The 56767-nt window shown below is 64.3% G+C and carries 49 protein-coding genes and 6 tRNA genes (1 of these 55 cut by a window edge); 21 read left to right on the forward strand and 34 right to left on the reverse strand.

The features are described from left to right. Positions 1-730: 730 nt before the first annotated feature. Positions 731-1156: a hypothetical protein gene (locus HV765_RS25440; protein ID WP_175171512.1), complete on the reverse strand. Its 426-nt coding sequence runs from the start codon at positions 1154-1156 to the stop codon at positions 731-733. Between the two features lie 265 nt (positions 1157-1421). Here HV765_RS25440 and HV765_RS25445 point away from each other — a divergent pair, with 265 nt between their 5' ends. Both HV765_RS25445 and HV765_RS25450 read left to right on the forward strand, forming a co-directional pair. Beyond that, entirely contained in the window at positions 1422-1925 is a 504-nt protein-coding gene (locus HV765_RS25445) for a peroxiredoxin (protein ID WP_054422572.1), read from the forward strand. An 86-nt stretch (positions 1926-2011) separates the two neighbouring features. Continuing rightward, entirely contained in the window at positions 2012-3601 is a 1590-nt protein-coding gene (locus HV765_RS25450) for an MFS transporter (protein WP_254600727.1), read from the forward strand. A gap of 10 nt (positions 3602-3611) precedes the next feature. On the opposite strand, the gene HV765_RS25455 is transcribed toward HV765_RS25450, so the two are convergent. From HV765_RS25455 to HV765_RS25495, 9 genes are all read right to left on the reverse strand, one after another. After that, positions 3612-4577 (reverse strand): EamA family transporter, encoded by a 966-nt coding sequence (locus HV765_RS25455; RefSeq protein WP_175171513.1) that lies wholly within the window; start codon positions 4575-4577, stop codon positions 3612-3614. Beyond that, a complete protein-coding gene (gene bioB, locus HV765_RS25460; RefSeq protein WP_254600728.1) occupies positions 4574-5683 on the reverse strand; it encodes a biotin synthase BioB in 1110 nt (369 codons plus the stop codon). Before bioB ends, HV765_RS25455 begins: the two co-directional genes overlap by 4 nt. A 254-nt stretch (positions 5684-5937) precedes the next feature. Beyond that, positions 5938-7431, reverse strand: a complete 1494-nt coding sequence (locus HV765_RS25465) for a helix-turn-helix transcriptional regulator (RefSeq protein ID WP_420840162.1) — start codon at positions 7429-7431, stop codon at positions 5938-5940. Positions 7432-7751: 320 nt separating this feature from the next. Continuing rightward, positions 7752-7828 (reverse strand) — tRNA-Asp (locus HV765_RS25470). 81 nt (positions 7829-7909) lie between these two features. After that, positions 7910-7985, reverse strand: a tRNA-Glu gene (locus tag HV765_RS25475). A 45-nt stretch (positions 7986-8030) separates the two neighbouring features. Next, a tRNA-Ala gene (locus HV765_RS25480) sits at positions 8031-8106 on the reverse strand. Between the two features lie 103 nt (positions 8107-8209). Then, a tRNA-Asp gene (locus tag HV765_RS25485) sits at positions 8210-8286 on the reverse strand. 69 nt (positions 8287-8355) lie between these two features. Then, positions 8356-8431, reverse strand: a tRNA-Glu gene (locus tag HV765_RS25490). A gap of 34 nt (positions 8432-8465) precedes the next feature. Further along, positions 8466-8541 (reverse strand) — tRNA-Ala (locus HV765_RS25495). A 361-nt stretch (positions 8542-8902) separates the two neighbouring features. Between HV765_RS25495 and HV765_RS25500 the strand changes: the two genes are divergently transcribed. After that, complete coding sequence (locus HV765_RS25500; RefSeq protein ID WP_254600729.1) at positions 8903-9958, forward strand: aldo/keto reductase; 1056 nt, start codon at positions 8903-8905, stop codon at positions 9956-9958. A 71-nt stretch (positions 9959-10029) separates the two neighbouring features. Here the strand turns inward: HV765_RS25500 and lnt are convergent, their stop codons facing one another. The 5 genes from lnt to miaB form a co-directional block, all read right to left on the reverse strand. Beyond that, positions 10030-11658, reverse strand: coding sequence for an apolipoprotein N-acyltransferase (gene lnt, locus HV765_RS25505; RefSeq protein ID WP_175171404.1), 1629 nt, complete (start codon positions 11656-11658; stop codon positions 10030-10032). Continuing rightward, positions 11655-12545, reverse strand: coding sequence for an HlyC/CorC family transporter (locus HV765_RS25510; RefSeq protein WP_054422568.1), 891 nt, complete (start codon positions 12543-12545; stop codon positions 11655-11657). Before HV765_RS25510 ends, lnt begins: the two co-directional genes overlap by 4 nt. A 149-nt stretch (positions 12546-12694) precedes the next feature. Continuing rightward, positions 12695-13171: an rRNA maturation RNase YbeY gene (ybeY, locus tag HV765_RS25515; RefSeq protein ID WP_156336562.1), complete on the reverse strand. Its 477-nt coding sequence runs from the start codon at positions 13169-13171 to the stop codon at positions 12695-12697. Then, positions 13161-14186, reverse strand: a complete 1026-nt coding sequence (locus HV765_RS25520) for a PhoH family protein (protein ID WP_054422566.1) — start codon at positions 14184-14186, stop codon at positions 13161-13163. Before HV765_RS25520 ends, ybeY begins: the two co-directional genes overlap by 11 nt. Next, positions 14183-15649, reverse strand: a complete 1467-nt coding sequence (gene miaB / locus HV765_RS25525; protein WP_054422565.1) for a tRNA (N6-isopentenyl adenosine(37)-C2)-methylthiotransferase MiaB — start codon at positions 15647-15649, stop codon at positions 14183-14185. Before miaB ends, HV765_RS25520 begins: the two co-directional genes overlap by 4 nt. A 171-nt stretch (positions 15650-15820) precedes the next feature. Here miaB and HV765_RS25530 point away from each other — a divergent pair, with 171 nt between their 5' ends. Next, a complete protein-coding gene (locus tag HV765_RS25530) occupies positions 15821-16588 on the forward strand; it encodes a phosphatase PAP2 family protein (protein WP_175171405.1) in 768 nt (255 codons plus the stop codon). A 172-nt stretch (positions 16589-16760) separates the two neighbouring features. Here HV765_RS25530 and HV765_RS25535 read toward each other — a convergent pair whose 3' ends face one another. The 7 genes from HV765_RS25535 to queA form a co-directional block, all read right to left on the reverse strand. Beyond that, positions 16761-17480 carry an alanyl-tRNA editing protein gene (locus HV765_RS25535; RefSeq protein ID WP_054422564.1) on the reverse strand — a complete coding sequence of 240 codons (720 nt, stop codon included), beginning with the start codon at positions 17478-17480 and terminating at the stop codon, positions 16761-16763. A 38-nt stretch (positions 17481-17518) separates the two neighbouring features. Next, positions 17519-18196: a VOC family protein gene (locus tag HV765_RS25540; protein WP_175171406.1), complete on the reverse strand. Its 678-nt coding sequence runs from the start codon at positions 18194-18196 to the stop codon at positions 17519-17521. 281 nt (positions 18197-18477) lie between these two features. Further along, positions 18478-19413: a protein translocase subunit SecF gene (gene secF / locus HV765_RS25545; protein ID WP_054422562.1), complete on the reverse strand. Its 936-nt coding sequence runs from the start codon at positions 19411-19413 to the stop codon at positions 18478-18480. A 54-nt stretch (positions 19414-19467) separates the two neighbouring features. Next, positions 19468-21348: a protein translocase subunit SecD gene (gene secD, locus HV765_RS25550; protein WP_054422561.1), complete on the reverse strand. Its 1881-nt coding sequence runs from the start codon at positions 21346-21348 to the stop codon at positions 19468-19470. A 113-nt stretch (positions 21349-21461) separates the two neighbouring features. Beyond that, the gene (yajC, locus tag HV765_RS25555; RefSeq protein WP_006221220.1) at positions 21462-21806 is read right to left on the reverse strand and encodes a preprotein translocase subunit YajC; all 345 of its coding nucleotides are present in this window, start codon (positions 21804-21806) and stop codon (positions 21462-21464) included. A gap of 249 nt (positions 21807-22055) precedes the next feature. Continuing rightward, entirely contained in the window at positions 22056-23192 is a 1137-nt protein-coding gene (gene tgt, locus HV765_RS25560) for a tRNA guanosine(34) transglycosylase Tgt (protein WP_054422560.1), read from the reverse strand. Further along, positions 23189-24247, reverse strand: a complete 1059-nt coding sequence (queA, locus tag HV765_RS25565; RefSeq protein ID WP_175171407.1) for a tRNA preQ1(34) S-adenosylmethionine ribosyltransferase-isomerase QueA — start codon at positions 24245-24247, stop codon at positions 23189-23191. The genes tgt and queA overlap by 4 nt, the downstream gene beginning before the upstream one ends. Before the next feature lie 226 nt (positions 24248-24473). Between queA and HV765_RS25570 the strand changes: the two genes are divergently transcribed. From HV765_RS25570 to upp, 3 genes are all read left to right on the forward strand, one after another. Further along, positions 24474-25628 carry an ABC transporter substrate-binding protein gene (locus HV765_RS25570; protein ID WP_054422558.1) on the forward strand — a complete coding sequence of 385 codons (1155 nt, stop codon included), beginning with the start codon at positions 24474-24476 and terminating at the stop codon, positions 25626-25628. Between the two features lie 111 nt (positions 25629-25739). Next, a complete protein-coding gene (gene dacB / locus HV765_RS25575; protein ID WP_054422557.1) occupies positions 25740-27188 on the forward strand; it encodes a D-alanyl-D-alanine carboxypeptidase/D-alanyl-D-alanine endopeptidase in 1449 nt (482 codons plus the stop codon). A 156-nt stretch (positions 27189-27344) separates the two neighbouring features. Continuing rightward, complete coding sequence (gene upp / locus HV765_RS25580) at positions 27345-27983, forward strand: uracil phosphoribosyltransferase (RefSeq protein ID WP_054422556.1); 639 nt, start codon at positions 27345-27347, stop codon at positions 27981-27983. A 60-nt stretch (positions 27984-28043) separates the two neighbouring features. Here the strand turns inward: upp and cysG are convergent, their stop codons facing one another. Beyond that, a complete protein-coding gene (gene cysG, locus HV765_RS25585) occupies positions 28044-29441 on the reverse strand; it encodes a siroheme synthase CysG (RefSeq protein ID WP_175171408.1) in 1398 nt (465 codons plus the stop codon). A gap of 239 nt (positions 29442-29680) precedes the next feature. Here cysG and HV765_RS25590 point away from each other — a divergent pair, with 239 nt between their 5' ends. The 4 genes from HV765_RS25590 to HV765_RS25605 all read left to right on the forward strand — a co-directional run bounded on the left by HV765_RS25590 (position 29681) and on the right by HV765_RS25605 (position 31644). Then, positions 29681-30406, forward strand: coding sequence for a hypothetical protein (locus HV765_RS25590; RefSeq protein ID WP_082387012.1), 726 nt, complete (start codon positions 29681-29683; stop codon positions 30404-30406). Positions 30407-30489: 83 nt separating this feature from the next. Next, positions 30490-30807, forward strand: a complete 318-nt coding sequence (locus tag HV765_RS25595) for an ElaB/YgaM/YqjD family protein (protein WP_006221213.1) — start codon at positions 30490-30492, stop codon at positions 30805-30807. Between the two features lie 69 nt (positions 30808-30876). Beyond that, positions 30877-31293, forward strand: coding sequence for a phage holin family protein (locus tag HV765_RS25600; protein WP_054423290.1), 417 nt, complete (start codon positions 30877-30879; stop codon positions 31291-31293). A gap of 3 nt (positions 31294-31296) precedes the next feature. Beyond that, positions 31297-31644, forward strand: coding sequence for a hypothetical protein (locus tag HV765_RS25605; RefSeq protein WP_175171409.1), 348 nt, complete (start codon positions 31297-31299; stop codon positions 31642-31644). A gap of 93 nt (positions 31645-31737) precedes the next feature. On the opposite strand, the gene ubiD is transcribed toward HV765_RS25605, so the two are convergent. Next, positions 31738-33282 carry a 4-hydroxy-3-polyprenylbenzoate decarboxylase gene (gene ubiD / locus HV765_RS25610; protein ID WP_175171410.1) on the reverse strand — a complete coding sequence of 515 codons (1545 nt, stop codon included), beginning with the start codon at positions 33280-33282 and terminating at the stop codon, positions 31738-31740. A gap of 82 nt (positions 33283-33364) precedes the next feature. Between ubiD and HV765_RS25615 the strand changes: the two genes are divergently transcribed. Next, positions 33365-34183, forward strand: a complete 819-nt coding sequence (locus tag HV765_RS25615) for a lytic transglycosylase domain-containing protein (RefSeq protein WP_054422551.1) — start codon at positions 33365-33367, stop codon at positions 34181-34183. An 81-nt stretch (positions 34184-34264) separates the two neighbouring features. On the opposite strand, the gene HV765_RS25620 is transcribed toward HV765_RS25615, so the two are convergent. Further along, positions 34265-35425 carry a pyridoxal phosphate-dependent aminotransferase gene (locus tag HV765_RS25620; protein ID WP_175171411.1) on the reverse strand — a complete coding sequence of 387 codons (1161 nt, stop codon included), beginning with the start codon at positions 35423-35425 and terminating at the stop codon, positions 34265-34267. A gap of 43 nt (positions 35426-35468) precedes the next feature. On the opposite strand from HV765_RS25620, the gene HV765_RS25625 reads away from it, so the two are divergent. From HV765_RS25625 to HV765_RS25640, 4 genes are all read left to right on the forward strand, one after another. Beyond that, entirely contained in the window at positions 35469-36359 is an 891-nt protein-coding gene (locus HV765_RS25625; RefSeq protein ID WP_175171412.1) for an FAD-binding protein, read from the forward strand. A gap of 136 nt (positions 36360-36495) precedes the next feature. Beyond that, the gene (locus HV765_RS25630) at positions 36496-38784 is read left to right on the forward strand and encodes an NADP-dependent malic enzyme (RefSeq protein WP_175171413.1); all 2289 of its coding nucleotides are present in this window, start codon (positions 36496-36498) and stop codon (positions 38782-38784) included. Further along, entirely contained in the window at positions 38765-39994 is a 1230-nt protein-coding gene (locus HV765_RS25635; RefSeq protein ID WP_420840165.1) for a patatin-like phospholipase family protein, read from the forward strand. Before HV765_RS25630 ends, HV765_RS25635 begins: the two co-directional genes overlap by 20 nt. Next, positions 39991-40458, forward strand: coding sequence for a barstar family protein (locus tag HV765_RS25640; RefSeq protein ID WP_054422548.1), 468 nt, complete (start codon positions 39991-39993; stop codon positions 40456-40458). The genes HV765_RS25635 and HV765_RS25640 overlap by 4 nt, the downstream gene beginning before the upstream one ends. 57 nt (positions 40459-40515) lie before the next feature. Here HV765_RS25640 and HV765_RS25645 read toward each other — a convergent pair whose 3' ends face one another. Together HV765_RS25645 and HV765_RS25650 are read right to left on the reverse strand one after the other, a co-directional pair. Further along, positions 40516-41247, reverse strand: coding sequence for a 16S rRNA (uracil(1498)-N(3))-methyltransferase (locus HV765_RS25645; protein ID WP_175171414.1), 732 nt, complete (start codon positions 41245-41247; stop codon positions 40516-40518). A gap of 33 nt (positions 41248-41280) precedes the next feature. Beyond that, a complete protein-coding gene (locus HV765_RS25650; protein WP_175171415.1) occupies positions 41281-41703 on the reverse strand; it encodes a hypothetical protein in 423 nt (140 codons plus the stop codon). 241 nt (positions 41704-41944) lie between these two features. Between HV765_RS25650 and tkt the strand changes: the two genes are divergently transcribed. The 3 genes from tkt to HV765_RS25665 all read left to right on the forward strand — a co-directional run bounded on the left by tkt (position 41945) and on the right by HV765_RS25665 (position 46296). Further along, positions 41945-43981 (forward strand): transketolase, encoded by a 2037-nt coding sequence (gene tkt, locus HV765_RS25655; RefSeq protein ID WP_175171416.1) that lies wholly within the window; start codon positions 41945-41947, stop codon positions 43979-43981. 14 nt (positions 43982-43995) lie between these two features. Beyond that, on the forward strand, positions 43996-45006 hold the full coding sequence (gene gap, locus HV765_RS25660; RefSeq protein ID WP_006221200.1) for a type I glyceraldehyde-3-phosphate dehydrogenase: 1011 nt from the start codon (positions 43996-43998) through the stop codon (positions 45004-45006). 93 nt (positions 45007-45099) lie between these two features. Then, positions 45100-46296 (forward strand): phosphoglycerate kinase, encoded by a 1197-nt coding sequence (locus tag HV765_RS25665; protein ID WP_054422544.1) that lies wholly within the window; start codon positions 45100-45102, stop codon positions 46294-46296. A 132-nt stretch (positions 46297-46428) separates the two neighbouring features. Here HV765_RS25665 and HV765_RS25670 read toward each other — a convergent pair whose 3' ends face one another. Continuing rightward, positions 46429-47421 carry a Bug family tripartite tricarboxylate transporter substrate binding protein gene (locus tag HV765_RS25670; RefSeq protein ID WP_175171417.1) on the reverse strand — a complete coding sequence of 331 codons (993 nt, stop codon included), beginning with the start codon at positions 47419-47421 and terminating at the stop codon, positions 46429-46431. A gap of 320 nt (positions 47422-47741) precedes the next feature. Between HV765_RS25670 and HV765_RS25675 the strand changes: the two genes are divergently transcribed. Further along, complete coding sequence (locus HV765_RS25675; protein ID WP_175171418.1) at positions 47742-49430, forward strand: SulP family inorganic anion transporter; 1689 nt, start codon at positions 47742-47744, stop codon at positions 49428-49430. A 101-nt stretch (positions 49431-49531) separates the two neighbouring features. Here the strand turns inward: HV765_RS25675 and fabI are convergent, their stop codons facing one another. The 6 genes from fabI to HV765_RS25705 all read right to left on the reverse strand — a co-directional run bounded on the left by fabI (position 49532) and on the right by HV765_RS25705 (position 56472). Then, a complete protein-coding gene (gene fabI / locus HV765_RS25680; protein WP_054422542.1) occupies positions 49532-50320 on the reverse strand; it encodes an enoyl-ACP reductase FabI in 789 nt (262 codons plus the stop codon). Further along, the gene (locus HV765_RS25685) at positions 50317-51501 is read right to left on the reverse strand and encodes an acetate/propionate family kinase (RefSeq protein ID WP_054422541.1); all 1185 of its coding nucleotides are present in this window, start codon (positions 51499-51501) and stop codon (positions 50317-50319) included. The genes fabI and HV765_RS25685 overlap by 4 nt, the downstream gene beginning before the upstream one ends. A 110-nt stretch (positions 51502-51611) precedes the next feature. Next, positions 51612-52556: a phosphate acetyltransferase gene (locus HV765_RS25690; RefSeq protein WP_054422540.1), complete on the reverse strand. Its 945-nt coding sequence runs from the start codon at positions 52554-52556 to the stop codon at positions 51612-51614. Then, complete coding sequence (locus HV765_RS25695; protein ID WP_175171419.1) at positions 52553-55153, reverse strand: DUF3141 domain-containing protein; 2601 nt, start codon at positions 55151-55153, stop codon at positions 52553-52555. The genes HV765_RS25690 and HV765_RS25695 overlap by 4 nt, the downstream gene beginning before the upstream one ends. Positions 55154-55390: 237 nt before the next feature. Continuing rightward, entirely contained in the window at positions 55391-56026 is a 636-nt protein-coding gene (yfcF, locus tag HV765_RS25700; protein WP_175171420.1) for a glutathione transferase, read from the reverse strand. A gap of 116 nt (positions 56027-56142) precedes the next feature. Beyond that, positions 56143-56472 carry a DHCW motif cupin fold protein gene (locus HV765_RS25705; protein WP_054422537.1) on the reverse strand — a complete coding sequence of 110 codons (330 nt, stop codon included), beginning with the start codon at positions 56470-56472 and terminating at the stop codon, positions 56143-56145. Positions 56473-56712: 240 nt separating this feature from the next. Here HV765_RS25705 and HV765_RS25710 point away from each other — a divergent pair, with 240 nt between their 5' ends. Then, positions 56713-56767: the beginning of a DnaJ C-terminal domain-containing protein gene (locus tag HV765_RS25710; protein ID WP_054422536.1), read on the forward strand. It continues 887 nt past the right edge of the window; only the first 55 of its 942 coding nucleotides appear in the window; it begins with the start codon at positions 56713-56715; the stop codon falls past the right edge of the window.

The following is a 56767-nucleotide window of genomic DNA, read 5'->3' on the forward strand; positions in this document are numbered from 1 at the left end:
TTTACGCTGAACGCTTCACTGACCCGTATCGCTGAGATAGCATCAACACGCCTGATCCTCCACGGGATCAGGCACTGAGTGCCTTAAACACAAAAAAACTGACACTCCCGTCGCGGCAAGCGATTCTTCCCACGAAGACAATCAACGTCGTCACGACGTAGCACATCACGATAGCCTCAAAAGGCCGCCCGGGCGGCCGGGTTGAGGCAAGCCCCGCAAGGCCACTTTCTGCAAGCGCACAGCGGCATCATCCCAACGTCAGACACCGCCAAGTCCCCGAGGCCGCCCGCGCGGCCGACAAGGGACGACCCCGCAAATTGCTTCAAACGGCCACCAGCGCCAAAAAGAACCGGCGCCCAGCAGCCACACGCGAAGCGAACTTCGTCACGACGCACCACAACGCGTAAGCCCCCCAAGGCCGCCCGCGCGGCCGGCCGGGGGCGGGCCCCGCAAGATCCTCCACCACTTCTCTTGGTGCAGCAGAACCCCAAGCACACCGTTCTCCCCCTGGGCCGCCAAGATTCAACCAGCAGAGCCCGACGGGCCGGTGCCTGGGGGTGGGCGGGGAGTCGATAAGCCCGAGGGAATCTGAAGGCAGCGGCCGCAGGCCGCAACGGATGACGAAGGGAGCGTCCGGAGCGAAGGCTCCGGACCGCAATCGTTGACCCGCCCACCCCCAGGCACCGGCCCGTCGGGCGCCTTAAGAACCAACAACCCCACGTCAAAAAAGCTACTGCGCCTTCTCCCCCGGCAACCCATCACTAACCTCTGCCAACACCCCCTTCATCTCCTCATATCCCATCACCCGCTCGTTCTGAAAGCTTCCCAGCACGCCCCGGCATCCATCCACGCCAGACCGCTTCATATCCTCCATCATCGTCTTCCCGTCTCCCAGGCCCTTCTGAAACAAGCCCTCGTATTCCTTAGACGAAAATCCATACTCCTCTGCGTACTGCATCAGGTTTTTCTTAGACGTCGCCTGATGCTGCGCCAAATCCGGTTCCGATGCGCCACAAGCACGGGCCGCGCCATTGGAGGCGCCTGCCGCGACCACGAAGGAATCGTATTGGGCCTGATCGGCCGCATCCGGGGCGGCCCAGGCCGGGGCCGTTGCGGTGGCCAGGACCCAAGCCAAGCCGGTCAAGATCTTTCGCATCATTGAATCTCCGCTCAATGCCCGCAGGGCTGGAAATAGCACTGAACACACAGGGGAACCCCAAGCGCCGCGGGCGTGGGTTACTACATCATTATGGCAAGCAGCCGTTTCCTCGCCATGTAGCCAGGGTATGGAGTCGTTTCAGACTGTGCGACTTTCTTTCCTTGCGCGGTCTCACGCAGCAAGTGAGCCATACAGGAACTATGATGGCGGATGTGAGGCGCTCCTGCCTCAATGCATCACCCCCTACATCCTGGAGATTTACATGACGATCAAAGTCGGCGACCGCGTGCCCGATGGCACCCTGACCGAATTCATCGAAACCGAAACCGCCGGCTGCTCGCTGGGCCCCAACGCGTTCCAGGTCGCTGACCTGACCCGCGGCAAGACTATCGCGCTGTTCGCCGTGCCGGGCGCTTTCACCCCGACCTGCTCCGCCAAGCATCTGCCTGGCTACGTGGAACAAGCCGACGCCTTGAAGGCCAAGGGCGTGGATGAAATCTGGTGCGTGTCCGTCAACGACGCCTTCGTCATGGGCGCCTGGGGCCGTGAACAGAAGACCGAAGGCAAGGTTCGCATGCTGGCCGACGGCTCGGCGCTGTGGACCAAGGAACTGGGTCTGGAACTGGACCTGATCGCGCGCGGCATGGGCGTGCGTTCGCAACGCTACTCGGCCCTGATCGTCGACGGCGTGGTCAAGCAACTGAACGTGGAAGCGGCTGGCAAGTTCGAAGTCAGCGACGCCGCCACGATGTTGTCGCAAGTCTGATCTAACGTAGTTCCTGTCTTACCGCTCAACGCGGCAGGTTGCCTTTGCAGCCTGCCGCGCTATTGCCAGCAGCGGTTGCCAACGCCATGCTCGCCACCATCTCCTCTTTCTCGTCGCTGTACTTCGCGACCTTGCTGATGCTTATCGGCACGGGTCTGTTCAACACCTATATGGGTCTTCGGCTGACGTCACAGTCCGTCAGCGAAGTGTGGATCGGCGCGTTGATCGCCGGCTACTACCTGGGCCTGGTGTGCGGGGCGCGGCTGGGGCACAAGCTCATCATCCGCGTGGGACATATCCGCGCGTTCGTTGCCTGTGCGGCCATCGCCACCAGCATGATCCTGGCCCAGACGCTGGTCGATTCCATGCCGCTGTGGCTGGTGTTCCGCGTGATTTCAGGCGTGGTGATGGTGACCGAATTCATGGTCATCGAGAGCTGGTTGAATGAGCAGACGGAAAACCATCAGCGCGGCCGGGTGTTCTCGGTGTACATGGTGGTGTCCGGGCTGGGCACGGTGCTGGGGCAACTGGCGCTGACCGCCTACGCCACGCTGGACCTGCGTCCCTTGACGCTCGTCGCGATGTGCCTGGTGCTGTGTCTGGTGCCTATTGCCGTCACCGCGCGTTCTCACCCGCCCACGCCGTTGCCTGCGCCGCTGGATATCCGCTTCTTCATGCGCCGCGTGCCGTTGTCGATGACGGTGTTGTTCGTGGCGGGCAATCTATCCGGCGCCTTCTATGGCCTGGCTGCCGTCTATGGCGCCAAGCATGGTTTGTCGACGTCGCAGGCGGCTATCTTTGTCGCGGCTGCCGTTACCGCCGGCCTGTTGTCGCAATGGCCGATGGGCTGGCTGTCTGACCGCATCAACCGCGCGGGCCTGATCCGTTTCAACGCCTTGCTGCTGGTGCTGCTGCCCACGGTCATGTGGGGCTGGCTGACCTTGCCGTATTGGGCGATGGTGGCGCTGTCGTGCGTGTTCGGCATCTTGCAATTCACCCTGTATCCACTGGGCGCGGCGTTCGCGAACGACCACGTTGAATCCGAGCGCCGCGTGAGCCTGTCCGCCGTGCTGCTCATGACCTACGGCGTGGGCGCGTGCATCGGCCCCATGGTGGCGGGTCTGCTGATGTCCTTGGCTGGCCCCAGCATGTACTACGTGTTCATCTCGGCTTGCGCGTTGATCCTGGTCTGGCAGGTGCGCCCGACCCGCGTGACCGGCGCGCATCAGGTCGACGAAGCGCCAACGCATTTCGTTCCGATGCCCGACACGCTGCAAAGCTCGCCCGCCTCGGCGGTGCTGGACCCGCGTGTTGATCCTGAGAACGATATTGCGATGGAAATGGTGCAACCCGACCCGTCGGCCGCGCCTGCCCCGCCTGTGACGGATGTCGCGGGCGATGCTGGGGCAGCCCATGCTGGGGCAGCCCATGCTGCGGCAGCCGATGCTGGGGCAGCAGAAGCTGGGGTAGCAGAAGCTGGGGTAGCAGAAGCTGGGGCAGCAGAAGCTGGGGCAGCCCATGCTGGGGCAGCCCATGCTGCGGCAGCCGGAGCTGGGGCAGTCCATGCTGGTGGGCTCCCCGAAGCAGGAACCGTCGACGCTAGGGCAATCGGCGCCAGGACAGAAGCGGCAGCCGAGGCTGACGCATCCGAACCCGAGCGCCGCACCGGCACTTGACCCTGCGCCCTTACCAGGGCGCCATCAGCACGATCGCGGTCAGCGCCAGCACGATGCCCAGCGCATTGACCCGCGTCAGCGGCTCGCGGAACGCTAGCGCGCCCACCAGCGTACCCAGCGTAATCACGCCCATGTTCATCGATGCGAACACCAGCGCAGGATGCTCCGGCAGCGACTGGTGCGCGCGGATGTAGGTCAGGATATTGCCAAAGTTGGCGAGCCCCAGCGCCACGCCGGCCAGCAGATGGCGGCGCTCCCATCGCACCCGGCGGGCCAGCAGATAGGCCAGCATCAGCAGCCCCGCCAGCACAAACGCCAACAACAAACCGCCCGAGAACGCCGTACCCGCGCGCGCCACCTGTTTGAACAGGATGTCGATGACGCCATAGCCGGCCCACACCACCAGCGGCCAGACCCACAGACTTCGGCCGTCCGGTGCCGCTGGGCCAGTAGACGAGCCGCCGGATGCCGGGTGGCCAGATGCCGGGCTGCCAGATTCCGGGCTGCCGGATGCCGGATGGCCGGGCATCGGGTTACGGTGTCCCGAGCGACCGGACCCCGCGCGTCGCAACAAGCACGCCAATGCCGTGAACGCCAGCAGAATCGCCGCCAGCTTGCGGCCGCTGACGGGTTCGCCGAACAGCACGAAGGCCGCCAGTAAGGGGATGAACAGCGAGAGCCGCTGTGCCGCATCGCTGCGCACGATGCCCGCATGCCGCACCGCCGCCGCCATCGCCAGAAACACGCTGGGCAACAGCACCCCCAGCGCCGCCAGCACGGCCCACGGTGTGTGCGGCGTCATCAACGTGGCCGTGTCCGGGCGCAGCACGGCCCAGCAGAGCAGGGCGGCCACCGCGTAGTTGACGGCGATGGCCTGCCGCACGTCGATGTCGTAGCGGCGCGCCAGCTTCAGCAGCACCGCAACGGTGACGCTGCACCCCACGCTGGCCAGCAGATACAGCACGCCCGGGGTCAGCGACACGTCGCGCCTGCGCGTGGTTGCGTGTGGGGTTGCGTGTGCTGTTGCGGATGCTGCTGCGGATGCTGCTGCGGGTGTTGTTGCGCGTTCGGTTGCGCAGGCTGCTGGGCATGATGCTGCGTTGCATCGACCCGCATGCCCAGGCGTTCCAGCAGACGCTGGTCGGCTTCCATCTGCGGGTTGGCGGTGGTGAGCAGCGCGTCGCCGTAGAACATGGAATTGGCGCCGGCCATGAAGCACAAGGCCTGCAAGGCGTCGTCCATGGTCTCGCGGCCTGCCGACAAGCGCACGGCGGCGCGCGGCATCGTGATGCGCGCCACCGCAATGGTGCGTACGAATTCGAACGGGTCCAGCGCATCCACATTCGCCAGCGGCGTGCCTTCCACCTGGACCAGGTTGTTGATCGGCACCGACTCGGGGTACGGCTCCATGCTGGCCAGCTGTGCGATCAACCCGGCGCGTTCGCGGCGCGATTCGCCCATGCCGACGATGCCGCCGCAGCACACGTTGATGCCGGCGTCGCGCACGCGGTCCAGCGTGTCCAGGCGGTCTTGGTACGTGCGGGTGGAGATGATCTTGCCGTAGAACTCGGGCGACGTGTCCAGGTTGTGGTTGTAGTAGTCCAGGCCGGCTTCCTTCAACTGTTCGGCCTGGCCGTCGCGCAGCATGCCCAGCGTGACGCAGGTCTCCAGGCCCAGCGCCTTCACGGCGGTCACCATCTCGGCCACGGCTTGCAGGTGATGCGGCTTGGGGCTGCGCCACGCGGCGCCCATGCAGAAGCGCTGCGCGCCACCGGCTTGCGCCGCGCGGGCGGCCGCGACAACCTCGTCCAGCGGCATCAGTTTGTCGGCATCCAGCCCGGTGTCGTAATGCGAAGACTGCGGGCAATACGCGCAGTCTTCGGGACAGCCGCCGGTCTTGATCGACAGCAGGCTCGACAACTGAATGGCGTTCGGGTCGAAATGCGCGCGGTGCGTCTGCTGGGCGCGATGCACCAGGTCCATGAACGGCAGCTCGTAAAGCGCCATGATGTCCGCAGTGCTCCAGGCGGGGGCGGGCGTGTGCTTGGACGTTGTCGGGACGGGGATATAGGCGGTCTGCATGAACGGGCTCCTGTCGGTCTTACGGGGATCGCGCCGCTTGTCCGGAACGGGCAAGCACGGGATCGGCGGATCGTAAGAACCTGCGCAGGGTTTGCGCAATGTAGGCCGCAGGCGTGAAAATGCCGGCGGGTTGCCGGCATTTTTGGATCAAATAGGCGATTTAAGCAGGCGGCGTTGTCTAACGCGATGGCATCTTCGCCGACGCGAACACCCCGGATATTTTGATTCAAATTGTAAATAACCAAGCGCCAAGGTCAGTCTTTGGCGGGTTTGTCCTTCGCGCGCCCCGCTTCGTGCCCCGTGATGCCCCGGTCGCGCGCCCACACAATGGCCGCGCTGCGCCGATGCACGCCGATCTTGCTGTAGATGGTGGCTACGTGGTTGCGCACCGTATTGCGCGACAAATTCAGGCTCTTGGCGATGCCATCATCGTCGTGGCCCTGGCACAGCAGGCCGAGCACCTCGCGTTCACGTGCCGTCAGTTGCGACAGCTCGGCGACGTCGCGAGAGGCGGGCGCGGGTTCGCGCAGTTGGGCCAGCTTTTCGATGATGCCGCGGCTGAACCACGACGTGTCCTGCATCACCGCTTCAATCGCAGTCAGCAGTTCGGTTTCAGAGCGTTTGCGTTCGGTGATGTCCTGCATCACGATCAGCAGGCGGCGCTGTCCGCCGATCATGACGGGCTCGGCAGACACCAGGCAGTTCAGCGTGTCGCCTTCCTGCGTGCGTAGCGTGGCCTCGCGGTTGCGCGCGCTGTCCCCGCGCTTCAGGCTCGTGGCCATGCCTTCGTAGGGCTGCAAGCCCACGTCGGTCAGCACTTCGCCCACGCTTGCTTCCGGCGAAGCGCCGGTCGCCGCCGCAAACGCGTCATTGATGTCCAGCACGCGCAGCGTGTCGCCTTCGCACACCGCCATTGGCACGGGCGCAAGCAGGAACGCTTTCGAGAAGCGCTCTTCACTTTCGCGCAACGCCAGCTCGGTGCGCTTGCGCGCTTCCAGGTCGATGAAGGTGAACAGCATGCAGGGCTCGTCCTGCATGTCGATGGGTTGGCCCGCCACCATCACGAACTTGGCGCCGCCATCGGCCAGCTTCACCACGCCTTCGCGTTGGGGAATGGTCTCGCCTTCGTTCAATTTGGCGACGGCCTCTTCTTTGTCTTCGCCGCCGTCCAGCACATCCAGTTCATAAGCCGACTTGCCTAGCACGGCGTCGCGCGTGTAGCCCGTCATTTCCAGAAAGCCCTGGTTCACTTTGACGTAGCGCAGGTCTGACAAGCGGCAGATAAGCGCGGGCGCGGGGTTTGCGCCGAAGGTGCGTTCAAAGCGCTGCTCGGCGTTTATTTGCTCGGTCTGGTCATGCAGGATCAGCACGCGGTAGTCGGCGCCGCTGTCTCCTTCCAGATTCAAGCCGCGTGCACGGACGTTGCGCAGGAAGTCTTCGTCGTCCTTGCGGCCAAGGTCCAGCAGCAAGTCATCGAACGCTTCGCCAGCGGCCAGGCGGTCCAGCGGATACTGGCGCGCAGGCACGCGGTGATGGTTGCGATAGGTCAGTGTGTAGTGCTTGCGATAGCCGGCGGGCGTGTCGCCCAGTGCTTCCAATGATTCTGCGCCGTGCAACTCAAGTGCGCTGTCATTGGCCCAGGCAATGGAGCCGTCGGGTTCAAGCACGATGATGCCTTCATTCAAGCCTGCAATGATGCTTTGCAGGTGCTGGCGATGCGCGTGGGGGGCGGCGGCGTTTGCGGTCACGTAGTCCTCTTCGGGTTCGCATGGCATGAGCACACAGAATGCAGGCGCATGGCGATGCTGTCCAGAGGGCAAAACGAACGAGTCTTAGCGGCGGGGGGGAGGGTAGAGAGAGGCGCGGCGCTCGCGCATCGAATCGCATGCGTGGCATGCACGAAAAAAGTGCAGGCGCTGAAAAAGAGAGGCGCATGAAAAAAAGCAGGCGCTGAAAAAATGCAGGCGCTGAAAAAATGCAGGCGCTGAAAAGCAAAAAGCTCCGGAATCCGGAGCTCTAGGCGGGTACTGCGATTTGCATGCTGCGATGCTGACAAGCACAAAGTGCTTGGCGGAGCGGACGGGGCTCGAACCCGCGACCCCCGGCGTGACAGGCCGGTATTCTAACCAACTGAACTACCGCTCCGCAGCGGCTTAACTGAACTTCATTACTACACTGCGGTGTCAAGGCAGCTTGATATTACTAGGTACTGCATGCCAGAAAAGCTGGCGTCCCCTAGGGGATTCGAACCCCTGTACTCACCGTGAAAGGGTGATGTCCTAGGCCTCTAGACGAAGGGGACCTGAACTAACAGAACTGCAAACAACTTTACTACTGTACTGCTTACTGGTGGAGGTAAGCGGGATCGAACCGCTGACCTCTTGCATGCCATGCAAGCGCTCTCCCAGCTGAGCTATACCCCCCAGGGCACTTGATGTCTCACACTACAGACAACAAGGTCTCACACTCTATAAAAGCAAAAAGCCCCGAAGACGGAGCTCTTGAAAGACTCAGAGCGAGAGCTTTTGGCGGAGCGGACGGGGCTCGAACCCGCGACCCCCGGCGTGACAGGCCGGTATTCTAACCAACTGAACTACCGCTCCGCAGCGGCTTACTCAACTACTTTGTCACTTCAACTGCACTTATCTACTGCTTTACTGCTGCCAGTAAACTGGCGTCCCCTAGGGGATTCGAACCCCTGTACTCACCGTGAAAGGGTGATGTCCTAGGCCTCTAGACGAAGGGGACTTGGACTTGCTGTACCGCATTCTTCGCTGTTGACTGGTGGAGGTAAGCGGGATCGAACCGCTGACCTCTTGCATGCCATGCAAGCGCTCTCCCAGCTGAGCTATACCCCCGTTTCTCTAATCAATTCCTGCTACGTTTTACGAGTTGAACACACGTTTTATGGTGCGTTTTTCGTAGTTCGTTGCCGGTTTTGTTTAGTGCCGTTGGCGAAGAAACGAGATTATGCACGAACAAAATCGGGTGTGCAAGTCGATGTGGCGCAAAAAGCATAAAACTTCAAAAAAAATAGGGGCAGGACGCCTTTTTTTGCGCATTTCTTGAGCGATTTTTCGGCTGCGAGTGCCGGGCGATTGGTGCAGAATCCAGAAAAATCAAAGGCTTGTGACAGTGATATCGTGAAGGGAAATTTTTTTGTTCATCATGCGGCTTTCAAGCAAAAAAAAAGCGCCGCGCCAACCTGAGACATCCGGCATGCGCACAAACACTTCTTTACCCACTCGGCCGCTGGGCCGCAGTGGCATGGACATTACGCGTATCGGACTGGGCGCGTGGGCAATCGGCGGCAATGGATGGGCAGTCGGCTGGGGGCAGCAGGACGACGCGGACTCGATTGCCGCGATACGTCTGGCGGTAGATCGCGGCATCAACTGGGTCGATACCGCGGCGGTGTACGGGCTGGGGCATTCCGAAGAGATCGTGCGCCGCGCGCTGGCGCAGATGGCGCCCGCCGAACGGCCTTATGTCTTCACGAAATGCGGGTTGACGTGGTCCACGGAAAATCCGCAAGCGATGCCTCGCCGCACAGGGGCCCCCGCCAGCATTCGCCGAGAAGTCGAAGACTCGCTGCGCCGGTTGGGCATAGAGCGCATCGACCTCTACCAAATGCACTGGCCGGCGGGCGACGACACGCCCATCGAAACCTATTGGCAGACCTTGCTCGACTTGAAGCAGGAAGGCAAGGTCGCGGCGGTGGGTTTGTCGAACCACAACCTGGCGCAGTTGCAGGACGCGTGTGGGTTGGGGCAGGTGGATTCGTTGCAGCCGCCGTTTTCGGCCATTCAACGCGGCGCGGGCGCCGATTTGATTCCGTGGTGCGCGGAGCACGATGTGGGCGTCATCGTCTACAGCCCGATGCAGTCCGGTCTGTTGACCGGCGGCTTCTCGGCGGCGCGAGCGCGGGCGCTGCCAGCGGATGACTGGCGTTCACGCAACGCGGAATTTACGTCCCCGAATCTGGAGCGCAATCTGGCCTTGGCCGACGCGCTCAAACCCATTGCTGAACAGCATGGCACCACGGTGGCGGCGGTGGCGGCCGCCTGGACGCTGGCGTGGCCGGGGGTCACGGGCGCCATCGTGGGCGCGCGTAGCGCCGCGCAGGTCAATGGCCTGTTGGGGGCGGCGGAATTGGAGTTGGATAGTGACGATCTGGACATCATCGCCGAAGCGATTGAGCTGACGGGCGCGGGTTCGGGGCCGCTGCGTCCGCCGCAAGACAGCGGCAAACTGCCCGCCAACCTGTTCGCCTGATACGAAGACAGGGGCGGCCCCTGTTCGCTTGATAGGAGATCAGGGGCGGCTCCTGTTCGCTTGATACGAGATCAGGGCCGGCGGGATTTCCGGCCAGTACCGATGGCGGCGATCAGCGCCAAGCCCACCAGCGCCAACGCCAGCTTGTCGCCAAAGCGCGCATAGGGCGTCAACCCGGTCATGCCTTGCACCGACACCGGCAGCACGCCCGCTTGCAGCGGCGCGAGCTGAGCCGCAACGTGGCCCTTGGCGTCGATGGCGGCGGTGATGCCGGTATTGGTGGCGGTCAGCATGGGGCGAGCGGTTTCCATCGTGCGCAGGCGGCCAATTTGCAAGTGCTGGCGCAAGGCCCAGGAATCCCCGAACCACCCCAGGTTGCTGACGTTGACCAGGATGGTCGCGCCCGGTTCGCCCTTGTCGCCGGGTTGCAAGGCGGGCAGTAGATCGGGGCCGAACAGGTCTTCGTAGCAGATGTTGAACGCGATGTGCTGGCCACCCACCGCGAACGGCGTCTGGCGTTCGCCGCCGCGATCAAAGTCGCCCAGCGGAATGTTCAGCATGTCGACGAACCAGTGAAAGCCCGGCGGCACATATTCGCCCCACGGCACCAGATGGCGTTTGTCGTAGCGCATGGCCGTGCTGCCGCCCACCAGTTGCTCGACCGGCGTGTTGCCGTCGAATCCGATCACGCTGTTGGTGTAGCGTTCGCGGCCGTTGATGCGGTCGTGCAGCGGCACGCCCATGGCAATCGTCATGTTGCCGCGCGCCGCCACGCCGCGCCAGGCGTCCCAGATGCGCGGATCAAGCTGGTCCTGAAATACGGGCAGCACGGTTTCCGGCAGGATCACGAGTTGCGGCGCCGGCACGCCAGCGGCGGGCGGCAAGGCCGTCATTTCCAGATGGCGCACCAGGCTTTGTTCCAGCAGCGCCGGGTCGAATTTTTGGGATTGCTCGATGTTGCCCTGGATCAGCCGCACATTCAGCGGGTCGCCGGTGGGCGATGACCAGTCCACGCGCGACAGCGGCCAGCCCGCGGCAGCCAACGCCACCGCGATACCCGCCGCCATGGCCTGGCGCGAATCCATCGCTTTCTTGCGCGACGGTTGCCACAGGCTGGCGATGGCGGCCGCAACGAACGCCGCCACAAACGCCATGCCGTGTACGCCCAGCACTGGCGCCCAGCCCGCGATGGGGCTGTCCACATGGGCGTAGCCGATGTTCAGCCACGGAAAGCCCGTGAGCAGCACCGCGCGCAGCCATTCGAAACCCGCCCACATGGCGGCCCACGTCAACGTGGAGGCCAGGATGGCGGACGGTTTTGAATCGGGCGCAAGCGGCGCAAAGCGGCGCGTGAGCGCACTGGCCGTGGCGGGAAACAACGCCAGGAAGGCAGACAAGGCCAGCACGCCGGCCACAGCCAGCGGCGCGGCAAGGTCGCCGTAGCGATGCATGCTGATGAACAGCCAATACAGGCCCACCGCGTACGTGGTGAAGCCAAACAGCCAGCCCCGCATCCAGGCCTGCTTGGCCGACGGTGCGGTCAAGGTGACCCGCGCGGCGATGGCCAGCGCCAGGATTTGCGTGATGGCCAACACCCAGTCCGGCAAGGGGCCGGGCGCAAAAGTCAGGGCGTGCACGGCGCCCGCCAGCATCAGGCCGGCGGCGCCGCGCAGGAGTCGGCTGCGCGGGGTACGGCTCATGCGTCGTCGTTGGGGCGGGGGGTTTGGGTGGGGTTGTTGCGCTTGACGCGCAGCCAGATGGCGCGGCGCGCGTCACCGCGAGCCACTTCCATGCGCAGGCCGTCGAATTCGGCGATGTCGCCGCGGCGAGGAATGCGGCCCAACTGGCCGCCCATCCAACCGCCGACGCTGTCGTATTCGTCATCCGGCAGTTGGCAGCCGAACACCTCGTTGAAGTGCGAGATGTCGGTGGCCGCCAAGACGCGCCACTGGTTCTCGCCTTCGGGGAAGATCTCGTCTTCCTCGGTTTCGTCGAACTCGTCTTCGATGTCGCCGACGATCTGTTCCAGCACGTCTTCCATCGTGACCAGGCCCGAAATGCCGCCATGCTCATCGATGACGATGGCCTGGTGGTTACGGCTGGCGCGGAATTCGTGCAGCAGCACGTTCAGGCGCTTGGATTCGGGGATGAACACGGCGGGGCGGACCAGCGTGCGCACTTCAATGCCGGGTTCCAGCATGCAGCGCAGCAGATCCTTGGCCAGCAGGATGCCGATGATGTTGTCGCGATCGCCTTCGTAGACCGGGAACCGCGAGTGCGCGGTTTCGATCACCGAGGCCACCAGATACGGGATGGGCTGCGTGACGTCCAGCAGATCCATGCGCGAGCGCGGGACCATGATGTCGCCAACAGTGCCTTCGGACACGGCCAGCGCGCCCTTGATCATCTTGTAGGACTCCGCGTCCAGCAGGTGGCGGTCGTGGGCGGCTTCCAGAATGGCCTTGATGCCTTCGCGGTCCTCGGGCTCTCGGCGCACAAGGGAAAGCAGGCGGTCTAGAAGGGATTTGGTGGCGGGTTTGGCTGAGCGAGCAGAGGTCGCTTCGGGAGCAGGGTAAGGGTCAGACATCGTCCGGGAGGACAAGTTATGGAGGGGCCAGCATAACCGAAACTGGCTTCCCGTTTGTAACTGCGCCCCTGAAAATGGGTCCAAACGACGGCATCTGCGCCTTGCTGGCCGCCATTTTCCGCAATTTCTAGGGGTAGACCCGAACGCCGTTATTCCGTAATCAGGTACGGGTCCGTGATGCCCATCTGCGCCAGCGTGGCGGTTTCCAGGGCCTCCATGCGCTTGGCGTCGCGGGCTTTGATGTGGTCATAGCCCAGCGAATGCAGCACGCCGTGGATGGTCAGGTGGGCAGCGTGGTCCAGCAGGGCTTTGCGCTGTTCGCGGGCCTCGCGCACCAGCACGGGCACGCACATCACGATGTCGCCGCGCGCGACCCCCAGCGGGTCGACGCCGTACTCGAACGTCAGCACATTGGTTGCGTAGTCACGCTCGCGGAAATCGCGGTTCAGGCGGCGGCCCTCGGCCGTGCCGACCAGCCGCAGGCTGAGTTCGGCGGCCGAAAAATCGACCAGACCGTCTTCGGCCGCGGCGGCCAGTGCGCGCTGCGCCCACCGGCGCAGGCGCCAGCGGGGCAGGCGGGCTTCTTCAACCCCGTACTGGACGGACAGGGACAGCTCAGGCGTCATTTTCAGAGGCGCGGTCATAGGCGTCGACGATGCGGGCGACCAGCGGGTGGCGCACAACATCGCGGCTGGTGAAACGGGTGGTGGCGATGCCCTGCACGTCTTCAAGCACCTTGACCGCATGGGCCAGGCCGCTGTCCTGGCCGCGCGGCAGGTCCACCTGCGACGGGTCGCCGGTGATGACGGCCTTGCTGCCAAAGCCGATCCGCGTCAGGAACATCTTCATCTGTTCCGGCGTGGTGTTCTGCGCTTCGTCCAGGATGACAAAGGCATGGTTCAGCGTGCGGCCGCGCATGTAGGCCAGCGGGGCGATTTCGATGGTCTGCTTTTCGAACAGGCGCTGCACCTTCTCGAACCCCATCAAGTCGTACAGCGCGTCATACAGGGGGCGCAGATACGGGTCCACCTTCTGGGCCAGATCGCCGGGCAGAAAGCCCAGGCGCTCGCCGGCTTCAACCGCCGGGCGCGTCAGCACCAGGCGCTGCACGGTGTCGCGTTCCATCGCGTCGATGGCGCACGCCACGGCCAGCCAGGTCTTGCCGGTGCCGGCCGGGCCGACGCCAAACGTGATGTCGTGCTTCAGGATGTTGTTCAGGTAGTCGCGCTGGCGCGGCGTGCGCGGACGCAAGTCGCTGCGCTTGGTGCGTAGCGCGATGCTGTCGCTTTCGTCGTCCAGGGCCGGCAGCGGATCGGCTTCGCGAGCCTGTTCCGCCTCGGGCTTGTCTTCCTGCCGCCCCACGCCAATTTCCACCAGACCCAGCTGGATATCATCCACCGACAAGGCGCGGTGTACGGCCTGTTCGTGGAATCGGCGCAGTACGCGGCCGGCCAGCTCGGCCCGTTCGCCTTCAATGGTGACGCGGCTGCCACGGCGCGAGAGCGTGACGCCCATGCCGTCGGCAAGCTGCCGCAAATTTTCGTCCAGCGGGCCGCACAGATTGGCCAGGTGGGTGTTGTCGCCATCCAGACTGACGACGGCGGGCATGCTGCGACGGGCGCGGGAGCGGGGAGTGGTCATTCAGCCTCTTGGGAAACGCGGTCCACATCGGCCACCCGGGCGCGCAACGAATTCGTGTGCGCTTCGGTGATGATGACGTCGACCATTTGTCCGATAAGCCGCGCGGGCGCGGCGAAATTCACGATGCGGTTGTTCTCGGTGCGTCCCATCAGTTCGTTGGGATCGCGGCGCGAGGGGCCTTCCACCAGCAGACGCTGGCGCGTGCCGACCATGTTGCGGGCGATGGTGGCCGCCTGCTCGTTGATCAGGGCTTGCAGCCGCTGCAGACGGCGCAGCTTCACGTCTTGCGGCGTGTCGTCCGTCAGGTCGGCGGCGGGCGTGCCCGGGCGGCGGGAATAGACGAACGAGAACGACGTGTCGAAACCGACATCCTCGATCAGCTTCATCGTCTTTTCGAAGTCTTCTTCCGTTTCGCCCGGAAAGCCCACGATGAAGTCGGAAGACAGGGTCAGGTCCGGGCGGGCCGCGCGCAGGCGGCGCACGACCGACTTGAATTCCAGCGTGGTGTAGCCGCGCTTCATGCCGGCCAGCACGCGGTCGCTGCCGGCCTGCACGGGCAGGTGCAGGAACGACACCAGCTTGGGCAGGCGGGCGTAGGCGTCCACCATGCGCTGCGTCATTTCCTTGGGGTGCGACGTTGTGTAGCGGATGCGCTCGATGCCGGGAATTTCGTGCACGTATTCCAGCAGCATGGCGAAGTCGGCGATTTCGTCCGTGCCTTCCATCTTGCCGCGATAGGCGTTCACGTTCTGGCCCAGCAGCGTCACTTCCTTCACGCCCTGGTCGGCCAGGTCAGCCACTTCAACGAGCACGTCTTCAAACGGGCGCGAGACTTCTTCGCCGCGCGTGTACGGCACGACGCAGAAGCTGCAGTACTTGCTACAGCCTTCCATGATCGACACAAATGCGGTCGCGCCATCGACGCGCGGGGGCGGCATGTTGTCGAATTTTTCGATTTCCGGGAAGCTGATGTCCACTTGCGACCGGCCTTCGGCGCGGCGGCGCGCGATCAGGTCGGGCAGGCGGTGCAGCGTCTGCGGGCCAAACACCACGTCCACGTAAGGCGCGCGCTTGACGATGGCCTCGCCTTCCTGGCTGGCCACACAGCCGCCCACGCCGATCACGAGGTTCGGGTTGGTCTTTTTCAGGTGCTGCACGCGGCCCAGGTCCGAGAACACTTTTTCTTGCGCCTTTTCGCGCACCGAACAGGTGTTGAACAGGATGACGTCGGCCTCTTCCGGGTTGTCGGTCAGTTCCAGGCCCTGGTCGTCGCGCAGCACGTCAGCCATCTTGTCCGAGTCGTACTCGTTCATTTGGCAGCCGAAGGTGCGGATGTACAGCTTGCGGGGGGAACCGGCTTCGGTAGCGGCCAGGACGTCGGCCAGGGCGTCGGAATTGGGGGCTGCGGCGGTGTCGCCATCGCGCGCGGGCGCGTTTTCACGCTTGAGGGAGGTTGCTTGCATGATGTTCGCCGTGACGGGTGTAGATCCCGGGGGCTGAAAGGGGTGGAAAGGCGGGATTTTAACCCTTGCGTGAAAATTGTTTCTTGGTCTGGCGCGCGGGCGCCGTTACGATAGCGAGCCGGCCGAATTTCAGCCCGCAGTAACATTTCTTATTCTCTTTGAGCGGTACCGATGAACTCCAACCCTCTCACGCCTCCGGTCACCGCTCCTGCCGCCTCCGCCGCGCCTGGCCTGCCTGTGCAGGACGAGGTTCGCAACCCGTTTTCGCTGGCCGTCTGGCTGTTGTTGGGCGCCGGCCTGGCGCTGCTGGCGGGCGCGTGTGCGCGCTGGGTGGATTTGCCGCTGGCCATCTGGATCAAGCAGTCGGTGTCCGACGGCGTGAACGAGTCGTTCGAATGGGTCGGGCAGATGGGTGAAAGCGGCCCGTACATTGGCGTGGCGCTGGCGTTCTACGTGATCGGCCTGGTGGGCCTGGCGCGCGGCTGGCGCAACCCCTTGCGCATGAGCTATGCCAGCATGGCGCGCGGCAGCTTGCTGATGCTGTCCACCATGGCGGTGGGCGGGCTGATTGTGCTGGTGCTCAAGCGTTCGGTGGCGCGCGCCCGTCCTGAATTGTTTTTCGAGAAAGGCATCTACGGCCTGGGCGAGTCCTTTTCGCGCGTGCAGCAGTTCAATTCCTTTCCGTCCAGCCACACCTATGCGGCGTTTGCCGTGGCGGTGGTGCTGAGCATCCTGGCCCCGCGCTGGCGCGTGGCGTTTCTGCTGCTGGCCACGCTGGTGGCGATGAGCCGCCTGGTTAACCTGGACCACTACCTGTCGGATGTGATGACGGCGGCCGGTATCGCCGTGCTGGTCGGCCATGTGCTGGCGCCGCGCGTGTTGTGCAGCAAGTATCAATGGCCGTTGCGCGCGCCCTGGCGTTGGTGGAAAAAAGCGTGAAGGGGCTTGCTGGAGAAAAACAGCCGCGATGTGAATCGCGGCTTTTTTTATCGCAACGTTCGGGGGCTTCACGGTAAAGCGTCACGGCGGAGCTTCACGGTAAAGCGTTACGGCGGAGCTTCACGGTAAAGCGTTACGGCGGAGCTTCTCGGTAAAGCTCTACGGCGGAGCTTCAGGCGAAATTGACGACCACGCGGCGGTTCGTGCGGCTTTTCTTTTCGATCTTGGCAATCGCCACCGGGCCAATTTCACGGGTATTGCGCACATGGGTGCCGCCACAGGGCTGGCGGTCTACCCCCGGGATTTCAATGATGCGGATCTTGGCGGTGCCTGCCGGCGGGGCGGCGCCCACGGTGCGCACCAGGTCAGGCTGCGCGGCCAGTTCCTCAGGCGTGATGCCGTTCACGGTGACGTCGATGTCGCGGCTGATCAGTGCGTTCAGACGTTCGGTCAGTTCCACTTTTTCCAGCGTGGATTCGGGCAGGTCGAAATCGATGCGGGCGGAGTCGGCCGAGATGCTGCATCCCGTCACGGGTGCGGGCACCAGCGACCCCAGCAGGTGCAGGCAGGTATGCAGGCGCATCAGGCGATGGCGGCGCGCCCAGTCGATGGCGACGGTGACGCGGTCGCCCACTTGCGGGGGCGTGTCGCCGTCCGCCAGCGTCAGCACGTGCAGGATGCGCTGGCGGTCGTCGGCGTAGACGGTGTCTGCCAGCGTCAGGACGCGTCCGTCGGCCAGGGTCAGCGTGCCGCTGTCGCCAGCTTGGCCTCCGCTGCGGGCATAGCAGATGGTCTCGTCCAGCTCGACGCCTTCGGGGTTGACGGCGATGACGGTGGCTTGGCACTGGTCCAGATAGGGCTCGTCGTCAAAGCGTTTGCGGGTGGCGGTCATGCGAAGTCTCCGGTTGGTTTTTTTTGGGGGGCCACGATCTACGCCAGGGTCTTCTGCCCGTGTGGCGTGTCGATCAGCGCGGTCAGGCGCGGCGGGCCGTCAGTTTGTTCCAGGTCGATCAGGGTATCGGCGCCCATCCAGGTCAGCCCTTGGCGCAGCAGGCCCGCCTGCGGGTGGTGACCGGTCAGCCGCAGCAGTTTCAGGGGCTGGCGGGGCAAGCTGACGCCGGGGTAAGTGTCCACATCCCATTGAATCAGCGTGGGCAGCAGGCCATCGCCGACCGTGTGGCCCGCTTCGCGCCAGACGGGCAGGCTGCCGTCGTCTGGCACCGTCAAGCGCCAGCGCAGGTCGCCACGCATCATGGGGATGACGGGCGCTATGCGGTCGGGGTGCTCGGCCTGCATGTGGGTCAGATCCAGCGGCGCTTCCACCCGCGCGGCCCAATGCGCCAGGAAAGGCCCCTGTTCCAGCCGCGCGCGCATCGCGCCCTGATCCAGCCCGAACCAGCGTGGCCGCTCGGGGGCGGGCGCATCGGGATCAATGGCGATGACCTCCAGATACACGCCGTCCGCCATGCCCAGCACGCGGTTGTGGGTCCCCATGCGCGGGTGCGCGCCACCGCCTTGGGGCGCAATACCCAACAGGTCAGCGACATATTCCGTACCGCTGGCAAGATCCGCCGCGGCAATGACGAGATGATCAATGGTGAGTTTCATGGTGGCCTATGGTAGCGAATGCTGGCGGATTCGTACCCGTACACCCGCAGGCATGCCATCGGTACAGTGCGAATCAGGCCGTGACGATGATGCCCGCCGCGTCCGATTGCCGATATATTTCAATACGCCTTGCGGCGAGAACGGCAAAGGTATACGAATCGGCCCCGTGCGGCTATTCGTAGAGACCGAGGTGTGCAGGGCCAGGAATCAAAGCAAGCAGAAAACAAAAAACCCGTCGCACAAGCGACGGGTTTTTGTTTGAAGCCCAGGTTAGGTGGGGATCAGGCGACTTCGCCTTCCTCGCCTTCCTTCTTGACCGGCTTGATCAGGTCTTCGCGTTTCACGCCCATCCACATGGCCAGCGCGGCGGCGACGAACACCGACGAGTAGATGCCGAACCAGATGCCGATGGTGAGGGCCATGGCGAAGTAGTGCAGGGTGGGGCCGCCGAAGAACAGCATGGCCAGCACCATCATCTGCGTCGAACCGTGGGTGATGATGGTCCGCGAAATGGTTTGCGTGATGGCGCTGTTGATGACTTCCTGCACGTCCGCCTTGCGGTACTTGCGGAAGTTCTCGCGGATACGATCCATGATGACCACGGATTCGTTCACGGAGTAGCCCAGCACCGCCAGCACGCCCGCCAGCACCGACAGCGAGAATTCCCACTGGAAGAAGGCGAAGAAGCCCAGGATGATCACCACGTCGTGCAGGTTGGCGATCACGCCGGCGACGGCGAACTTCCATTCAAAGCGGAAGCCCAGGTACACCATGATGCCGATGACCACGACCAGCAGCGCCATCAAGCCGTTGTGCAACAGCTCCTGGCCGACTTGCGGGCCCACGAATTCCACGCGGCGCAGTTCGACGCCGGAGTCGGCCGTCTTCAGCGCGGCCATGACGGTTTCGCTTTGGGTCGCCGACGTTTGGCCTTCCTGCAGCGGCAGGCGGATCATGACGTCGTGCGAGGTGCCGAAGTTCTGCACCTGGAAGTCGGTGTAGCCCAGCTTGGACACCACGCCCCGCACGTTTTCCAACTGCGCCGTCTGGGCGTAGTTGACTTCCATGACCGTGCCGCCGGTGAACTCGATCGACAGGTGGAAGCCGCGCGTGAGGATGAAGAAGACCGCCAGGACGAACGTGACGAGACTGATGATGTTCAGCACCAACGCGTGGCGCATGAACGGGATGGTGCGGTGAATACGGAAAAATTCCATTTTTCGCCTTCGGTTCTTTTCTGTGGAGGGCGGCTTGCGCCGCCCGCCTTATTGTCAGTTAGCCTTCGGTTTCCAGACTTCGCCGATGGAAATCGTGGTGAGCTTCTTCTTGCGGCCGTAGTACAGATTGGCCAGCGCGCGCACACCCACCACCGACGAGAACATCGAGGTCAGGATGCCCAGGCAGTGCACCACCGCGAAGCCGCGGATCGGACCCGAACCGAAGGCCAAGAGCGCCAGACCGACGATGAGCGTCGTGAGGTTGGAGTCAAGAATGGTGCCCCAGGCGCGTTCGAAACCTTGGTGAATGGCCTGCTGCGGAGAAGCCCCCGCGCGCAATTCTTCCCGTATCCGCTCGTTGATCAGCACGTTCGAGTCAATGGCCATACCGAGCGTCAGCGCGATAGCGGCAATGCCGGGCAGCGTGAGCGTGGCTTGCAGCATGGACAACAGCGCCAGCAGCAACAGCACGTTCAGCGTCAGGCCGACGGTGGAGAACACGCCGAACAAGTGGTAGTACAGGATGATGAAGGCAGCGATGGCCAGGAAACCGTACAGCGTCGAATGGAAGCCCTTCGAGATGTTGTCGGCGCCCAGGCTCGGGCCGATGGTGCGTTCTTCGATGATGGACATCGGTGCGGCCAGCGCGCCGGCGCGCAGCAGCAGCGCGGTGTCGGCAGCTTCTTCGGAGCTCATGCTGCCCGAGATCTGCACTTGGCCGCCCGCGATTTCGCTGCGGATGACCGGCGCCGTGACCACTTCACCCTTGCCGTTTTCAAACAGCAGGATGGCCATGCGCTTGCCGATGTTGTCGCGGGTGACGTCGCGGAAGATGCGGGCGCCCTTGGAATCCAGCGTCAGGTGGACGGCGGCTTGCTGGGTTTGCGAATCGCGGCCGGGCTGGGCGTCTTGCAGGTTTTCACCCGTCAGGACGACCTGGCGGCGAACCAGAATCGGACGGCCGTCGCGGTCGTTGTAGCGTTCCAGGCCGAACGGCACGGTGCCGCCCATCAGCGCGGCTTGCGCGGTGGGGGTGTCGTCAACCATGCGGATTTCCAGCGTGGCGGTGCGGCCCAGCAATTCCTTGGCCTTGGCCACGTCTTGCACGCCGGGCAGTTGCACCACGATGCGGTCCGAACCTTGTTGCTGGATGACCGGTTCGGCCACGCCCAGTTCGTTGATCCGGTTGTGCAGGGTGTTGATGTTCTGCTTGAGCGCCGAGTCTTGCACGCGCTGGACGGCGGCCGGGTTCAGGGCGCCCATCAGCAGCGGCTTGCCGCCTTCTTCGCGCTCGGTGAATTCCAGGTCGGGCAGGCGGGTGCGCAGCGTCGAGATGGCGCGGTCGCGGTCGTCGTTGTTGGCGAACGTGGCGGCCACACCCATGCCGGAGCGTTCGACGCTGGCGACGTTGACCTTCTGGTCACGCAGCACCGAGCGCACGTCGGCCGACAGCGAGTCGTAGCGGGCGGTGAGCGCGCCCTGCATGTCGACTTGCAGCAGGAAGTGCACGCCACCGCGCAAGTCCAGGCCCAGGTACATGGGCTTGGGGGCGAACCAGCCCATCGCGCGCATCCAGGCGGGCGAGGCGGGCAGCAGGTTCAGCGCCACGGTGTAATGCGGGTCGCCTGCGACGGTATTCAGGGATTTGTCGATGAGATCGCGCGCCTGCAATTGCAGGTCGGTCGAGGAGAAGCGGGCGCGCACGGTGCCGAGCGTGCCGTTCTGTTCGTAGAACACCCCTTCGTTGGGGATTTTGGCGTCCGTCAGGATCTGATCGACCCGGCTCAGCATGGCCGCGTCGACCTTGATGGTGGCTTTGGCGCTGGACACCTGGACGGCAGGGGATTCGCCGTAGAAATTGGGAAGCGTGTACAGCAGGCCAATGATGACCGCGATCAGGACCGTAATGTACTTCCAGAGGGGATAGCGGTTCATTGCCGGCTACTTCATGTCAGGGTGATAAAAGGGCCGCCCGGGCGATGAACGCGGCGGGCGGCGGTGGGTCCCATCAAACGTAATTAAGAGCCCGATGGGGCTCTATTAGACGCTTAAAGGGCCTTGATGGTTCCTTTAGGAAGCACGGTCGAAACCGACGACTTCTGCATGATCACTTCGACGGGCTTGTCGGCCAGCTCGGAGACTTCAACGGTCACGTAGCTGTCGTTGACCTTGGTGACCTTGCCGAGCATGCCGCCGGCGGTGACCACTTCGTCACCCTTGGCCAGGGCGGCGATCAGGTTACGGTGCTCTTTCTGACGCTTCATCTGGGGACGGATCATCAGGAAATAGAGGATCACGAACATCAGGACGATGGGCAACATGCCCATCAACGCATTACCTTCAGGGGCGGCGGCTTGAGCCACGACGAGGCTTGCGGTATCGATAACGGACATTGAATTCTCCTGCGTTTAAGTCTGTTTGGGTTGTTTGTTGCTACGGCTGGCGATGCCCGGGTTCTCTGTGTAACCGTGGGTCAGCGTCAAACCTCTTAGCTGTCTTGTTATGCGCCCATCCCCGCGCGAGCCATGGATAGGGCAAGCCGACTATTGTATCTATCTTATTGCCAGCCTTTCACTAGGGAGGGAACCGAATCTATGGGGGCGAATTCCCGATAGAAAAGGCCCCCCTGGAAAAAGGCCGGTTTATTCGATGCCGCGCGCCCGGTCGGCGGCGAACTGCGCGCGCCATGCGTCGAAACGCCCGGCGGCGATCGCTTCGCGCATTTCCTTCATGATAGTCAGATAGAAATGCAGATTGTGCAGCGTGTTCAGGCGCGCGCCGGTGATCTCGTTGGCCCGCTGCAAATGATGCAGATAAGCGCGCGAAAAATTCCCGCAGGTGTGGCACGAGCAGCTGGGGTCCAGCGGGCGGGTGTCGTCGCGGTACTTGGCGTTGCGGATCTTGACGTCGCCAAAGCGGGTGAACAGCCAGCCGTTGCGCGCGTTGCGGGTGGGCATGACGCAGTCGAACATGTCTACGCCGCGGCTCACGCCTTCGACCAGGTCTTCCGGCGTGCCCACACCCATCAGGTAGCGGGGGGCTTGCTCCGGCAGCTTGGGCGTCACGTGCGCCAGGATGCGCATCATGTCTTCTTTGGGTTCCCCCACCGACAGGCCGCCGATGGCGTACCCGTGGAAACCGATGTCTTGCAGGCCCGCCAGCGATTCATCGCGCAGCGATTCGTACATGCCGCCCTGAACGATGCCAAAGAGCGCGTTCGGGTTGCCCAGGCGGTCGAATTCGTCGCGCGAGCGGCGCGCCCAGCGCAACGACATGCGCATCGAGCGGGCAGCTTCTTCCACCGTGGCCGGGCGGCCGTCGATTTCGTAAGGCGTGCATTCGTCGAACACCATGACGATGTCCGAATTCAGCGAACGCTGGATGCGCATGGATTCTTCGGGCGTCAGGAACAGGCGCGCGCCGTCGATCGGGGAGGCGAACTTCACGCCTTCCTCGGTGATCTTGCGCATGCCTTGCAGGCTGAACACCTGGAAGCCGCCCGAGTCGGTCAGGATGGGCTTGTCCCACTGCATGAAGCCGTGCAGGCCGCCGTGCTTTTCCATGATTTCCGTGCCCGGGCGCAGCCACAGGTGGAACGTGTTGCCCAGCACGATCTGCGAGCCGATCTCTTTCAGCTCGTGCGGCATCATGGCCTTCACGCTGCCATAGGTGCCCACAGGCATGAAGATGGGCGTCTCGACCACGCCGTGATTCAGCGTGATGCGGCCGCGGCGGGCGCCGCCGTCAGTGGCGAGCAGTTCGAAATTCAGTCCGGTCATGGGGCGGGGGACTCGATAAACATGGCGTCGCCATAGCTGAAGAAGCGGTAGCGCTGGGCCACCGCATGGGCGTAGGCGCGGCGGATCGGCTCGACGCCGGCCAGCGCCGACACCAGCATCAGCAGGGTCGACTGGGGTAAGTGGAAGTTGGTGACCAGCGCGTCCACCACACGGTACGTGTAGCCGGGGGTGATGAACAAGCGGGTGTCGCCTTGGGCGGCAGCCAGCGGCAGGCCGGGGGCCGTGCGGCCTTCGGTCTGTGCGGCGGCGGACTCCAGGGCGCGCACGCTGGTGGTGCCAACGGCGATGACGCGGCCGCCCTTGGCGCGGGTGGCGGCGATGGCGTCCACGGTAGCCTGCGGCACCGTGAACCATTCGGCGTGCATGATGTGGTCGGCCAGATTGTCCACGCGCACCGGCTGGAACGTGCCTGCGCCGACGTGCAGCGTGACAAAAGCGCGCGCCACGCCCAGGCTGGCCAGGCGGTCAAGCGTGGGCTGGTCAAAGTGCAGGCCGGCTGTGGGCGCGGCCACCGCGCCCGGTTCGCGGGCGTAGACCGTTTGATAACGGTCATCGTCGCCCGCGTCGGCCGCGTGCGTGATGTAGGGCGGCAGCGGGGTCGCGCCATGGGCGTCCAGCAAGTCCAGCACGGGGCCAGGGAAGCGGATGTCGAAAAGCTCACCTTCGCGGCCCAGCACCGTGGCGTCAAACGCGTCGGCCAGGCGCAGCACCATGCCAGCGCCGGGCGACTTGCTGGCGCGCACATGGGCCAGCACGCGGTCAGGTTCGGTGATGCGTTCGACCAGGACTTCGATCTTGCCGCCCGTGATCTTGTGCCCGGCCAGGCGCGCCTTGATTACGCGCGTGTCGTTGAAGACCAGCAGGTCGTCCGGGCGCAGCAGGCCGGCAAGGTCGGCGAATTGGCGGTCGTGCAGCTGGCTTGCGGCGTCCAGATGCAGCAGCCGGCTGGCCGTGCGTTCGGCGGCGGGCGTCTGCGCAATCAGCTCGGGCGGCAGCTCGTAATTGAAATCGGAAACGGTCAGGGACTGGGTCACGCGGATATCTGTCTGTCAGTGAGGGCCGGCGGCGCAAAACGCAGGCCGCGACGGCCGGGCGAGCTCGGGGCAACCGGCTATTGTAAAGGGGACGGTTAATAGGGGCGGAACAGAGGGGATTCCGAGGGGGTTGCGCCGCGCCATTCCCGCCGTATAACTGCGTTCACCGCCGTAGCGGATCGGCGTCGTCCTTACAACGACATCCGCGCACCCAAGGAGACCGCGCATGACCCCTCGTAGCACCTTGATGGCCGCCGCCCTGGCGGCCTTGATGATGGCGGGCGGCTCGCCCGCGCTGGCGCAAGTGAAGATTGGCGCCACCCTGTCCACGACCGGCCCGCAGGCGTCGCTGGGCATCCCCGAACGCAACACCATCAGCCTGTTGCCCACCGAAATCGGCGGCATGAAGGTTGAATACATCGTCCTGGATGACGCTTCCGACACCACCCGGGCCGTCAGCAATTCCCACAAGCTGATCTCCGAGAACAAGGTGGACCTGATCATCGGTTCCACCACCACGCCCAACACGATGGCCATGCTGGATACGGTGGCAACCGGGGCCACGCCCGTTATTACGCTGGCCTCGTCGGCCCGGCTGATTGACCCGGTGGACGACAAGCGGCGCTGGGTGTTCAAAACGCCACACTCCGATTCGCTGATGGCCGAAGGCATCGCCCGCCACGCCGCCGCCAATGGCGTGAAGAAGCTGGGCTTCATCGGATTCAACAACGCCCTGGGCGAGACCTTCTGGGTGGAAGTCGAGAAGGCGGCCAAGAAGCACGGGATCGAGGTGGTGGGCAGAGAAAGCTTCGCGCCGGCCGACACCTCGGCCGTCGCCCAGACCTTGAAATTGATCGGCGCGGCGCCCGACGCCGTGGTGGTGGGCGCGTCTGGCACGCCGGCCGCCATGCCCGCCCGGGCGCTGCGCGAACGCGGCTTCAAGGGCAAGATCTATTTCAACCATGGCGTGGCCAACAACGATTTCCTGCGCGTGTGCGGCACGGCCTGCGAGGGTGCCTGGGTGCCGGTCGGGCCGGTGATGGTGGCTGACCTGCTGCCCGCTGACAACCCGGTCAAGGCCACGGCGCAGGCGTTCGCGAAGAAGTACGAGGCCGCCAACGGGGCGGGCAGCGTGTCGCTCTTCGCCGCCTACACCTGGGACGTGGGCCTGCTGCTGCAACAGGCGATTCCCGTCGCGCTGAAAACGGCCAAGCCCGGCACGCCCGAGTTCCGGGCCGCGCTGCGCGACGCCCTGGAGAACGTCAAGAACCTGCCGACCGCGACGGGCGTGGTCAGCATGAGCCCCACCGATCACAACGGGCTGGACGAGCGGGCGCTGGTCATGGCGACCGTGGCGTCCGGCAAGTGGCGCTTGCAGTAAACCGCCGGGCGCGGGGCGGGCGGGCGGTTTCCAGCAGGCCTGGCCGCCCGTAACCGTCTCAGGTTTTGTATGCTCTCGGGTTTGCAGGACTAGCAACCGGGTGGACAAGGCATGACGGGACAAGCGAATAAGCGGGTGGGCGGGCTGAAGCAATGGCTGGCCGGCGGGCTGCTGGCCCTGTCCGCGGGGGCGGCCTGCGCGCAAGTCCAGGGCTTGCCGCCCAACGTCGTCAACGCCTGGAAGGCCACCAAGCTGCCCGACAGCGCGCTGTCGCTGGTCGTGCAAGAGCTGGGCGGGCAGCGTCTGGTGGCGCTGAACGCGAAGGAGGCTCGCAACCCGGCTTCGGTGATGAAGCTGGTTACCACCTGGGCCGCGCTGTCCGAGCTTGGCCCCAACTATGTCTGGCGCACGGAATTCATGACGGCACCGGGCGCGCGCCCCGACGCCAAGGGCGTGCTGGCCGGCCCCTTGTATCTGCGGGCGGGCGGCGACCCCCAATTTCTGATGCAAGACCTGTGGGCGCTGCTGCGCGAACTGCGCTTGCGCGGGGTCAAGCAGATCAACGATCTGGTTATCGACCGCAGCATCTTTGGCCAGGTCGCAACCGACCCGGGCGCCTTCGATGGCGCCCCGGACCGCGCCTATAACGCCAGCCCCGACGCCCTGATGGTGGGTTTCGGTGCGCTGCGCCTGCTGTTCACGCCAGACGCCGCCGCCCATAAATGGGTGCCGCTGATCGATCCGCCGTTACCCGGCCTGAAGATCGAAGGCAGCGTGGAATGGAGCGACATCCGCTGCCCCGGCCCCCCGGTGGTGACGACCGAGCCGCTCATCACCCAACAAGGCGTGACGATCCGCGTGGGCGGCAAAGTGGCGGGTTCTTGCGGCGAATTCAGTTTGTACCGGCTGGCGTTGTCGCAACCCGACTACGCCACCGAAATCTTCCGCATGCTCTGGAAGGAGTTGGGCGGCACGTTCAAGGGGCAGGTCCGGGCGGGCATGGTGCCGGCTGACGCCGTGGTGCTGGCCTCGCATGATTCGCCGACGCTGGCCGAGGTGATCCGCCAGATCAACAAGCGCAGCAACAACGTCATGGCGCGCACGCTGCTGTTGACCTTGGGCGCCGAACGCGGCCGCCGGCCCGCTACCGTGGGCAGCAGCGAGGCCGTGGCCAAGGGGCTGCTGGTCAAGCAGGGGCTGGACATGCCGGAGCTGGTCATCGACAACGGCGCGGGCCTGTCGCGTGATGCGCGCGTGTCGGCTGACAGCCTGGCTTCGATGTTGACCGTGGCCTGGAATTCGCCGGTTATGCCGGAGTACATTTCGTCCTTCGCCATTGCGGGGGTGGACGGCACGGTGCGCCGCCGCCTGAAAGGCGATGGCACGCAGGGCATGGCCCACCTGAAGACGGGGTCGCTGCGCGACGTGCGCTCGATTGCCGGGTACGTGCTGGGCGCCAGCGGCAAGCGCTATGTGGTGGTCAGCATCGTCAACCATGAGCAGGCGGGCGCTGTCCGGGCGTTTGACGACGCGCTCATCGCCTGGCTTGCCGATCAATAGACCACAACAACAGGCCGCAACAACAGGCCACAACTTTCTTAAACCGATTACGATCCTCGGGTGTGGCTCGAAAACGGGCGACGCAAACGCGTTGCGCCGGTCTGGTTCCCCCGAGGCGATAACCCCTGTATTTCAATATTCTGGAGAGTTACGCACATGCCTGTGCACGAAATCCGCCATCCGCTGATCCGCCATAAGCTCGGGATCATGCGTCGCGCAGACCTCAGCACGAAGAGCTTCCGTGAGTTGTCGCAGGAAGTGGGCGCGCTGCTTACCTATGAGGCGTCCAAGGATCTGCCGCTGGCGCCGACCACCGTGGAAGGCTGGTGTGGCCAGGTTCAAGTCGAGAAAATTGCGGGCAAAAAGGTCACGGTCGTGCCGATTTTGCGCGCTGGCATCGGCATGCTGGACGGCGTGCTCAGCCTGATTCCGGGCGCCAAGGTCAGCGTGGTGGGCGTGGCCCGCAACGAAGAAACGCTGGAAGCGCACACGTACCTGGAACGCCTGGTGGGCGAACTGGACCAGCGCCTGGCGCTGATCGTCGACCCCATGCTGGCCACGGGCGGCTCCATGGTTGCTGCTATCGACCTGCTCAAGCGCGCCGGCTGCAAGGAAATCCGCGCGCTGGTGCTGGTGGCGGCGCCGGTGGGTATCGATACCGTGCTGGCCAAGCACCCGGACGTGCATATTTATACGGCGTCCATCGATGACGGCTTGAACGAACACGGCTACATCATGCCGGGCCTGGGTGATGCGGGCGACCGCATTTTCGGGACCACGCAAAAGACGGATTGAAAGGCAGGGCCGGGGTGACGTTGCGTCATGTTGCGTTCCCCCGGCCTTTTCCTCAGCCGGTCACCGCCCCTCCAGATGCTGCCCAAACCATTGGAGTTTCGGCGCGAGACCGGCGACCTCGCCCACGATCAACAATGCGGGCGAATGAATGCCATGTTCCGCCGCCAATCGGGGTAACGCCTCCAGCGTGCCGGACAGCACCCGCTGTTCCGGCCGGCTGCCGTTTTCAATCAACGCGAACGGGGTCTGGGCGGCGCGTCCGTGGCTCAGCAGCCTGCGGGTCAGCAGGTCCAACTGCCCCACACCCATATAGAACGCCAGCGTCTGCTTTTCACGCGCCAGCGCGGGCCAATCCAGGTTGTCTTCATCTTCGCGGCAATGCGCCGTGATCAGGCGTACCGATTGCGCGTGCTCGCGGTGCGTGAGCGGAATGCCCGCATAGGCCGCACAGGCTAGTGCGGCGGTAATGCCCGGCACCACTTCATAACGCACGCCGTGCGTGCGCAGATATTCCAGTTCTTCGCCGCCCCGGCCAAAAATAAACGCGTCGCCGCCTTTCAGCCGCACTACGCGGCGGCCCGCTTGCGCATGTTCCACCAGCAGCGCGTGGATGCGGGCCTGCGTGGCGTGGTGGTTTTCGCCGGGCAGCTTGCCTACGGGCACGCGGTCGGCATCGCGGCGCGCCAGCGACATGATGTCGTCGCTGACCAGGCGGTCGTACAGAATGACGTCTGCTTCGTTCAGCGCGCGCAATGCCTTCAAGGTCAGCAGGCCGGGGTCGCCAGGGCCGGCGCCGACCAGCACGACGCTGCCGTCGGCAGGCGCGATGGGCGTGTCCAGCGCGTCAGACAACGCGGCTTCGGCCTGTGCGGGTTGCTGCTGGCGCAGAAAGCCAGCGACGGGGCCGTCCAGCAGCCAGTCGTAGAAGCGGCGGCGCGCGCCCAGATCCGGGTGGCTTGCACGAATGCGCTTGCGGTAGGTTGCGGCCAGCGCGGCCAATTGGCCCAGCGTGTGGTCGAACAGCGATTCGATGCGCTCGCGTACGCGGCGCGCCAGCACGGGCGCCACGCCCGACGATGAAATGGCCACGATGACGGGCGAGCGGTCAACGATGGACGGCACCTGAAAGGACGACAGTTCGGGGTCGTCCACCACATTGGCAAAGATGCGGCGCGCGCTGGCCGCGTCCGATACGGTGGCATTGGCGCTGCGATCGTCCGTTGCGGCCACCACCAGCCAGATGTCGTCCAGCCAGGCTGGGTCGAACCGGCCGGGCAAATAGCGAATGCGGCCGTCTGCGGCAAGCGCCGTCAGCGCAGGCGTGAGTTCCGGCGCGCCCACGACGACATCTGCGGCGGCTTCCAGCAGGGCAAGCGTCTTGCGCTCCGCCACCGCGCCGCCGCCCACCACCAGCACCCGCCGATTTTTCAGATCGGCAAAAATCGGGAAAAGCTTCATCTCTTAGCCGCCTCGGGTGTCCCCGGCAAAATATCACCCGATGATAGGGACGGGTTTACATCCCCACAACTTTTGATTTCATGAATCCATATTTCCAGAACTTATTTGACGGGGGCGCTCTGCGAACGCGCGTTTCGGACACGTTCCGACATACGCCGCCCGGTTTAACCGGTGTAGTATCAAACCGCCGTTCGCTCGGGCGGGCGGCGCTTTCCGGATATATGGAGTGGCTTGTGACGATGCGAAAAATGGCATCCCTGATTTTGGCGGCGGGCGCGCTGGGCGCGGCCGCGTCGGCGCAGGCCGGCGTTTGCGATGCGCAGTTCATGCATGACGGCGGCGCGGTGCAACTGACCGGCTCGGGCAACTTGTCCTTGGGCGCTGACCTGACCTTCGCCGAGGTTACAAAAAGCAATGGCGACAACTGCCGCGCACGCGTGCAAGGCGTCGCCACGTTCAGCTATGCAGGCCTGCCGCCGGGCAAGTCCAAGCTGGATTATTTGATGACGGTAAAGGGCGGCCAAGCCACCTTTTTGCGCTACGCCAATGCCGGCGAAGCCCCGCAACCTTCCGAAGGCCAGTTTGATTTGCGCATGCTGGGTTTGTTCGCGTACGACGGCAAGCTCAACCCGGGACAAAAACTGCCCGGCTCGTCGTTCCGTTTGAAGATCGGCAAGGAAGCGCCGGTGGGCGGCCAGCCCAGCACAACGGTGCGCATCGGCGAGAAATCGGTGGGCCAGAAGAAGGCGGTGAACACGGCGCTGGGCAACCAGTCGTGCCATCCCATCACGTATACGCGCAACTCGGACCCCACGATGGCGACCTTCCAAGGTTTGACCATTCCGATCCCCGGCATGAACACGACCGTCACCGATTGGTATTGCCCCGCGGTGAACCTGGTGATGAAGCAAGACATTGATCAAGGCGGTGTAAAGTCAGCCGTTGAAATTACGCAGATCAAGTAGCACACAGTATCAAGCGGGCCATGCTGCGGGCATGGCGGCTGGTATGATGTTTTCGTCATAGACACACAACAGGAGCTCAAAAAATGGCCACGAGAAAATCCGAAGAAGTCGCAAAAGAAAAACTCATCGACAGTGTCAAGACCAGTTTGAATGACGCCGAAAACCTGCTGCGCGAAGCGGCCGGCACCACCGGCGAAAAGGCAAACGAACTGCGTGACCGCGCCATGACCTCGCTCAAGCGCACGCGCGAAGCCCTATACGAAGCCCAAGACGCCGTGCTGGAGCGTGGCCGCAAAGCCGCTCGCGCCACCGACGACTACGTGCACGACAATCCCTGGCAAGCCATCGGGATCGCAGGCGTGACCGGCCTGCTGCTCGGCTTGCTGATCAGCCGCCGCTGATAAGGCTTGGACGTCCGGGCGGGCCGCGCCGGCATCTTGCCGCGCTGCCCGCCCGGTGTCCTTCATGCCATGGGTCTACGAAAATCTGTTTTCGGAGTTGCGTCCAGCCTGGTCGGGTTGGTACGCACGCGCCTCGAGTTGCTGGCGCTGGAAGCCGCCGACGAGAAATCGCGCTTGCTCAAACTGTTGGGCATGGCATTTGCCGCGTTGCTCTTCTTGACGTTGGCGGTGCTGGTGTTCACGGTGACTGTCGCCGTGCTGTTCTGGCCCACAGAAGACCGCTATCTGGCCCTGGGCCTGCTGGCTGCCTTCTACGGCATTGTCGGCGTGGCCTTGTTGCTGGTGGTGCGGCACGGCTTGGTCTACGGCGCGCCGCCTTTCGCGGCCACGCTCGAAGAACTGGGCCGTGATGCGGAATTGCTGGAACGCATCCGCGATGCGCAAGACGACGATCCCCCGCCCACGCGCCGACGCGAGGAGGACTGAACCATGTCGAAAAGGTCTCCTATCGTTGATCGCGCCGTGCGTATCGAATTGCTGCGCGCGCGCGCAGCCATCGAGCGCGAATCGCTGGCGCAGAATATCGTGTCGACGGGCCACAAGCTGGAACCCGCATCCATCATCCGGGGCTTGCTGCCTCGGTTGGCGGCGGGCGGGGCCTCGCGCTGGGCATTGCAGGCCATCACGATGGCGCGCCGTTATCCGCTGGTCAGCTCGTCGTTGTCCACGTTGTTCATGCGTGGCGGCAACCGGTCCAAGGTGCTCAAGATTGCCGGGGGCGCATTGGTCGGCTGGCAGTTGTACAAGCTCTGGCAAAGCTCGCGGGACGGCTCGTAGTAATCGTCGTCTCGCAGCCCGCCTTGCCAATAAAAAACCCCGTCCGTAACGCGTTACGGACGGGGTTTTTTCTTTGTGGTGACTTGAGCGGGTTTACAGGCCCAATTGGCCCCAGATGTCGTCCACGCGTTTCTTGACGTCGGCGTCCATCGTGATGGGGGTACCCCATTCGCGATTCGTTTCGCCCGGCCATTTGTTGGTGGCGTCCAGGCCCATCTTGCCGCCCAGGCCGGAGACCGGGGATGCAAAGTCCAGATAGTCGATCGGCGTGTTTTCCACCAGCAGCGTGTCACGCACCGGGTCCATGCGGGTGGTCATCGCCCACACCACTTCCTTCCAGTCGCGCGGGTTGATGTCTTCGTCCACCACCACGATGAACTTGGTGTACATGAACTGGCGCAGGATGCTCCACAGGCCAAACATGACGCGCTTGGCGTGACCCGCGTACTGCTTGCGGATCGACACCACCGCCAGGCGGTAGCTGCACCCTTCGGGCGGCAGGTAGAAATCCACGATTTCCGGCAACTGACGGCGCAGCAGCGGCACGAACACTTCGTTCAGCGCCACGCCCAGCACGGCGGGCTCGTCGGGCGGTTTGCCGGTGTAGGTGGAGTGATAGATGGGATTGCGCCGCATCGTGATCCGCTCGACCGTGAAGACCGGAAACCAATCTTGCTCGTTGTAGTAGCCGGTGTGGTCGCCGTAGGGGCCTTCCAGCGCCATTTCGTAGTCGCTGTTGGGCGGCGGGTTCACGCCTTCCGGCACCACAGGCTTGATGGCGCGCGGGTCGGAAGACGGCAGCAGATGGCCTTCCAGCACGATTTCGGCCCAGGCCGGCACCGACAAATTGCTGCCTAGCGCCTGCGCCACCTCGGTGCGCGAACCGCGCAGCAGACCGGCGAACTGGTATTCGGACAGGCTGTCGGGCACGGGGGTGACGGCGCCCAAGGTGGTGGCCGGGTCAGCGCCCAGCGCAACGGCGATGGGAAACGGCGTGCCCGGGTTGGCCAGGGCGTGGTCCCGGAAGTCCAGCGCGCCGCCGCGGTGCGACAGCCAGCGCATGATCAGCTTGTTCGGCCCCAGCAATTGCTGGCGGTAGATGCCCAGGTTTTGGCGCTTGGCGTTGGGGCCACGCGTAATCACCAGGCCCCACGTCAGAAGCGGCGCCACGTCGCCGGGCCAGCAGGTTTGAATCGGCAGGCGGGTCAGGTCCACGTCCTTGCCTTCCCAGACCACTTCCTGGCAGGCCGGGCTTTTGACGTTCTTGGGGCTCATGTCCCACAAGGCGGCCTTCAGCATCGAGACCTTGGCCAGCGCATCGCGCAGGCCTTTGGGCGCTTCGGGTTCGCGCAGCGATGCCAGCAGCTCGCCGATGTCGCGCAGCGCGCTGACGTTGTCGGCGCCCATGCCGCGGGCCACGCGCGACGGCGTTCCGAACAGATTCGTAAGCACCGGCATCTCGGCCGGCTTGCCGTCGTGCTGGGCTTTTTCGAACAGCAGGGCGGGGCCTTCGGCGCGCAGCACACGGTCGGAAATTTCCGTCATTTCCAGCCGGGTGGACACCGGCGCGCCGATGCGTTTGAGGTCGCCCATGCGTTCAAGTTGGGCGAGGAAGTCTCTAAGGTCGCGGTATTTCACTACAGATCCCAGCGATTTGGTTACATTTTACGGAGAAAGAGAGGTTAACATTGACTCCCTCTTTTTCACGCAGGAGGTTTTTATGCCCGATGCGTCAGTGGCCAACCTGTTCAGGAATATGGCCCAAGGAGTGCACGAATATCTTGCCGAGTCCTTGCGTATCTGCTCAGTCTATCTGGGCATCGCGGTGATTGTGACGGTAAGCATGGGATTTGCCCTGCCTGGTTTGCGCGATCAGGCATTGCAAGTGCACAAAGCCTTGTTGACCGCCCTAGCGCCTTCATCCATGCAATCCGGCACCGAATCCGATGTCGGCTCCGAGTTGGGTTCCGACACTGCGTCGGCGATTGCCATGGCCGTTCCAACCGCTCCCGCCAGCAATGCCACCGGCATGCTGGGGCCGGCTCGCGTCGCGCCGCCCGTACCGAAGAAGCCCGCCTTGGTGGCGACCGGTCCGCAAGCCGAAGCATTGCGCAACTATATCTCGCGCAAGTACAAGGTGGCCTATGACGCCACCGGTCCGCTGTTGAACACCGTGTATAAGGTCAGCCGCGAAAAGCAGCTGGACCCCTTGCTGGTGCTGGCGGTGATCGCCATCGAGTCCCGCTACAACCCGCTGGCCGAAAGCCATGTGGGCGCGCAGGGCCTGATGCAGGTCATGACCAGCGTGCACCAGGAGAAGTTCGACGCGGTCGGCAAGACGGCGCTGGACCCGATCGCCAATATTGGTGTCGGGGCCACGATCTTGCGCGACTGTATCAACCGGCGCGGGTCCGTCGATGGCGGCCTGGCCTGCTACGTGGGTTCCACGGGGCCGGACGACAACGGCTATGGCGCAAAGGTGCAGGCTGAACGCCGGCGCTTGGCGCTGGCCTCGGGTATTGCTCTGGCTCGGGATTAAGTCCGGAAACCGGCACGTCGCCACGCCTGCCTGCAAGCCCGCAAGGCGCGCTCCATTGGAGCGCGCCTTGTGCTTTGGGGGTCAACGACCCAGGAATTTACCGATTCGCGCCACCGCCTCTTCCAGGCGGTCCAGGCCGGTGGCATACGAAAAGCGCATGGTGTGCGCGCCGTGGGCGGGGCCGAAGTCCACGCCCGGCACGGCCGCCACGCCCGCTTCCAGCAGCAGGCGCTGCGAGAACGTGTTGCTGTCCATGCCCTGGTTGCTGATGTCGGCGTAGATATAGAACGCGCCGTCCGGCTTGACCGGCACCTGGATGCCCAGGCGCTCGAATTCGGGCAGCAGGTAATCGCGGCGCTGCTTGAAGGCTTCGCGGCGGTGCTCAAACGTTTTCATGGCCTGTTCAGTAAAGCACGCCAGCGCGGCGTGCTGCGCCAGCGTGGGCGCGCAGATGGCCAGGCTGGCGGCAATCTTTTCTACCGGCGCCACCATGTCTTCAGGCACGATCATCCAGCCCAGGCGCCAGCCCGTCATGTGGAAGTACTTCGAGAAGCTGTTGATGACGATGATGTCATCGTCCAGCGTCAGGGCCGAGCGCGGCTGGCCGTCATAAGACAGGCCCAGATAAATTTCGTCGACGATGGCGAAGCCGTCGCGGGCGCGCACTTGCGCCAACAACTCGGCCAGCTCGTCGTGGGCGATGCTGGTGCCAGTGGGGTTGCTGGGCGAGGCCACCATCACGCCTTGCGTGGCAGGCGTCCAGTGCTGGGCCACGTCCTGGGCCGACAGCTGGAAGCGCTTCTCGGCCGAACTTGGAATCAGGCGCGGCACGCCGCCCGCGGCCAGCACGAAGTTGCTGTTGGCAGGGTAGGCCGGGTCCGGCATCAGGACTTCGCCGCCGCTATTGACCAGCGCCGCGCAGGCCAGCGTCAACGCGCCCGACGCGCCGGCGGTGACGATGACGCGGGCCGGATTGATCTTGGCGCCGAACTGGTCGTGGTAGAACTGCGCAATGGCTTCGCGCAATGGCGTAATACCTGCGGGCGGGCTGTAGCCGCTGAGCCCGGCGCGTGCGGCGCGCTCCAGCGCTTCCACCACTTGAGGGGGCGCGGTAAAGTCCGGTTCGCCAATGCCCAGGCTGATAATGTCCTTGCCCGCCGCTTGCAGCGCTTGCGCCTGCTTGAAGAGTTCGACCGCGTGAAAGGTCAGAAAATCATGAGTGCGAGTAGCTAAGCGGGGCATTGGATTCTCGAAAGCGTCTTGTAGCGAAAAAGGAATTGTAGTCATGCAGCCATCCCGGCGCGCCTTCCTGCTAGGCCGGCGGCCTGCCCAGACTCCGTGGGCAGCCTTCATGCAGCGTCTGAAGCTGCTTTGCCAAGGGCAGGTTCAAGACCTGGGCGAAGACGGCCCTGGCGGGGCGCAAGCCATTCTGACGCCGACGCGCGACGCTGATGTCGCGCATGCGCGCACGCTGTGCGCGGAGTACCGCATTGTGATGACGCTGGAAGGGGCAACCGGGCCGTATGCGCTGTCTGCCCGCCCGCGGCTGCGCATCGACCCTTCCGCATTGACCGGGCTGGCCCGGTTGGCGGGTGAGCCGCCGCGCTGGCGGGCCCAGCCAGGCGTGCCGCTGGCTGCCTTGGCCCAAGCCGGGTTGCGGCAATTCGCGGATTTTCCGGGCGCCATGACCCTGGCCGAATGGCTGGCGGCGCCCGCGCCTTGGCCTGCCGGGCAGTGCGCGGCCTCGGGCGTACTGGCGGTGGACGTGATGCTGGCAGATGGCATCGAAGAAACGCTTGGCCCCTTCGGCGAGGCCGACGTGCAGCCCCTGCGCTCGGCCACCGTGCAAAGCCTGGTGCCAGCGCTGTTCCAGCTGGCTTCGGGCGGTGATGCTTTCGCCACGCACGATGGCTATCACTGGCTGGGCCGCTACCGCCTGGATGCACTGAAACCCCTGGCCCCGGCCACCGTCAACCTAGCGCACCTGCTGCTCGGGCATGGCGGCACGCTGGCGTGGGTGCAAAGCGTGACGCTGACGGCTGCGCCGGCCTGGAACGAGACCGGCCCCGCGCCCGAAACCCTGGGGCTGGCGACCGTGCGGCTGGATGGGCGAGTGAAGACCTTGTTCGATCCGGATGGTCGTTTTCCCTTATTCCTGCCCCGCGCTACCGAATAGAAATTCAGCTTGCTGTAAGATTTCGCCGCTCGTCCCCAATTAAGAGGGTGGCTCGCCGCAGACGTATCGCGCTGGCCGTCATGGGAATAGAATTCCTCCCTCTCCGTGTCTCACTTATTAGCTAGTAGCCGCCCCTATGGATGCCAACCTTCGCAAAGCCGCCCTTGAATATCACGAGCATGGGCGCCCCGGCAAAATCTCGGTCACGCCGACCAAGCAACTGACGAACCAGCGCGATCTGGCGTTGGCGTATTCGCCCGGCGTGGCGGCGGCCTGTGAGGAAATCGTGGCCGACCCGGCCAACGTGTTCCGCTACACCGCGCGCGGCAACCTGGTGGGCGTGATCACCAACGGCACGGCCGTGCTGGGCCTGGGCAATATCGGCGCGCTGGCATCCAAACCGGTGATGGAAGGCAAGGCGGTGCTGTTCAAGAAGTTCGCCGGCCTGGATGTTTTTGACATCGAAATCAACGAAACCGATCCGGACAAGCTGGTCGAAATCATCGCCGGCCTGGAAGCCACGTTCGGCGGCATTAACCTGGAAGACATCAAGGCACCCGAATGCTTCACCGTTGAGCGCAAGCTCCGTGAACGCATGAAGATCCCGGTTTTCCATGACGACCAGCATGGCACCGCGATCTGTGTATCGGCCGCGTTCATCAACGGCTTGAAGGTCGTGGGTAAAGACATCAAGAAGGTCAAGGTTGTGACCTCGGGCGCGGGCGCCGCTGCCTTGGCTTGCCTGGACCTGATGGTGGACCTGGGTCTGCCGCTGGAAAACATCTGGGTGACGGACATTGAAGGCGTGGTCTATGAAGGCCGCACCGTGTTGATGGACCCGGACAAGGCGCGCTTTGCGCAGAAAACCGACGCCCGCAAGCTGGCCGAAGTGATCCAGGACGCCGACGTGTTCCTGGGCCTGTCGGCAGGCCGCGTGCTGAAACCTGAAATGGTTGCTGCCATGGGCACGCGCCCGCTGATTCTGGCGCTGGCCAACCCGACCCCGGAAATCCTGCCGGAACTGGCGCACTCGGTACGTGACGATGTGGTCATGGCCACGGGCCGTTCGGACTACCCGAACCAGGTCAACAACGTGCTGTGCTTCCCGTACATTTTCCGTGGTGCGCTGGATGTGGGCGCCACGACCATCACGCGTGAAATGGAAAAGGCGGCGGTGTACGCCATTGCCCAGCTCGCGCAGGAAGAGCAGAACGAAGTCGTCGCCGCGGCGTATGGCACGTTCGATATTTCATTCGGCGCCGAATACCTGATTCCCAAGCCGTTCGACCCGCGCCTGATCGTGCGCATCGCCCCGGCAGTGGCCAAGGCCGCCATGGACGGCGGTGTCGCCACGCGCCCGCTGGCTGATTTGGAAGCCTACGAAGCACAGTTGCAGCAGTTCGTGTACCACTCGGGCGCGTTCATGAAGCCGCTGTTCTCGGCGGCCAAGCGCATCGTGCGCGAAGGCGGCCCGGCCCGTATCGTGTTTGCGGAAGGCGAAGACGAACGCGTGCTGCGCGCCGTGCAAGTGGTGGTGGACGAAGGCCTGGCGCGTCCCATCCTGGTGGGCCGTCCGTCGGTGCTGCTGACCCGCATCGAAAAGCTGGGCCTGCGCTTGCGTCTGGGCGAAGACGTTGAAGTCACCAACCCGGAATACGACGAACGTTTCCATCAATACTGGACGACGTACTGGGAACGCATGTGCCGCCGCGGCATCACCAAGGAAATGGCGCGCGTGGAAATGCGCCGCCGCATGACCTTGATTGGCGCGATGATGGTTCACTTGGGCGACGCCGACGGCATGGTTTGCGGCTCGGTGGGCGCGTATCACGATCACCTGCGTTTTGTAGATGAAGTGATTGGCCGCCGCCCCGGCCACAACGTATATGCCGCCATGAACATCCTGCTGCTCAACGAGCGCACGGTGGTGCTGGTGGACACGCACGTGAACGACGAACCGTCGGCCGAACAGATCGCGGAATTCACGATCGCGGCCGCCAACGAAATGCGCCGGATGTACCTGGCGCCGAAGGTGGCGCTGCTGTCGCGGTCGAACTTCGGTTCGGGCAGTTCGGCGTCTGGCGCCAAGATGCGCCGTGCGCTGGAAATCGTGCGCGAGCAAGCGCCCGACCTGGAAATCGACGGCGAAATGCACGGCGACTGCGCGCTGGACGAAGCGCTGCGCATGCGCATCCTGCCGTCGTCCACGTTGAAGGGCGAAGCGAATCTGCTGGTGTGCCCGAACGTGGACTCCGGCAATATCGCCTACAACCTGCTCAAGACGGCAGCCGGCGGCAACGTGGCGGTGGGCCCGTTCCTGCTGGGCTGCAATGCGCCGGTGCATATTCTGACCTCCAGCTCGACCGTGCGCCGCATCGTCAACATGACCGCGATGACTGTGGTCGATGTCAACACGCCACGTTGAAGTCAGTCCCGCCGGCCCGGCGTGCCCACGCACGCCGACCGGTCTGGTCCTGACGGGTGGCGGCGCGCGAGCCGCCTATCAGGTCGGCGTGCTCAGCGCCATCATGGAGCTGCTGGACCCCGACTGGCACTCGCGCTTTCAGAATCCCTTCGACATCATTTGCGGCACCTCGGCCGGCGCGATCAACGCCGCCGCGCTGGCGTGCCGCGCCGACCGCCCGCACCTGGGCGTGCGCCGCATCCGCCGGCTGTGGTCGTCGCTGAACACCGACATGATTTACCGCGCCGACGCGCCGGGCCTGATCCGCACGGGCGTGCGCTGGCTGGGCCTGCTGGCGCTGGGCTGGATGTATTCGGGGTTGACGCGCAAGCGGCCGCAATCGCTGCTGGACAACAGCCCCATGGAAGCCCTGCTGGGGCGGGTGCTGGACTTTGGCAACTTGCGGTCCAATCTTGAACGCGGTTCGCTGTCGGCGCTGGCGATTACCGCGTCGGGCTACACCAGCGGCGAGCATCTGACGTTCTACCAGGCGCACACGCCCATCGAGCCCTGGCACCGATATCTGCGCCTGGCCATTCCCACGCCGATCAGCATGGATCATCTGATGGCGTCGTCGTCGATTCCGTTCGTGTTCCCCGCCCGCCAGGTGCAGGTGCATGGTAAGGGCGAGTGGTGCGGCGACGGCTCCATGCGGCAACTGGCCCCGATCAGTCCGGCCATTCATCTGGGGGCGCATCGGGTGATGGTGATTGGCACAGGGTTCCGCGACGACACCCACCCTGAGCACCGGGCGGATTCGCCGCCGTATCCCTCTTTGGCCCAAGTGGGCGGCCATGCGCTGTCGAGCATTTTCCTGGATGGCTTGTCGGTCGACGTTGAGCGCTTGGAGCGCATCAATTACCTGATGGACCACGCCACGCCGGACGGCGCGACCGTGAATGTGCGGCGCATTCAGGTGCTGACGATCACGCCCAGCCAGTCGCTGGACACGATGGCGCTGGAACACTTGAACGACATGCCTGCACAAGCCCGTGCTCTTTTCCGCGTACTCGGTGTATCGTCCGATCCACGCCGTCCAGGAGGCGGGGCCCTGATGTCCTATCTCTTGTTCGAATCCAGCTACACCAAGCGATTGATCGATCTGGGTTATGCCGATACGATGCAGCGTAACGACGAAGTGATCGCCTTTTTCAAGGAGGCTCAGGCATGACGCGCAATGGCCAATCTACGTTGCAGAAGCAGCTTCTGCGCGGCGGAGCGCTTCCTCATGAAGGGCTGGACAAGAAGGCCGTGGTGGATGCCTCCCACGAACTGGGCCTGTCCTTGTTCGTTGCCAACTGCGATCCTGCCAGGAGCCGTTCTGCGGTGCTGCGCGCCATCGTCAAGGCGGTGGACTTCCCCGAATACTTCGGCGGCAATCTGGATGCGCTCTATGACTGCCTGTGCGACACGGTGCTGGATCACAAGATTGGCGTCGTGCTGTGGCTGTACCGGCTGCATTCCGGCGACCCGGTCTTGGAAGAGGATGCCGCCCGCATTGAAACGGTGTGTTCGGACGCAGCCGATTTTGCCCGCGAGAACGGGCGCATCTTTGCGTTTGTTATTGAACACGCAGGCAAGCACCCCGACCCGGAGCCCGGCATTGCGGCCGCGCCTTACGGCGAAAACGACTGATCGCTACCCGCCCAACCGCTACCAGTCCAACCGCCAGCTAAACCGCCAGCTCAAACGCTACCAGCCCAACAAGGCGCTGACAGCAGATATCAGCGCCAGCCCGGCGGTCTCGGTTCGCAGCACACGCGGGCCGAATCGCACGGCCTGCACACCCGCCTGGCGGGCGAGTTCCAATTCCTTGTCAGACCAGCCCCCTTCAGGCCCCACCAGCAAGGTCAGCGCCTGCACGCCGGGCGTGGCGCGCAGTGCGCCAGCCAGGTCGTCAGCCGCTTCGGGGTGGCACAACAGGCGCGGGCCTTCGGCAGGCAGAGCCAGCCAGTCGGCCAGTGATTGCGGGGCATCCACCGCCATCAGCCGGTTGCGGCCACATTGCTCGGCGGCGGATTGCGCAATGCGCTGCCAATGCGCCACGCGCTTATCCAGCCGGGGGCCAGACAGTTGCAGCACGCTGCGTTGCGCGGCGATGGGGCTGACGCGCGCGGCGCCCAGTTCCACGGCTTTTTCCACCACCCAATCCATCTTGTCACCCGAAGGCAGACCCTGCACGAGGGTGATGCGTCCGCCAAGCTCGGCTTCGCGAGCGGTGAAATCACCCAGTTGAGCAAAGCCCGCCTTGCCTTCAACGTCCAGCACGGCGGGGTACTCGCCACCCTGGCCATTGAACAGCACAACGGTTTCACCGGCTTTTAACCGCAGCACGCGCAGTGCGTGGTGCGCCAGCGCTTCGGGCAAGGCGATGCGGGTGCCGGCGGAAAGGGGGATGTCGCAAAAGAAGCGGGGGGCGGACATGGGGTTCTGGCGAAGAAGGGGCGGGCGATCAGATTATTTGAGCGCGTAGCCTACCATCTTGACCCCCCATTCCAGGAAGGTGGGCGCGCTGGACGCCAGGTTCAGGCCCAGCAGCGTCAGAAACCCCACGGTCATTTTCTTGTCCAGGCGCATGAACTGCGCGCGCAGGTCGGCCAGATCTTCGTGGGTGGCGAAACGCTTGAGTTCTTCGCGGGTGGGCAACTGCGCAATCTGATTGCGGATTTCAGCCAGTTCTTCACGGCGCGCGAAGGGGGCAATCATGGTGGCCATTTCATTGCGCCAGTCCTGCCGAAGCTTGGCGGCCAGTTCGGCTTCGCCTTTGATCTGGGCGTGCTCAAGTGCGCGCGCCACCGCAATGGCGCGCTCTTCGCCCAGGGCGGTGCGCAATGCCATGATGCCTTCGACAGGAATGGTGAGGTTCAGCATGAGGCCCATGGTAGGCGGCTCCGGTAGAGGGGTACAGGGCCACATCCTGAATGTCAGACCACATTCCCGCAATTGTGGGATGTACGCTAATACTTCTCTCGCGGAAACGGCTGATTACATCGCGCATTACATCGAGCTTAAGGGGGATGGCGTGAGGGAAATCCCCTGATGCTAAAATCGTCTGCTTCGCAACCCACTCAACTGGCCCCTATATTTCCTGTAGACGGGTCAGCTTCAAAGAGCCTTCCGAATGAGCAATCCGACCGCCCCTAAACTTGCCTTGGCGGATGCCATCCGCGCCCTCGCGATGGATGCCGTGCAACAAGCGAACTCCGGGCATCCGGGTGCACCCATGGGCATGGCGGAAATCGCCCAAGCCTTGTGGACGGGCAACCTGCGCCACAACCCCAAAGATCCCGCCTGGGCCAACCGCGACCGCTTCGTGCTGTCCAATGGCCACGGCTCGATGCTGATCTACGCCCTGCTGCACCTGACGGGCTACGATCTGCCGATCGAAGAACTGAAGAACTTCCGCCAGTTGCATTCCAAGACGCCGGGCCACCCCGAAGTGGGCATCACCCCGGGCGTGGAAACGACCACCGGCCCGCTGGGCCAGGGCCTGGGCAACGCCGTGGGCATGGCGCTGGCTGAAGCGCTGCTGGCTGCTGAATTCAACAAGCCCGGCCACAACATCGTCGACCACCACACCTACGCCTTCACGGGCGACGGCTGCCTGATGGAAGGCATCTCGCACGAAGTGTGCTCGCTGGCCGGCACGCTGAAGCTGTCCAAGCTGGTCGTGCTGTATGACGACAACGGCATCTCCATCGACGGTCACGTCGAACACTGGTTCGCCGACGACACCGCCAAGCGTTTCGAAGGCTACGGCTGGAACGTGATCCGTGGCGTAGACGGCCATGACGTCGCCGCCGTGGACGCCGCCATCAAGGCCGCGCGTTCGCAATCGGAAAAGCCCACGTTGGTGATCTGCCGCACCGTGATCGGCAAGGGTTCGCCCAACATGGCCGGCACGCACAACGTGCACGGCGCGCCGCTGGGCAAGGACGAAATCGCCGCCACGCGCGCTGCGCTGGGCTGGTCGTCGGAACCCTTCCAGATTCCGCAAGCCGTGTACGACGGCTGGGATGGCCGCAAGCAGGGCGCAGCCGCCCAAGCCGAATGGCAATCTGCGTTTGACGCCTACGCCGCCGAATTCCCCGCCGAAGCCGCTGAATTCACGCGCCGCATGAAGGGTGAATTGCCCGAAGGCTACAACGAACAGTTCAAGGCATTCCTGAACGCCACGCTGGAAAAGGCCGAAACCGTGGCCACCCGCAAGGCCTCGCAATTCGCCATTGGCGCGCTGGCGCCGGTGCTGCCGGAAATGCTGGGCGGTTCCGCTGACCTGACCGGTTCCAACTTCACCGACTGGAAGGGCGTTGCCGCCGTTCGCGCCGGTGACAAGGGTATCCAGTTCGGCCGCCACATCAACTACGGCGTGCGCGAATTCGGCATGGCCGCCATCATGAACGGCGTGGCCCTGCACGGCGGCTACCTGCCCTTCGGCGGCACATTCCTGACGTTCTCCGACTACTCGCGCAACGCCATCCGCATGGCCGCGCTGATGAAGCAGCGCGTGGTGCACGTGTTCACGCACGATTCGATCGGCCTGGGCGAAGACGGCCCGACCCACCAATCCATCGAACACGCCGCCAGCCTGCGTTTGATCCCCAACCTGTCGCTCTGGCGTCCTTGCGATACGGCCGAAACCGCCGTCGCCTGGAATGCTGCCGTGACGCGCCCGACCAGCATCGGCATGGACGTCCATGACGGCGGCCCGACGGCCCTGTTGCTGTCGCGCCAGAACCTGCCGTTCGTGCCGCGCGACGCCGCAACCGTTGACGCCATTGCGCGTGGCGGCTACGTGCTGCGCGATGCCGAAGGCGCCCGCGCCGTCATCATCGCCACGGGTTCGGAAGTGGCCATCGCGCTGGACGCGCAGGCGCAGCTGGCCAAGGAAGGCGTTGCTGTGCGCGTGGTCTCCATGCCCAGCACCGACGTGTTCGATAAGCAAGATGCCGCCTGGAAACAATCCGTGCTGCCCAAGGGCCTGCCGCGCGTGGCTGTCGAAGCCGGCGTCACCGCCTTCTGGCACAAGTACGTGGGCCTTGAAGGCGCCGTGGTCGGCATCGACCGCTACGGTGAGTCCGCTCCGGCCGGCGCACTGTTCAAGTTCTTCGGGCTGACCGCCGACAAGGTGGCCGAGACCGTCAAACAGGTTTTGTAAAAAAGGAGCTTAGTATGACTATTCGCGTCGCCATCAACGGTTACGGTCGCATCGGCCGCAACATCCTGCGTGCCCACTACGAAGGTGGCAAGAAGCACGATATCGAAATCGTCGCCATCAACGACTTGGGCGACCCCAAGACCAACGCGCACCTGACGCGTTACGACACCGCCCACGGCAAGTTCCCGGGCACCGTCGAAGTCGACGGCGACTTCATGGTCGTCAACGGCGACAAGATCCGTGTGCTGGCCAACCGCAACCCGGCTGAACTGCCCTGGGGCGAGCTGAAGGTCGACGTGGTTCTGGAATGCACGGGCTTCTTCACGACGAAGGAAAAGGCCGGCGCGCACATCAAGGGCGGCGCCAAGAAAGTCATCATCTCGGCCCCGGGCGGCAAGGATGTGGACGCCACCATCGTCTTCGGCGTGAACCACGGCGTGCTGAAGTCGACGGACACCGTCATCTCGAACGCTTCGTGCACCACCAACTGCCTGGCCCCGCTGGTCAAGCCGCTGAACGACAAGCTGGGTCTGGAGAACGGCCTGATGACGACCGTTCACGCCTACACCAACGACCAGGTCCTGACCGACGTCTATCACGAAGACCTGCGCCGCGCGCGTTCGGCCACGATGAGCATGATCCCCACGAAGACCGGCGCTGCCGCCGCCGTGGGCCTGGTGCTGCCGGAACTGAACGGCAAGCTGGACGGCTACGCCATCCGCGTCCCGACCATCAACGTGTCGCTGGTTGACCTGTCGTTCGTGGCCAGCCGCGACACGACCGCCGAAGAAGTGAACAGCATCCTGAAGGCGGCGTCGGAAGGCGAGTTGAAGGGCATTCTGGACTACAACACCGAGCCCCTGGTTTCGGTGGACTACAACCACAACCCGGCCTCCAGCACCGTTGACGCGTCGCTGACCAAGGTCTCGGGCCGTCTGGTCAAGGTCTCGTCCTGGTACGACAACGAGTGGGGCTTCTCGAACCGCATGCTCGACACCACCGTCGCGCTGATGTCGGCCAAGTAAGCAACACGGTCAGTCCAGAGGGGACGGATTTATTTTCCGCCATTGCGGAAAATGGGTTCGTCCCCTTTGTTCGCCCATCGTAGGAATTCAAATATGTCCAAGGTCAATACCCTGTCCGCGCTGGCCAAGTCCGGCGCACTGTCCGGCAAGCGCGTGTTCATTCGTGCCGACTTGAACGTGCCGTTCGATGATGCCGGCCGCATTTCCGAAGACACCCGCATCCGTGCGTCGGTGCCCGGCATTCGCCTGGCGCTGGATGCCGGCGCCGCCGTGATGGTCACGTCCCACTTGGGCCGCCCGAAAGAAGGCGTGCTGACCGAAGCCGACTCGCTCGCCAAGGTTGGCCAGCGCCTGTCCGAATTGCTGGGCATGCCCGTGCAATTGGTGCGTGACTGGGTCGATGGCGTGCAGGTGGATCACGGCCAGGTCGTGCTGCTGGAAAACTGCCGCGTGAACGTCGGCGAAAAGAAAGACGACGAAGCGCTGGCCAAGAAGATGGCCGCGCTGTGCGACGTCTATGTCAACGACGCGTTCGGCACCGCCCACCGCGCCGAAGCCACCACGCACGGCATCGCGCGCTTTGCGCCCGTGGCCTGCGCCGGCCCCTTGCTGGAAGCCGAGCTCGACGCGCTGGGCCGTGCGCTGCACGAACCCAAGCGCCCGCTGGTCGCCATCGTGGGCGGCTCCAAGGTGTCGACCAAGCTGTCCATCCTGCAATCGCTGGCCGACAAGGTTGACCAGCTGGTGGTGGGTGGTGGCATCGCCAACACCTTCCTGCTGGCCGCTGGCCTGCCGATTGGCAAGTCGCTGGCGGAACCCGACCAGGTGGATCAGGCGCGCGCCGTGATCGAACTGATGAAGCAGCGCGGCGCGGCCGTGCCGATTCCGGTGGACGTGGTGTGCGCCAAGGCGTTCGGCGCGGATGCTGAAGCGACGGTGAAAGCCGCCACCGATGTGGCCGACGACGACATGATTCTGGACATCGGCCCGCAGACCGCGGCGCAGTTGGCCGAGATCCTGAAGAAGGCTGGCACCATCGTCTGGAACGGCCCGGTGGGCGTGTTTGAATTCGACCAGTTCGCCAACGGCACCGAAGTGGTGGCGCGCGCCATCGCGGAATCGGACGGCTTTTCGATTGCGGGCGGCGGCGACACGCTGGCCGCCATCGCCAAGTACGGCATCGGCGAACAAGTCGGCTACATCTCGACGGGCGGCGGCGCATTCCTGGAATTCCTGGAAGGCAAAACCCTGCCGGCCGTGGCCGTGCTGGAAGCCCGCGCGGCAAAGTAAATGGCGGGGCGGGCACGTTCGCAACGTGTCCGCGCGCCATGCAAAAACGCCCCTTTCGGGGCGTTTTTTTCGTCCAGCCAGATGTGCCGGCGCCAGATGCCGGCGCCAGATGCGGGCGCCAGATGCCGGTAGCTATTCCATCTTCGCGCCCGAGATCTTCACGATCTCTGCATACCGCGCAATTTCAGATTGAATAAACGCGCTGAACTGCTCCGGCGTCTGACCGGCCGGCACCAGCGCGCCCATGCTTTCCATGCGCTGCTTCACTCCCGGCGTGGCCGTGACGGCGTTCACTTCTTTGTTCAGGCGTTGCACCACATCGGCCGGCGTGCCGGCAGGGGCGACGATGCCGTACCAGGCCGACGCAATCATCTTCGGCACCCCGGCTTCCTCGAACGTGGGTACGTCCGGCAGCGCCGGCAAACGCTGGTGCGACGCAACGGCCAGCGCGCGCAACGCGCCTGCTTGCACCTGGGCCAATGAACCCGTGTCCAGCATCATGTCGACTTGTCCGGCCAGCAGATCCGACACGGCGGGGCCGCTGCCCTTGTAGGGAATGTGCAGCACGTCCGCACCGGTCAGATGCTTGAACAGCGCGCCCGCCAGGTGCTGCGACGACCCCACGCCGCCCGAGCCGTAATTCAGCTTGCCCGGCTCAGCCTTGGCGGCGGCCACCAGGTCCGCCACCGATTTGAAGGGTGACTGCTTGGGCACTTCCAAAATGTTCGGGATCTCGGCCACGAAAGCGACGGGTGCGAAGTCCTTGGACGCATCGAACCCCAGGCGCGAATACAGATGCGGGTTCGCAGCGTTGGTGGAGCTGGTGGCCATCAGCAGGGTGTAGCCGTCCGCCTTTTCGCGCACGAACGACGCCGTGCCGATATTGCCGCCTGCGCCGGCCTTGTTGTCCACGATCACCGTCTGGCCCAGGCGTTCCGTCAGGCGCTGCGCCAGCAGGCGCGCAAGCGAGTCAGTGGCGCCGCCCGGGGGCCATGGCACGACGAGTTTGATGGGGCGCTCGGGGTAGCTTTGGGCGTAGGCGGCGGGGGCGGCGCCAGCGGCAACCGCGGCAAGCCCGGCGACAGCGAGCGCGCGGCTGGCGCGCCGCAGGAAGGCGAAGGACATGGAGTCTCCAGATGTGCCGGCCGTTGTGTCCGCATCGGGTGGGCGAGGCGGCGGGCCGTGTCGGTGTGCAATGACGCGGCGTGTCGCCGCTTTTCTTATGCGAGGGACTCTACGCAATCCTCCTTTCCTGCAAAAGAGATAAATAATCAACAAACTCTATTCCATAAGGGAATGAAATGCGGGAATGGAATGCGAATGGATTGAGGGATGGCACGCGGCGGTCGTTTGATCTAAAACGGTTTGGTGCGCCTGCCCTTGGTGTAGGCTGGCGGTCCTCACGCGCCTTGCGTCATCTCAACCTTCAGGTCGTTCGCAGCACCATGAATCTACGTTTCTTTCCCGGCCTGAATAATTTCCGTGGCATCACGCGAGACTCGGCGCGGCGTGACGTCATGGCCGGGTTGAGCGTGGCGGCCGTTGCCTTGCCGGTGGGGCTGGCGTACGCCGCAATGATGGGCGTGCCGCCCGTTGCCGGCCTGTGGGCCGCCATTGCGGGCATGCTGGGCTACGCCTTGTTCGGCTCGTCGCGCACGCTGATCGTGGGGCCGGACACCGCTACCTGCACGCTGATCGCCGCCACCTTGACGGGTATGGCGCTGACCTCGCCCGAAGACCGCCTGGTTGCGGCCACGGGCATTGCGCTGACCGTGGGCGTGGGCTGCCTGATCGCGCGCGTGCTGCGGCTGGGCGTGCTGGCCAACCTGCTGTCGCGCCCCGTGCTGATCGGCTACATGGCGGGCGTGGCCATCACGCTGGCGATGTCGCAACTGAGTGGCCTGACGGGCGTGGGCTTGCGCAATAGCGGGCTGGTGCATCCGTTTCTGGAGCTGTCGCGCCGCATTCAGGAAATTCAGATTCCAACGCTGTGCCTGGGGCTGGCGTCGTGCATTCTATTGGTGGGGCTCAAGCGCTGGCGCCCGGCGTGGCCGGGGCCGATTTTGCTGGTGCTGGGCGGCTGCCTGCTGTCGTGGCTATTCAACTTTCCCGAGCTGGGCATTGCGGTGGTGGGCGAAGTGCCTGCCGGCTTGCCCGGCATCAGCCTGCCCGTTCGGCTTGAAGGCGTGGACAGCATGCTGTTGGGCGCGGCAGGCGTGCTGGTGGTCAGCTTTTCCAGTGGCATCGTCACCGCGCGCAGCTTTGCCGCGCGCACGGGCGAGCACGTTGACCCCAACCGCGAGCTCGTGGGGTTCGGCGCGGCCAACGTCGCGGCAGGCCTGTTCCAGGGTTTCGTCGTGACGGGCGCCGATTCGCGCACGGCGGTGGGGCTGGTGGCGGGCGGGTCGTCGCCTTTGGTCAGCATCAGCGCGGCGATGGCGCTGGCGATCGTGGTGGGTCTTTTGAGTGAGCCGTTGTACTGGCTGCCGCAAGCGGTGCTGTCAGCCATCTTGCTGCTGGCTGCGGTGAGCTTGTTTGATGTCAAAGCCTTCATGCGGCTGGCGCGAATTTCCCGCATCGAACTGGCGTTCGGCGTCTTGGCAGCGGTAGGCGTGGTGGGATTCGGCGTGCTGCAAGGCGTGGCCGTGTCGGTGGGCGCCACCTTGCTGTACGCGATGTACGTGTCAGGCAACCCGCGTGATGCGCTGCTGGGCCGGTTGCCCGGCGAATCCGTGCTGGGCAAGCTGCACCTGAATCCCGAAGCGCAGCCGGTGCCGGGCGCCGTGATCTGGCTATTTGAATCGTCGGTGTGGTTCTTTAACGCCGACGCCTTCCGCCGCCGCGCGCGCGAAGTCATGGATCAGGCTGGCGATGTGCAATGGTTCGTGCTGGACGCCGAAGCCATGACGCAGGCCGATGCCGACGCGGTGGAAGCCTTGTATGAGCTCAAGCGCGAGCTCGACGACCGGCACATCACCCTGCTGGTGGCGGGCGGCCACGGCCAGTTCCGCATGGCGCTGGAACGCTCGGGGCTGGTCAAGAAGATCGGCCGCGACAAAATCTTCGGCAGCCCAGAGCAAGCGGTGGAAGCGATTGAATGTTGGCGTCAGCCAGCGCCAGAGACGTTGGCCTGAGTTTGGCCTGACGTTGCCCCGAGGTTGCTCCGACGTTGCCCCGACGTCGCCCCGACGTTGCTCCGACGTTGCTCCGACGTTGCCCCGACGTTGGCGTGCCCCTAATCGATGATGTGATAGCCGCCGTCGATGTACAGCGTCTGCCCCGTCATCAGGCGGGCGGCGTCGGTGGCGAGCCAGGCGGTGGCTTCGCCCACGTCATCAATCGACACCAGGCTGCGCGCCGGCGCCTTGGACTGGGCGCGGTCCAGCAAGGCGTCGAATTCCGCAATGCCCGAGGCGGCGCGCGTCTTCAGCGGCCCCGGTGATATCGCATGCACGCGGATGCCTTGCGGGCCGAGTTCGGCGGCCAGATAGCGCGTGGCGGATTCCAGCGCGGCTTTGACCGGGCCCATCATGTTGTAGTGTTCCACCACCATCTGCGAGCCGTAATAGCTCATGCAGAAGAGGGCGCCGCCCTTGGCCATCAGCGGTTCGGCAAGTTTGGCCATGCGGATGAATGACCAGCACGACACGTCCATCGCTTGCAGAAAGCCCTCGCGCGAACAGTCGGTGACGCGGCCGTGCAGGTCGGCGCGCGGCGCGAATGCGATGGAGTGCAGCACGAAGTCCAGCTGGCCCCATTCGGCGGTGACGCGGTCGAACACGGCTTCCAGTTCGCCCTCGTTCAACAGGTTCAGCGGCATCAGCAATGACGCATCCACCTGGCGCGCAAGCGGCTCCACATGCGGCAGCGCCTTGTCGTTCAGGTAGGTTACGGCCAGCTCCGCGCCCATCGCACGAAACGCCTTGGCGCAGCCCCAGGCAATGGAATCCGCGTTGGCGATGCCGGTAACCAGTCCACGTTTGCCGGCCAATGGCAGCGCCGGGTTGAGGGTGGGCGCGTTCATCGTTGACGCACCAAGGCCAGCGTGTGCTGCGCGATGATCAGCTCTTCGTTCGTGCGAACCACATACACGCCGATGCGGCTGTCGTCGGTAGAGATGCGCGGCCCGTGATGAGCGTTGCGTTCGGGGTCCAGCTTGATGCCCAGCCAGCCCCAATGGTCGGCGATGGCTTGGCGGATTTCGGCAGAATTTTCACCCACGCCGGCGGTGAAGACGATGCCGTCGATACCGTTCATGGCGCAGCCCAGGCCGATCATGCCTTCGGCGACGCGCCACGCGAAATACTTCAGCGCCAATTGCGCGGCGGGCGCATCGCTGGCCAGCAGTTCGCGCATGTCGTTGCTGATGCCCGACAGGCCTTTCATGCCGCAGTCGTGATAGAGCAGGTGCTCGATCTGGTCGTGGTCCATGCCGCGTTCCATCATCCACAGCACCACGCCCGGGTCCAGCCGGCCGGGGCGCGTGCCCATGGGCAGGCCTTCCAGTGCGGTGAAGCCCATCGTGCTGTCCACGCTCTTGCCTTCAAACATGGCGCAAGCCGACACGCCCGAGCCCAGATGCGCGGCAATGATCTTGCCCATCGCCAGGTCAGGCAGCGCCTGGCGCAAGCGCTGCGCGATGTACTCGTAAGACAGACCGTGAAAGCCGTAGCGGCGCACGCCTTCCTGATACAGCGATTCCGGCAGCGCGTAGCGGTCGGCCACATCGGAATGGCTGCGGTGAAAGGCGGTGTCGAAGCACGCCACCTGCGGAATCCACGGGCGGCGTTCGCGGATGACACGAATGGGCGCCAGATTGTTTGGCTGATGCAGCGGCGCAAGCGGGGTGAAGGTGTCGAGCTTGGCCAGGATGGCGTCGTCGATCAGGACGGGTTCAGACAGATCCGGGCCGCCATGCACCACGCGGTGGCCCACCGCCAGCGGCGCGCCGCCCAGATGGCCGCTTAGCCACGTGCCGACCACTTCCTGGCCGTTGGGCACGTCGGCGGCGTGGGCGGGCGCAATGTCGCGTTCGACCAGGGTCTGGCCGTCGGCGGCACGCACGCGCAAGCGGGGGTGTGACGTGCCGATGCCTTCCAGCTGCCCGCCCAGGCGCGGCGCGAGTTCTTGCTTGTCGTCGATGTCGTACAGGTAGAACTTGATGCTGGAACTGCCGGCGTTGATGACGAGAATGGTGTCGCTCATGGCTCTGGAATCCGGTAGCAATGGGGCGGGGATCAACCCCGCGTTTCAGATCAACGTTTCAGACCAACGTGTCAGTCCAACGTGTCAGTCCAACGTGTCAGTCCAACGTGTCAGGCCAGCGGACGGGCTGCTTGCTGGCTCAGGTGGTGCGCGTAGATCGCCGCCACGGCGCAAGAGGCCAGGCGCGAACGCGGGCTGTCGGCCCGGCTGGTCAGGATGATGGGCACGCGCGCGCCCAGCACAATGCCGGCGGCTTCGGCGTTAGCTAGGAACGTCAGGTTCTTGGCCAGCATGTTGCCGGCTTCCAGATCCGGCACCACCAGCACTTGCGCCACCCCCGCCACGGGCGAGCGGATGCCCTTGATGCGCGCGGCGTCCGGGCTGATCGCGTTGTCCAGCGCCAGCGGGCCGTCCAGCAAGCCGCCCGTGATCTGGCCACGGTCAGCCATCTTGCACAGCGCGGCGGCTTCGATGGTGCTGGGAATGTTGGGCGTGACTTGTTCCACCGCCGACAAAATCGCCACGCGCGGTTCGCCCAGCCCCAGGCCCTGGTGCAGGTCGATCACGTTGCGGATGATGTCGGCCTTGGTTTCCAGGTCGGGGAAGATGTTGATGGCGGCATCGGTGATGAAGAGCGGCTCGGCGTAGGTCGGCACTTCCATGATGAATGCATGGCTGATGCGCCGGCCGCTGCGCAAGCCCGTTGTGCGAGCCACCACTTCATGCATCAGCTCGTCGGTGTGCAGGCTGCCCTTCATCAGCAAGGTGGCCTCGCCATTGCGCACCAGCGCCACGGCCGTTTCGGCGGCCGCGTGGCTGTGCGGCACGTCAACGATGCGGGCGTCGCCCAGGTTCAGGTTGAACTGGGCGGCGGTGTCGCGGATCTTCTTTTCCGGGCCCACCAGAATCGGGTGCAACAGGCCCAGATCGCGTGCTTCCAGCGCTGCCGACAGCGACGGCTCGTCGCAGGGGTGGGCGATGGCGCAGAAGGCCGGTTCCAGCGTCTGCGCGCGCGCGATGAGCTTGTCGTAATGCGTCGAGGTGGGCAGCGTCATGCGGATTTCACCTTGGCGGGTTGACGGGCGGCGGGCTTGGCGGCGCGCTTGGCGGGCGCGGCCGTCTTGGTGGCCGACGACGTGGCCGCCTTCGTAGCTGCCTTGGTAGCCGCCGTCGTGGCCGGCTTGGCGGCGGTCTTGTCGGCTGCCTTGGTCGCCGTCCTTGTCGCCGTCTTAGCAGCCGTCTTAGGGGCCGTCTTAGTGTCTGTCTTAGTGTCCGTCTTAGCAGCCGTCTTGGTCGCTACCTTGGCTGCTCGCTTCGCCGGCGCTTTCGCCTCGAGTTCGGCCGCGGCGGATTTTGCCGCCTCGGGGTGCGGCACCGCCTTCTTGGCGGGCACGCTTGCCGCCGCTTCGACCAGCGTCATGATCGGGGCGGACGGCTCCGGCAGCTTGGTCACATTGCCCTGTTCGCGCTTGAGCGCACGGCGCTCGGCCGTTTCGAAGATGCGCTCCATTTCCGCCAGGCTTTCGCGTGCAGCGGGGCTCAGCGGTTCGGCGGCTTCCAGCACATGCTTCATGTTGCGCAGCGTGCCGCGGATGGCGGCAGCGGGCGAATTTTCAAGCAGTCGCGGCATGGCCTGGATGGCGGCATCCGAATCCAGCGTCAGGATCAAGGCCTGATCGCGCGTGACGTCCTTGAATTCCTGCAAGGTCATCGCGTTGTCGGATTCGGCGCGCATCTTGCGGATCAAGGCGAAACTGCGTTCGTCCAGGCCGCCTTCCGCGCCGGATACATACAAGAGCATGCGAATGGCTGCGACGCGCAAGCCGCCTTCCTGCACCAGCGAACGCAACTCAGACGCGCGTTCTTCCATGAAGCGGCGATGTTCCGGCGACACGCCCGGGTGCTTGCGCGGCGGGCCAGACTTCGCGCCCAAGCCGGCCAGGTCCTGCACCAGCGGCGAACCATAGACGCTCATGAACGTGCGCTCATCAGCCGAGTCACGCATTTCCTGCCAGATGTTCAGGCTGGTCTCGACCCAGTTTGAGAACATTTCCTGCGCCATCAGGAAGGGGTTGGCCGACGATACTTCCTGGCGATTTTCACGCACCTGCTCGGCCACCTTGGCAATGGGCGCAATCATCGGATTGCGGTCCGAGATCAGCTCGTAGGGCAGGCGCAGCGGATGCAGGCGTTGGCTCCATTCGGCCGATTGCGGCGTGACCATGGCGCGCAACCACGGCTGCATGAAGCTGCGGTACATGCCCAGGTTGATGTCCGAAATGCGGGCAACCGCGGCAAAGCGGCGGTCGTCTTCTTCCTTGCGGTCGACGATGGCGCGCACGTCGTCCAGCTTGCGTTGTTCGAACGACAGCACGTAGTTGCCGAACGCCAGGTCGGCGTTGGGCGTGTCGGGCGTCTTGTCGACGATCTCGGCTTCGTAGATGCCGGGCGGCAGCACGTCGATCATGTCGATGTTCGACGTGAATTCCTGGTGTTCCTTGCGGGCCACGCTGCCCGACACGAAGATGCCCAGGTGGCCGATGCTTTCATGCACGGCGTAGACGATGGTCTGGCCGTGCGCCAGCACTTCGGCTTCGTTCTGATAAAGGTCGGGAATCCAGCCCAGCGCTTGCGGCGGGGGCGTGATGTTGTCGCCCTTGGAGCAGAACACCACGATGGGCGATTGGATGTTGCGCAGGTCGATGCGGATGCCGTCAGACGTCACAAGACCCGCGGTGGACAGGCGGTTGCCGACAAACAGGTTGTCGACGATGTACTGAATTTCGGGGCCGTTCAAAAATACGTGGCCGCCCCACCATTTTTCAAAGCTCAGGTAGCGGTCGGCCTCGGTGTCCACCTTGGAGTACAGGTTGTACTGCTTGGACCACAGCGTGTTGGCCGGATTCAGGTTTTCGAAGTTCTGTACCAGCCAGGCGCCGTCGAACTTGCCATTGCCCAGATCGCTGGTCATCGCCGTCAGCCAGCTGCCACCGAGCAAACCGCCGGAATAGCGCATGGGGTTCATGCCGCGCCAGCCTGCCCAATAAGACAGCGGAGCGCCGGCCACGATGATGGGGCCGAACAGTTCCGGGCGAATCGCCGCCGTCATCATGATCTGCCAGCCGGCCTGGCAGTTGGCGACCACAACAGGCTTGCCTTCCGCGTCCGGGTGCAGCGCGATGATCTTTTCCAGGAAGTGCGCTTCCGCCATCATCACGTCTTCGACGGTCTGCTCTGGCATGGGCTGGGGCAGGAAGGTGGCGAAGTAGCAGGGGTGGCCGGCACGCACGGCCACGCCGATTTCGCTTTCAGGCTTGAAGCCGCCAATGCCGGGGCCATGTCCGGCGCGGGGGTCCACGACCAGGAAGGGGCGTTTGATCGGGTCCGTTTCCACGTCGGCGGGCGGCTTGATGCGCAACAGCCCGTAGTTAACGGGGCGCGGCAATTCGCGGCCATCCAGCACCAGCTCAAACTCCATGCTCAGCACGTTGGGCGCGCGCTTGGCCATGTGTTCGTGGTACTGGTTGCCGCGCTGGCGCAGCACATCGGCGTAGAGCACGCCACGCTGCCAGGCATCCACGGCGTATTCGTAGGCGGCCGTCCAGGGGTTGAAGGACGGGGTGGGGACGCGATCGTTGCCGGAACCGGCCATGGCGATCTCCTGTAAGTTGCTCCCGGCGGCGAAAGGCCGCCGGGCCGATTCCCGAGTGGAACCGGCCGAGTTGACTTCCCCATTACACCGCAACGGATGCTGCGCTGCAACATAAGATGGGTTGATCCCGGTCAAAAAAAAGCGTGCTATCTGTCCCTGCTTAACAGGGCGTGACGCACGGCTTTGGAGAGGGCTTCAGCTGTTTGGGGCCATGGCATCGCGGCGCCTGCGGGGGAGTCAGTCCCGCGCGGCGGCGTTGTGCTCCAGCCATTTCTGGACGGAGGGCCGTTGCCATTGGGCATCGGCGTAGGCGCGCAAGGGGTCGGGCAGATCATCCAGCGCCAGGCGCTTGAGCGTCACCGCCAAGTCCAGGTCGGCAATACACCAGTCGTCGAACAGCGTCGTCTGGCCCACGCCAACCAGGTAGCTGGCCACCTGGATCAGCTTGGCCGACGCGGCGTGCGCGGCGTCGGACAGGGGCTGGCCGGCTTGGCCGTAGAACACGGTTTCAGTGGGGCGTTCCTGGCGCAGCGCGCCCAGGTCGCTGCGCAGCCACGCTTGCAACTGGCGGGCGCGGGCGCGTTCTCGGATGCCTTGGGGATACAGCGCCGCGTGCTTGGGCGCGGGGAAGACTTCTTCCAGGTATTCCTCGATGACGCTCGACTCGGTCAGGTTGAAGTCGTCATGCGTCAGCGCCGGCACGCGGGCCGTCAGCGCGCGGCATTGATAGGGCTGCATGCGTTGCTCGCCCGCACTCAGGTCAATGGGGCGCACTTCGAAAGGCAACTGCTTTTCGGTCAGCGCCACATACACCGACATGGCGTAGGGGCTAAGGAACTGGGAATCGACGTATAGCGTAATCGGGGCGCCCAAATCATGTCTCCGGTCAGGCGGGGGTTGCGATGGCGGTACGGAATCGACACGTGGCGGGAGGCCATGCGAATTGCAAAGCGTAACGCAATTGCAATTTGCCGTGTCGCGCCGGCGCGTCAGTCAACGATGAAGAGCTTGGCGCCCGTGGCGGTAGACGAGCGATGCGGTTCGGCCTGATCGGCCACCTGGTAGCTCATGCCCGGGGTCAGCAGGAATTGGCGGCCGTCTTCCAGTTCGGTGTGCAGCTCGCCTTCCAGACAGAACAGGATGTGGCCTTTGCTGCACCAGTGGTCGGCCAGGTAACCGGCCGTGTATTCGACCATGCGCACGCGCAGGTCACCAAACTGGCGGGTGCGCCAGTACGCCATGCCGGTGTCGCCAGCGTGTTCGGTGCGTTCGACTTCGGACCAATCAGTGGTGCCGAAGGGGATGTTGCTCATCTTCATCGTGAATCCTGCGGGGTGATCCGGGCGGACGGGCAAAGGGTAGGGCCGACCGGTAAAAATCAGATACTACGCCACTGATGCGACAAGTCACTGACGCTTACGGCCCAAATGCTTCCAAACGCGGCCAGCCGCCCTGGCGAATGACATTGAAAAATCGGTTCGCAACCCCTATCTTCTTGATATTCAAGGCCGGATGCGGCGCCGCCGCGCGCGGCCGAAACCGTTAAGGTGGGCTGGAACATGGAGTTCAAGGACTACTACAGCATTCTTGGGGTGGAGCGCGGCGCGTCGGAAG

Origin of the sequence: Achromobacter kerstersii, from assembly GCF_902859595.1 — a bacterium.
Lineage (GTDB): Bacteria > Pseudomonadota > Gammaproteobacteria > Burkholderiales > Burkholderiaceae_B > Achromobacter > Achromobacter kerstersii.

What these genes read in the sequence shown, in the direction of transcription:
- HV765_RS25440 (WP_175171512.1), bottom strand. Translation starts at nt 1,156, where the DNA reads ATGCGAAAGATCTTGACCGGCTTGGCTTGGGTCCTGGCCACCGCAACG.
- HV765_RS25445 (WP_054422572.1), top strand. Translation starts at nt 1,422, where the DNA reads ATGACGATCAAAGTCGGCGACCGCGTGCCCGATGGCACCCTGACCGAA.
- HV765_RS25450 (WP_254600727.1), top strand. Translation starts at nt 2,012, where the DNA reads ATGCTCGCCACCATCTCCTCTTTCTCGTCGCTGTACTTCGCGACCTTG.
- bioB (WP_254600728.1), bottom strand. Translation starts at nt 5,683, where the DNA reads ATGCAGACCGCCTATATCCCCGTCCCGACAACGTCCAAGCACACGCCC.
- HV765_RS25500 (WP_254600729.1), top strand. Translation starts at nt 8,903, where the DNA reads ATGCGCACAAACACTTCTTTACCCACTCGGCCGCTGGGCCGCAGTGGC.
- lnt (WP_175171404.1), bottom strand. Translation starts at nt 11,658, where the DNA reads ATGAGCCGTACCCCGCGCAGCCGACTCCTGCGCGGCGCCGCCGGCCTG.
- HV765_RS25510 (WP_054422568.1), bottom strand. Translation starts at nt 12,545, where the DNA reads ATGTCTGACCCTTACCCTGCTCCCGAAGCGACCTCTGCTCGCTCAGCC.
- ybeY (WP_156336562.1), bottom strand. Translation starts at nt 13,171, where the DNA reads ATGACGCCTGAGCTGTCCCTGTCCGTCCAGTACGGGGTTGAAGAAGCC.
- HV765_RS25520 (WP_054422566.1), bottom strand. Translation starts at nt 14,186, where the DNA reads ATGACCACTCCCCGCTCCCGCGCCCGTCGCAGCATGCCCGCCGTCGTC.
- miaB (WP_054422565.1), bottom strand. Translation starts at nt 15,649, where the DNA reads ATGCAAGCAACCTCCCTCAAGCGTGAAAACGCGCCCGCGCGCGATGGC.
- HV765_RS25530 (WP_175171405.1), top strand. Translation starts at nt 15,821, where the DNA reads ATGAACTCCAACCCTCTCACGCCTCCGGTCACCGCTCCTGCCGCCTCC.
- HV765_RS25535 (WP_054422564.1), bottom strand. Translation starts at nt 17,480, where the DNA reads ATGACCGCCACCCGCAAACGCTTTGACGACGAGCCCTATCTGGACCAG.
- HV765_RS25540 (WP_175171406.1), bottom strand. Translation starts at nt 18,196, where the DNA reads ATGAAACTCACCATTGATCATCTCGTCATTGCCGCGGCGGATCTTGCC.
- secF (WP_054422562.1), bottom strand. Translation starts at nt 19,413, where the DNA reads ATGGAATTTTTCCGTATTCACCGCACCATCCCGTTCATGCGCCACGCG.
- secD (WP_054422561.1), bottom strand. Translation starts at nt 21,348, where the DNA reads ATGAACCGCTATCCCCTCTGGAAGTACATTACGGTCCTGATCGCGGTC.
- yajC (WP_006221220.1), bottom strand. Translation starts at nt 21,806, where the DNA reads ATGTCCGTTATCGATACCGCAAGCCTCGTCGTGGCTCAAGCCGCCGCC.
- tgt (WP_054422560.1), bottom strand. Translation starts at nt 23,192, where the DNA reads ATGACCGGACTGAATTTCGAACTGCTCGCCACTGACGGCGGCGCCCGC.
- HV765_RS25570 (WP_054422558.1), top strand. Translation starts at nt 24,474, where the DNA reads ATGACCCCTCGTAGCACCTTGATGGCCGCCGCCCTGGCGGCCTTGATG.
- dacB (WP_054422557.1), top strand. Translation starts at nt 25,740, where the DNA reads ATGACGGGACAAGCGAATAAGCGGGTGGGCGGGCTGAAGCAATGGCTG.
- upp (WP_054422556.1), top strand. Translation starts at nt 27,345, where the DNA reads ATGCCTGTGCACGAAATCCGCCATCCGCTGATCCGCCATAAGCTCGGG.
- cysG (WP_175171408.1), bottom strand. Translation starts at nt 29,441, where the DNA reads ATGAAGCTTTTCCCGATTTTTGCCGATCTGAAAAATCGGCGGGTGCTG.
- HV765_RS25590 (WP_082387012.1), top strand. Translation starts at nt 29,681, where the DNA reads ATGCGAAAAATGGCATCCCTGATTTTGGCGGCGGGCGCGCTGGGCGCG.
- HV765_RS25595 (WP_006221213.1), top strand. Translation starts at nt 30,490, where the DNA reads ATGGCCACGAGAAAATCCGAAGAAGTCGCAAAAGAAAAACTCATCGAC.
- HV765_RS25600 (WP_054423290.1), top strand. Translation starts at nt 30,877, where the DNA reads ATGGGTCTACGAAAATCTGTTTTCGGAGTTGCGTCCAGCCTGGTCGGG.
- HV765_RS25605 (WP_175171409.1), top strand. Translation starts at nt 31,297, where the DNA reads ATGTCGAAAAGGTCTCCTATCGTTGATCGCGCCGTGCGTATCGAATTG.
- HV765_RS25615 (WP_054422551.1), top strand. Translation starts at nt 33,365, where the DNA reads ATGCCCGATGCGTCAGTGGCCAACCTGTTCAGGAATATGGCCCAAGGA.
- HV765_RS25620 (WP_175171411.1), bottom strand. Translation starts at nt 35,425, where the DNA reads ATGCCCCGCTTAGCTACTCGCACTCATGATTTTCTGACCTTTCACGCG.
- HV765_RS25625 (WP_175171412.1), top strand. Translation starts at nt 35,469, where the DNA reads ATGCAGCCATCCCGGCGCGCCTTCCTGCTAGGCCGGCGGCCTGCCCAG.
- HV765_RS25630 (WP_175171413.1), top strand. Translation starts at nt 36,496, where the DNA reads ATGGATGCCAACCTTCGCAAAGCCGCCCTTGAATATCACGAGCATGGG.
- HV765_RS25635 (WP_420840165.1), top strand. Translation starts at nt 38,765, where the DNA reads ATGTCAACACGCCACGTTGAAGTCAGTCCCGCCGGCCCGGCGTGCCCA.
- HV765_RS25640 (WP_054422548.1), top strand. Translation starts at nt 39,991, where the DNA reads ATGACGCGCAATGGCCAATCTACGTTGCAGAAGCAGCTTCTGCGCGGC.
- HV765_RS25645 (WP_175171414.1), bottom strand. Translation starts at nt 41,247, where the DNA reads ATGTCCGCCCCCCGCTTCTTTTGCGACATCCCCCTTTCCGCCGGCACC.
- HV765_RS25650 (WP_175171415.1), bottom strand. Translation starts at nt 41,703, where the DNA reads ATGGGCCTCATGCTGAACCTCACCATTCCTGTCGAAGGCATCATGGCA.
- tkt (WP_175171416.1), top strand. Translation starts at nt 41,945, where the DNA reads ATGAGCAATCCGACCGCCCCTAAACTTGCCTTGGCGGATGCCATCCGC.
- gap (WP_006221200.1), top strand. Translation starts at nt 43,996, where the DNA reads ATGACTATTCGCGTCGCCATCAACGGTTACGGTCGCATCGGCCGCAAC.
- HV765_RS25665 (WP_054422544.1), top strand. Translation starts at nt 45,100, where the DNA reads ATGTCCAAGGTCAATACCCTGTCCGCGCTGGCCAAGTCCGGCGCACTG.
- HV765_RS25670 (WP_175171417.1), bottom strand. Translation starts at nt 47,421, where the DNA reads ATGTCCTTCGCCTTCCTGCGGCGCGCCAGCCGCGCGCTCGCTGTCGCC.
- HV765_RS25675 (WP_175171418.1), top strand. Translation starts at nt 47,742, where the DNA reads ATGAATCTACGTTTCTTTCCCGGCCTGAATAATTTCCGTGGCATCACG.
- fabI (WP_054422542.1), bottom strand. Translation starts at nt 50,320, where the DNA reads ATGAACGCGCCCACCCTCAACCCGGCGCTGCCATTGGCCGGCAAACGT.
- HV765_RS25685 (WP_054422541.1), bottom strand. Translation starts at nt 51,501, where the DNA reads ATGAGCGACACCATTCTCGTCATCAACGCCGGCAGTTCCAGCATCAAG.
- HV765_RS25690 (WP_054422540.1), bottom strand. Translation starts at nt 52,556, where the DNA reads ATGACGCTGCCCACCTCGACGCATTACGACAAGCTCATCGCGCGCGCG.
- HV765_RS25695 (WP_175171419.1), bottom strand. Translation starts at nt 55,153, where the DNA reads ATGGCCGGTTCCGGCAACGATCGCGTCCCCACCCCGTCCTTCAACCCC.
- HV765_RS25705 (WP_054422537.1), bottom strand. Translation starts at nt 56,472, where the DNA reads ATGAAGATGAGCAACATCCCCTTCGGCACCACTGATTGGTCCGAAGTC.